Below are 50,000 nucleotides of genomic sequence, written 5' to 3'. Positions count from 1 at the left end.
AAAAGAAGTTATTTCCATTCGAAGAAAAAAAATTCCAGACGTTTTGGAAATCCGCTATTGGAGCACAACTCCGTATCGTTTGGGAAAAGACTCCAATGCAGTAAAATACTCCGTAAAACCTTGCGAAACAAAGAACCTCGAGGTTCCGAAAAATCCCACAGATGATTATCTGCGTCAAACGATGATTTCTCATCTCAAAAAGAAATCCGCTTGTTTCGAATTTATGATTCAGAAACAGGAAAATCCGATTTCAATGCCGATCGAAGATCCAGCGGTTCACTGGAACGAAAACGATTCTCCGTTTGTTCCGGTCGCTAAGTTAGAAATTCCCATACAGGAATTTGCAACACCGGAACAGGATCGTTTCTGTGAAAATCTTTCGTTGAATCCTTGGCATTCTTTACCGGAACATCGTCCCCTAGGAGGAATCAACCGTGTTAGAAAAGTTGCATATGAAGCGATTGCAAAGTATAGACACGAGCAAAACGGAATAAAACAAATCGAGCCGATCGAATAATGCCGAATTTTCTGTATAAAACAATTCGAATTTATTCATAAGAAGAAAAGGGCACAATTTACAACACCGATTTTTCCGACGTAAACGATATCGATGTTACTACTCGGGCATATGAAAACGAAGGGACGGTTTTTGCAAAGATATAAAAGTCTTCATGGAATCGCATTGAATCTATAATTGTTGGTTTTTTTGAAGAAGATCCCATATTCTAACTTTTAAAACAAGCGTGGTATGATATTATTTTCATACGTCCGAGTAGTTAATTAACTTGGATTCCCTTCGGACTTGACCCATGACTGATATTATTGGAACCATCAACGTTCAACTTCTCAAATAAAAGATTTGCACTCTGAAGTCATTACCGATGCAGTATCACAATCTTATACTACGATAGGAAATAGCAACATTCTGAGTTCTCACTCCGATTCAAATAGATCTTGCCGATTTCTATCTCTTTGAAATTTTACGAAACATGAAATATTTATTTAAACTTTCGTGCTTTTTTCTTTTTAGTTCCTGTACAGTAACTTCACATACATCCAATATAATAAAATTGGGCAAACCGTTTGACTTACAAAATCTGAGCCAGGCTTCAAAAGGCCCTATTCTTTTCCAGAAAATGATCTCCGCCGACTGGGCTGTGAAACGAAGCGGACTTATCAATTTAAAAGATCCGAAAGCGTCCGCCCTAAAATCCGGAGACGAACCCATCCAAATCTATTTTTATGCAATCGATCACCCCAAGTTTGGGAGATATTTAATCGATACCGGTATTTCAAAAGTTTTTCGAAAAGATCCGAAAGAATGGCCAATCTCTGCGATCATTATGTCCTTAATGAATACCGAAGCTCTCAAGGTTCGGTTGACTACGGACGAATGGCTGAATAAAGATCCGAAAAAAATCGAAGGCATTTTTCTGACCCATCTACATTTGGATCACATTCTAGGAAGTATGGACTTTCAACCTAACGTTCCGATGTACGTCGGTCCTAAAGAGGCGACCAATAAAAGGTTCCTCAATTTATTCGTCCAGAAAACCACCAATCGATTATTAGGTGAAAACCCGACTCTCTATGAATTAAGTTTTCAAGAAAGTCAAGAAGCCTCCCCTTTTCGTACCCTTGATTTTTTCGGAGATCAATCTTTGTTGATTTTTCATATGGAAGGCCATACTAAAGGAAGTCTTGCATTTTTAGTCCAAAGTTCATCAGGATATCAGCTTGTTTTGGGAGATTCTTGTCATACGAGTTGGGGATGGGAGAATGACGTGACTCCGGGAGATTTTACGGAAGATCAGGAAAAAAACAGGATAAGCTTGGACTTTTTAAAAAATCTGGCTTCCAAGCTTCCGGAAGTTCAAGTGCATCCGGGACACCAAAGTATAATAGTAAATTCTAATTAAAGAATCTTGAATGATTTAAAAAAATTTTGGAAAAAATTATGAAAGAAATCGACCGTTCTAAACCGGTTCTCGTCACGGGAGGCGGGGGTTATATAGCTTCTTGGATCATTCAATATCTACTCGAAGACGGAATTTCAGTTCGAGCTACCGTAAGGGATAAGTTGGATTCTAAAAAAATATCTCATCTCCTCAGACTTTCCGAACGTTTTCCCGGAAAATTGGAACTTTACGAAGCAGATCTTTTAAAGGAAGGATCTTTTTTAAATGCGATTCAAGAGAAAGGAGGAGTGGAATTGATTCTTCATACCGCGTCTCCTTTTTTTATAGACAAAATTAAGGACCCACAAAAGGAACTCGTAGAACCTGCGGTTTTTGGAACCAAGAACGTTCTTGAATCCGCAAATGCGAGTCCTTCCGTTAAAAGGATCGTTTTGACTTCGAGCGTAGCGGCAGTTATGGGAGATAACATAGAAGTTCTTTCCATTCCGAATCATCGCATTTCCGAAAAGAATTGGAACACTACGAGCAGCTTAACTCATCAGCCATATCCCTATTCCAAAACACTCGCAGAACAAGAAGCATGGAAAATCGCGGACGCTCAATCCAAATGGGATCTTATTACGATCAATCCTTCGTTCGTAATGGGGCCTTCCGTTTCGGACAGAGCGGATGGAACAAGCGTAAATTTTATGCTTTCTATGATTAATGGAAAATATGCTCCCGGAGTTCCGGATATAATGATCGGCTTTGTGGATGTTCGAGACGTAGCAAAGGCTCATATACTCGCGGGTTTTACCCCCTCAGCAAAAGGACGTCACATCGTTTCGGCTATCGCGTTAAAATTTCTGGACGTTGCAAAAATGATTCGAGAAAAATATGGAAATCGTTTTCCAACTCCCAAAACCTCTCTTCCGAAATTCCTGACTTATCTGATTGGTCCCTTTTTTGGATTATCGTGGCCGTATATTTCGCGTAATGTTGGATTTTCTTTTGAGATCGATCATTCTTACAGCAAAAAGGATTTGGGGCTCAATTATAGACCGATATCAGAAACTTTTGTGGAACACATAGAACAAATTCTTTCTTCTAAGATGCTTTAGTTTGCAATTTTTAGATAACAGAAAATGTAAGTTTCGCGACCTGAAACGCTTTTTACAAAAGCGTTTCACCTGAGTTCTCAGACTAAAATACTGTTCTCTATGGATCGTAGCATAATTGCTTTCACATTTGTTACACCGAACTCGCGTTAATTCACGTTTTCTAAATTACAAAATCTGTTTTTAAAAGTTTCAAATCGAGAGACGAAAGACAGATTTTTACGGAAACGCCAGGATCAACAAGCATCTCCACCCGTTAAAAACATAGATTCTAAGTGATTGTTTTTGATTCTTGCAAACTCGTTTATGTATCCATCATAACCGTTGTGGTGGAAAATAAGAATCGGAACCCCGTTTTCATACAAATCGAAAGCGTCTAAAAAATAATATTGCCCTCCGTAAATCGCTTGTTCACTCATAAGAACATCAAACTTTTCGAATATTCTTTTTCCCAATTCTTCGTTGTTGAATTCGTAAATAGCCACATAATAGGATTTTTCTTTAGATTCAACCTTAATCGCATATCGAATAAATAGATAATCCTTTGCCGGAGTTTTAACCGTATAAAAGTCTCCTCGCTTTAAGAATTCCAGCTCGGGCTGTCGAAGATGTTTTTTCTTAAAAATAGATTTTGTGGAAATATCCAATAATCGGGAAATTTTTTCGGAAGGATTGTATAAATCCGATCGAACTTTGTCCCCGATTTTGGAGCCAAAAATCGCAAAAACGGAATTTCGAAGAGTATTTATCTTTTTGAATGCAGTTAAACTTCCTTTAATAACTCCAACTTCCTGACAACCGGTGATCTCTTTTGTTTCGGGGGAAAATTCTCCGGCGATATCCGTTCTTTCGTAGGCGAAGGCTTTTTCTTTTTCTTGAAGCATTTTCTTTTCAAGAAAATACGCTTCCACCAAATGATCATTTGCGGAAAACCATTGGCCTTGAATCCGAATCGCTAAAGAACGGAACCGGGAACCTTCCGTATCGAACGATAGGGAACCGAAAAGTTTTGCGTTTTCAAGGTCTTCCGGTTTCATTTTACTCAAAAACTCCGAAGATACAAATCCCTTAGAACCAGATCTAGCGATTACCTCCTGCCATTCTATCGATTGGGAGTTTTCTTTGACTGTTACGGATTCCCCTCTTTCCAATTGAAAGATCACCTTTCCATCTATTGGCTTTTCCCTTACGTTCAACTTTCCTTCCAAAGTAAGGACGTATCTTGTATATTGTTTCTCTTTGGCTTGTAATAAACCGAAGTTGAAACCAAGAAGAATGAAGACAAACCAGATCGGTCCGGAGTTTCGCATTTGGATGAGAGTTCGGATCTTTTCCATGTTCGTTATTTTCCCATGTCGGATTTTAAATCGATATCATCGGATAAATGGGTGTTTCCCTGCTTTTTTATCCAAAGTCCTTTTACTCCGATTTTATTCCCTCTCGAAAATGAGAATCGATTTACTTTAACGTTTAAATTGTTTAAAGCGAAAAAAATTATTACGACTTTTTCTAAAATTCGAACTTACCGTTAAGAAAAACTCAAAACCACAATTTTCATCTTAAATCTGCAACTTAAGGAGAGTATTTTATATACTATGGCTTGCGGTTCGACTTTTATTTTGAATTTCAACGAAAAATTTATAAAAAACTTAAATTTATAAAATTACTTTTTCAAAAAATTGATTAGAAAATCAACATCCCTCCGACAGTGTTGGTTAAATAGGAAAATTAAAAATTAGTTATGAATCAAAGAAAGTTAATTATTCTTTTTGTGGTTATTTTCGGAATTTCTACAAATTGTTTTGGAGATACTTTACCGACAATGGAAGAACAGTCAAAAGCATTTCAATTCAATCAACAAGGTATTGCCTTACTGGGTAAAGGAGATTTTATCCAAGCACGCTCCTTTTTCGAAAAAGCATCGAAACTACACCCCCAACACCCCGAATATACGAATAATATCGGCGTTACTTACTTGAATGAAGGTAAATTAGATCAAGCAATCATGTATTTTACACAATCGACCGAAAAAAATTCCTCTTATGCAAGAGCTTTTTACAATCTCGGTGTTGTTCATCAAAAGCAGCAGAACAATGAAAAAGCTCTTCAAAACTACCTAAAGACGGTTAATATAGACAATTCTATTACAGAAGCATATTTTAATTTAGGAATTATTTATACTCGCATGGGAAATAAAAAGCAAGCGATTGAAAGTTATCAAAAATTTATTGATACCGCGCCGGTCGAATACGATAAGCCCAAAAAAGATGCGAAATATAAAATTGAAGAACTAAAAAAGGAATGAAAAGACGGCAGTGCAAATAGCAACTCTGTTCTAGTTATAGAAGATAAATCAGATAAAACAAAGTTAATACACTTTCAATCGAATTGGAATTCGCGAGGAGATTTCGCCGAATACAAAATTGGATTTTACTCAATTTTGCTAATCACCTGCCTCAAGATTTTATTATGTAGGAACTTTTATAGAAATTTCAGCAATGAAAAAAACCGTTTGAAAGCCCATAAGAACCCGTCCCAAAACTGGGACAGAACTTTGCAACTTTGATCTTTCTGACAAAGTAGAAAACTAAAGCCGTCTCGTTTCTATTGTCGCTCGACGGGATTTGGGACGCGCTGTAAATCACCCATGTAATCCGTGGAAACCTTCGAGGAATCTACCAAGAAGCTCTTGACCTTTAGAATATTCTCTTATTCAAAATATTATAGAATTATTGTGATGTTTTTATCTTTAAAAGTTTTGGTTCAGTTTCAGAGTCGTCCTAATATCACGGGAATTCTACGATGGAAAATGTATTAAACCAAGCTGTTACACTCAACAATGGACTTTCAATGCCCATCTTAGGACTTGGGGTTTGGAAAACCCAATCCGGTAATTGCAGGGAAGCAGTCTTAAACGCTTTAGAAGCGGGTTATCGTCATATCGATACCGCAAAAATTTATTCTAATGAAGAAGACGTAGGTAAAGCGATTAAAGAAAGCGGAATTCCAAGAAAAGAGATTTTCATCACTACAAAACTTTGGAATGCGGATCAAGGGTCGGACAAAACAAGAAAAGCTCTTGAAACCAGTCTCAAAAAATTAGGAATCGATCAGGTAGATCTTTATCTCATTCATTTTCCGGTGACTTCCCAAAGGATGGATTCTTGGAAAGAATTAGAAAAAGCGTACCACGATAAACTCTGTAAATCGATCGGGGTCAGTAATTATACGATTACTCATCTTACAGAGTTATTAAAAAATTCTGAAGTCACTCCTACAGTCAATCAAGTGGAATTTCATCCTTTTTTAAACCAGGTCAATCTATTCGAATTTTGTAAAAAGCATAAGATTCAACTCGAAGCTTACAGTCCTCTCGCTCACGGACAAAAAGTCGAAGATCCGAAGATCGCAGAAATTGCAAAAAAATACGGTAAAACACCGGCGCAGATTTTGATCCGTTGGGCAATTGAACAAAAGATTGTGGTGATTCCAAAATCCACAAAAAAAGAAAGAATTGTTGAGAACTCAAAAGTTTTCGATTTTAAAATTTCCGAAGAAGATATGAAAATTCTGAATTCTTTGGATGAAAATTTCAGAACCTGTTGGGATCCTTCTGAAGTCGCTTAGGAATCGAAACTTATTTTACATACAAGACCAAAGTTTTCTATTAATGATTCGAAAACTGTATGATGAGTCTATACCAAAATCTTCGGATACTCTAATCGGAATTTAATAACGAAAAAAGTTATTTGAAAACCCACAAACTGATTCAAGGAGACGTAATTCGCGGAAACTCTAGCGTTTTGTTATAAACTTATTGAATGATCATAATCGATTTATTTTTTAAGGCTTGGGAACGGCCCTAAGCTTTAGCGTGAATTCGATATAAAAAAATTTGGATGAATAAAAAACTGAGGTGCAACGACTCTCTGAAGGTCGATTCATTTGTGTATCATTCGGTAGGAGTTAGTCGAGCTTCACGTTAAAAGTAGTTTGTAACGAAGTTGGAAAATAGTGACCCATAAGTTGATAAAGATTTTGGAATATAAGGATCAGAAACACACATTTTTTCAAGTGCCCCGACAAGAATAAGGATTTTTACTTGCAAAAAGTATGATTTTCTAACAGAGAAAAATCGCCTGGTTTTTCCACCTAAAACTCAGACCACTCCTCACCTTCCCACCCAAGTGGTGGGAAGTATCTGTTTTACGGAGGATTTGCTGGAAGAAGTCTAAGTAATTGTGGATTGGTTATAATAGAGGGCATTGTGCTTGATGAGTTCTTGAGAGCCATCAATCTACCCCTAACTCCATCGATTCAAGAATATCAATTCGGAATTGCCTTATATTCAAGAATCATACTAATCGATGGACCGTAGCGCAATGTTCCAACGGAATTTTTTAAACTAAAGCGCTGCTCTCTTCTATGTATCTTATGTCAAATCCTTCCGCAGGTTTTGGATGCGCTGTAAGTTATTTTTGATTACGTCTTATATATTCGCTCTGAGCATCAATCGTTTGACCAGCATCGTCGCATAAGCACCGGAAGGAAGTTGAAAGGATATTTTCACTTTCTTTTTTCCTGGATGCAAATCATCATCCTCGAAATCCGTCATTTGAAAGTTTTCCGGAATCACATTCATTTTTCGTTCAAAGGAATTCATTTTAATACCCGGAAAAGGAGAATGGTCGAATACCGCTTCATTCAACCCGTTCAAATCGAGAATTCTCCTTAAAACATCTACTTCTTTTTTAGAATATTCTAATTTATAAATTCCAAATTCTCCTGGAACCGGAAGATTTCGAAAAGATGGCAAAGATTTCATGGATGATTCCCTAGGAAAAAATAAAAATCCCGTCTTAGTTTTGATCCGAACACCGGAACATCCTTCCGAGATCAAAAGCTCGGATACAAATTCGTTCCAGATTAAGGATTGCATCGATGAGATCAACATCAACAGCTCTTCTTCAGGAAACTGAAGAATCAAAGTAGAATACATCTTTTGGGTCGGGTTTTTTTCCCGACTTAAATTGAAAAAGATTTTATTTTCCAGTTTGTTGTTAGACCACTTTTTACATTGAGACCAGTTTCCCCAAGCAACCTGAATTTTTTTCTTTCGATCCCGAGCTTGCTTTTTCTCTCCCGCATAAGGATCAGTCAAAATCAATTTTAGACAAGTTTCAGCGTCCCCTTTCAAATACGGAAAAATAGGGAGTCGAAACTCCGGATGAAATCGGCTAAACCTTTGCGAATCATAATAATTGATGAAACCATTTTTACCGATCTTTTCAAAATTGTTCCGAACCGATTCAATTTCTTTTTCGAGTAAATTTCTAAGAATAAGAACAAAACGATTACCGGCATTCGCTTCCGGACTCAAGGATTTTTCGCTAAAGCCGATCTTTTCCAATTGCAAAACGTTCGCAAATTCCTTGGGAATTTTCAATGGCTTTTGACAACTTAAATATTGAGAAGTGTTAGCGTGTCGATCCTTCTTGCCTGCATATCCGATCTCGGAGATAGAGACCTTAGATTCCTTGGAAATTTTCAAGAGAGCATCCAACGTATTCCAACCGGATTTATGAAGTCGGAAAATCGTCCATTTCCCAGATTTTTGTATAAAACCGGGACGAAGAATTTCTTCGACCCGAAAATCTTCCGGATTCTGTTTCAAATCATAAACTAAAAACCCACTCAATGGACTTGTCACAGTTCCAAAATATGAAAACTTCTCACAAGAACAATCTTGAATTAAAAAATTCCTTGATCGGAAGACACATTTTAAAATAGTAGTTTAAATTTAAAGTATTTATGGGAACCCACTACAAAGGAAACAATCGAGAAACGGCAGTCCTAAATGCATTTATCAAACTTAGCCGTTGTTCCGACTCAATTCGCCAGTTGGAAGAAAAGATTTTCTCAAAATATGGATTAACGACAGGGCAATTTGGTTGTTTGGAAACGCTTATCCATTTAGGTCCGATGTGCCAAAAGGAAATTGGACAAAAGTTATTTTCCTGCGAAGGAAACATTACTCAAATCGTAGACAATCTTGAAAAAAGAAAGCTTGTGCAAAGAGTACGGAGCAAAGAAGACAGACGTTATGTCATCATTCACTTAACCTCTAAAGGACGAAAGCTCATACAGGAAGCGTTTCCCGATCTTCTGGTTTCTCTGGTTCATAAGTTCGATTCTTTGTCGGAAAATCAACTTTTAGACCTTGGTGATTATTGTAAGGAAATCGGATTGAAGGCAGTATGAACTTTTTCTTTCAAACCTATACTTTGAACATAAATGATTTAACATCGAAATATAACCTAACGTTACAAAAAAGAAGTTCCCACATTTTAACAAACTCATTGGAAAATTCAGACGGGTAAAAAAACCGTTTTCAATGCGGTAAATTGAAGTCATTCACTATCAAAAAATAATGAATGAACATTTTGGAATCATTTAGGAGGAAACAAATGCTTCAAAAATTTTTTAAAACAGATTCAGATCTCGGATCTTTGATTCTCAGAGTAGTTGCAGGAGTTGTAATGTTCCCGCACGGAGCACAAAAATTTATAGGCTGGTTCAATGGGTTTGGTTTCACCGGAACTATGGGCTATTTCGTCGGGTTAGGAATTCCTTCACCGATCGCATTTCTCATAATCATCGGAGAATTTCTCGGAGCGCTCGGACTGATCTTCGGTTTTCTTACAAGATTATCCGCATTCGGAATCGGAATCATCATGATAGCGGCAGCCATAATTCATTCGCCATACGGATTTTTTATGAACTGGTTCGGAAATCAACAAGGAGAAGGATACGAATTTCACCTTCTTTACATTGCAATTTCTGTAGTTCTTTTTATCAAAGGCGGCGGAAAAGCTTCCGTAGATTCTCTAATCGAAGAGAAACTCAAATAAGATCCAAATTTTTCGGAAATCCGCGGAAAATAAATCTACGGCTTTCCGAAAATATTTGAATTTTGGAATATTTTAACTATCTTTTGTTTTTTGCTCTTGGGGTCGGTTTATTTTTACGGGCCCCGGTCGTAATTACGACATTTTTTACCTTACCGAAAAGACCGATAACACCCCACTTCTTTTCGAATTTAAAGTTAAATATTTCCTTCTCTTTCGGAGACACAAAGGACATCGCTCTTTCCGTAAGAGCCGTGATCGTAAGACTCGGATTCACACCCAAATTAGCTGGAATCATAGAACCATCACAAATCCTAAGATTCTGATAGCCATAAACCTTATTTTGAAGATCAATCACACCTGTTTCGGAACTCTCTCCTATATTACACCCTCCTAATATATGTGCAGTAGCGGGAATATCCAATAAAGCCTCGTTGATACTACTTCTTGCGATCCCTCCCGAAATCTTAGCCAGCCTTCTCGCAAATTCGTTTGCAATCGGGATATAGGTAGGAATTTTTTCCCCGCTTTCCTGAGTGGAAGAAAGGGTTCTCTTGAACGGCCAGATCCATCTTCTCTTACGAACAATCTCGATACTATTATCTACAGTTTGCATTACAAGTAGAATGATTGTCCTTCTTGCAAACCCGATAGGATTCAACAGGCTAACACTATGGATCGGATGTTTTAGCACTTCAATCAAAAATCGCAGTTGTCTCGGAATACTTCCCCCTCCATCCACGAGAACCCCTGCAGCTAAACTATTCATAGCGTCTGCCCCGTTAGAATAACGAACCGGTTCTATGTGAGTATGTTCATCCGGAAAAACGCTGGAAGTGATTGCAATCCCGTGGGATAAATCTGCTTTCTTGTCTTTGAGTGTCACTCCGATCAACGACTCACTGTTGGTTCGAACGACTTGTCCTAACTGTTTGGAAAGTTTAGGGAGAATTCCTTCTTCTTTCATCTTTAAAAGAAGACCCAAGGTTCCCAAAACTCCGGCGGAAAGAACAACGGATTTTACTTTATAGATTTTTTTGGGATAACCAAAAAAAGAAGTCGTTTGCTCGGTATGAACTTCATAACCTTCCGAACCGTCTTCGCCTAACGGCATTAGCTTGGAAACTTTCGTTTCCGGAAAAATAACCGCTCCCGCCTTCTCCGCAAAATAAAGATAATTCTTATCAAGAGTATTCTTTGCGTTATAACGACAACCGACCATACAACCGCCGCAATCGTTGCAGGAATTTCTCTCCGGCCCTTCTCCTCCGAAAAAAGGATCGATGCCGTTTTTACCGAAGTGAACCCCTACCGGAGTTTTGTTAAATGTGTTTTCAATTCCGAAAGTTTTTGCGGTTTCCTGCATATACCGATCCGATTCCCAAGTCTTCGGATTTTCCACGACACCTAACATCCTCTTCGCAAGTTCGTAGAAGGGAAGGATCCCTTTTTTTCCTCCCATTTTTTGGACGATTTCCTTTTTCCAAAATGGCTCGGGAGGAACATACAACGTATTCGCATAGACAAGACTTCCGCCTCCCACTCCCGCACCACTCAAAACCATTACGTCGTTTAGAAAGTTGATTCTTTGAATTCCAAAACAAAAAAGTTTCGGAAACCAAAGAAACTTGCGTAAATTCCAATTAGTTTTGGGGAATTCGGAACTGTTCCATCGTTTCCCTGATTCTAAAACAGCCACCTTATATCCCTTTTGCGAAAGCCGAAGTGCGGAGACACTTCCTCCAAAACCTGAGCCGACTATGATATAATCGTAGTCATAAAGAATTTCTTTCCTTTTTAAGGTCGAATCTAAACTCATATGCACTCCAGTCCTATCGAAGTTTTTCAGTGGCTTAAAGTCTTTTATTTCCCATAAATGGAAAGCCAAAATTCTTCGAACCGGTTTTTTCAAAGTAAAATAAGTTTATCTTCAAATCGAAAGGAAAGTTTGATCTTGATTTTTAACTTTTGTTCCTCTTTCAGCTTGATGAATTCCTTTCAAATTTTTAAAATTGAAGGATGAATACGAAAGTCGTTCATTCTGAGTTAGAATTCAGGTTTTACACCTCTCTGGGCGGTCACGAATCTTATCTATTGTACAAAGAAGAAGGTGATATATGGAATTTGGTTTCAACTTATGTTCCCTCCGAACTTCGGGGGAAAGGCCTTGCCGGGGATCTTGTACGAACCGCCTTGGATAAGGCTCGCTCCCTAAATAAAAAAATCATTCCAAGCTGTTCGTACGTCGTAGCTTTTTTGAACAGGCACCCGAACTATAACGACCTGGTCGCCAAATGATACATCATATCGCAATCGGTTCTCCCAATATAAACATTCTTAAAAAATTCTACGAGTCCCTTCCCGGTTTGAAAAAAATAAGAGAGAATAAAAATCCGGATCAATCTCTTCGTTCTGTTTGGTTTCAGGCGGGTGATACGATTCTGATGGTCGAAATTGATATCAGCACAAAAGGCCCCAAGGCTTTGATTTTTTCTACTTCCTGTCTAAAGTCAGCGGATTTGAAAAATCTTCCGAAATGGATTCAAGAAACTGAATATACGAAATACTTTAAGGATCCGGACGGCAATCTTCTGGGTTATTCTTCCTATCCGAATCCTTGGCCGTTTTAAACGGAATCTAGAATTCCGCAAGCTGCAATATAAGAGGTGGTCCACGCGCTCTGAAAGTTGAACCCTCCTGTAACCCCGTCCACGTCCAAAACTTCTCCGGCAAAATAAATCCCGGGAACGATTTTACTTTCCATAGTTTTAAAATTCACTTCTTTACGATTCACTCCTCCACAGGTCACGAACTCGTCCTTAAATTCTCCTTTTCCTGAAATCTTAAATCTTGCATCCGTAAGTTCTTCAGTGATTTTATGTAAATCTCTAGAGGATAAGTCGGACCACTTTTTGGATGGATCTATAGAATGAATTTCTAATATTCTTTCCCAATATCTTCTTGGAATTCCTAAAACGGGCGTGTTGGAAATGAATTTGGAGGGATGAAGCTCTTTTTCCTTTTCGACCCTTTTTCGAACCTCGTCCTTTTTTATACCGGGAACGAAGTCGATTCTTAAAGTTGTTTCGTATTCTTTGTTGAATAATTCCCTTGCGCCTTTTGCGGAAAGTTTCAAAATTGCAGGCCCGCTGGCTCCCCAATGTGTAACGAGCAAAGAACCGAGTTGAGAATAACCAAATTCGGTTAGAGAACACTCCGTTTTCTCAAAGGTAAGTCCCGACAGATTTTCGAGACGGGGGTCGACGATTTTAAATGTAAACAAAGAAGGAACCGGGTCCGATATAGTATGCCCCAGTGCCAGGAGCCAATTCCACGCTTTTCTTCCGGAACCGGTCGCAAATAATATTTTATTAAACTCTAATGTATCTTCGTTTTTGAGTTTGATTTGAAATTTAGAATCGGGTATCGGTTTTACGGAATGAATCTCCACTCCCATTTTTAATTTTATTCCGTTTTTTTTTGCCTCTTGCATTAATGTTTGAATTACTGTTTCGGAAGAATCCGTGATCGGAAACATTCTTCCGTCAGTTTCGGTTTTTAATAGGACTCCCCTCTGTTCGTACCATCGGATCGTGTCTTCAGGCCCGAAAATTTCAAAAGCCCAACGAAGTTCTCTTTCACCTCTAGGATAATTTTTACTCAAGATTTCCGGATCAAAACAATGATGCGTAACGTTGCATCTTCCTCCTCCCGAAATTTTCACCTTGGAAAGGAATTGTTTCCCTTTTTCCAGAAGAGTAACCTCACAATTCCCTTTAGAAGCGATTTGGATCGCCCCGAAAAATCCCGCTGCCCCTCCTCCTATGACAGCAATCTTCGGTCGCCCTTTCGATTCAGAACTCATAACCGGAAATCCTTCACCCGATTTTTATAAGAACTCATTCCTTCCATACAAAAATAAACTTCTGATTCTGCACTCCGTATTTCTCTAGAAACCTTGAACATAATAGATCGCCCGTCCAAAATCCCGTCGAGCGCAAATAGAAGCGAGACGTTGAATTGCCCGAGCGCAAGTAGAAGCGAGCTTGAGTTTAACAAAATTGTAGGAATTCTTTCTACTACTTGGAATTACGAAAATGGTACCCAAAATTAACGGGCGGTTTTTTACAGAAATTTGATTTTAGAATTTAGAATTGCTATCTTCGGATTTTACAAAGACGCCCGCAAAAGGCTGAAAGGAATCTATCGGTTTACAAAGGAAGACTGAAAAAACTCAAAACAAAATTATTCCACTTCAAAATCCGACTCGGAATCCACAAGAAATTCTTCTCTGGAATAAATAAGTTCCATCACATCGTCCATCCAGTCCGGGGTTCCATGATTCGGATCCCCAAAAGGATCATTAGCTCTATATTGTCTCATAATTTCGTTGTGTTTTTGAAGCTGTTCTCTTGTGTTTGCATTCATATTCAAATTGTCGGTTTAAAAAACCGTTTTATAACAGATTTTAGAAAATAATTAATAATTTCTTTCCCAAAAAGTACAACTAAAAAATCACTTAATTTTAAAATATTCTAAACTCTGATTAGAATTCATCGTCACAAAAATTCGGAAATATCATATAAGAGAGGAGTTCAAAAATCGTGGAACTCCTCTCTAAAACCGTTTTAAAATAACTCGTTTCCCTTAAAAAAGAAAGAAACTTCAAGAGCGGCGTTTTCATCAGAATCGGAACCGTGTACCGCATTCGCTTCCTTACTTTCCGCATACAGAGCACGAATCGTTCCGGCAGCCGCTTCTTTCGGATCGGTCGCTCCGATCACTTCTCTCCAATGAAGAACGGCGTTGTCTCTTTCCAGAGCAGCGGCAACGATCGGACCGGAAGACATATAGTTACATAAGTCGCTGTAAAACGGACGCGCAGAATGCACTTTATAAAATTGTTTAGCGTCTTCAAGAGACAACTTGAGGTATTTTAAACCTAGGATTTTAAATCCTTCCTTTTCGATCCTTGCAAGAATGTTCCCGACGTGTTTGTTTTTTACTCCGTCGGGTTTGATCATGATAAACGTTTTGGACATTTTTTTTCCTTATTGAGAGAGTTTTTTAAGTAATGCTTTGCCAACAATTTCGGGAACCTGATTGCTAACGTCTCTTCCATGTCTTGCGACTTCCTTTACAATCGTCGAGGAGATAAAAGAATATTCGCCGGAAGACATGAGAAAAACGGTTTCCACATTTGGAGCCAATTTTTTATTCATTAAGGAAATGGCATATTCATAGTCGAAATCGGTAACCGCTCTGAGCCCTCGAATAATACTATTTGCTCCAACTTTATTGCAATAATCCACGGTGAGACCTTGAAAAGTATCGATCTCCAGACCTTTTAATCCTTGGGTGACTTTGTGGATAAATTCGAGCCTTTCCTCGATTGAGAACAAAGTGGACTTGTTGGAATTGACCGCAATAGCAATGATCACCTTGTCGAAAAGTCCCAAAGACCTTTGAAGAATATCCAAATGTCCGTTTGTTAACGGATCAAAGGAACCGGGATAAATCGCCAAATGTTTCATTTTTTACGAAGCCTAGCCGTTTCTTGCGCAGGTAAACCGTAGATATTGATAAACCCTTCCGCGTCTTTTTGGTTATACAATTCCTCTTTTTCAAAGGTTGCCATTTTAGGATTGTAGAGAGAAACGGAAGATTTTCTACCTACAATTGAACAAGTTCCCTTATAGAGTTTCACTTTTACGGTGCCGGTTACGTATCTCTGAGTTTCCGTAATAAAAGCTCGAACCGCTTTCATTCTTGAGGAAAACCAGTGGCCGTTATAGATAAGTTCGGCGAATTCAATGGAAAGTTTATCTTTATGATGTTGTGTATCCCGATCAATCGTGATCGATTCCAAGTCCCTGTGAGCTAAAAATAAAACCGTTCCTCCCGGAGTTTCATAAACGCCCCTAGACTTGATGCCCACAAGGCGATTTTCGACGATGTCCACTCTACCCACTCCGTGTTTGCCCGCGATCGTGTTGAGAGCCTCCATCACTTCGTAAGGATTCAGTTTTTTACCGTTGATCGCGACACAATTCCCCTCTTGGAAGTCGAGTTCCAAATATTCGGGAGCGTCGGGAGCTTTTTCGGGAGAAGTCGTCAAGAGAAACATTTTTTCATCCGGTTCTCTATAAGGATCTTCTAATATTCCACCTTCGTAAGAAATATGCATTAGATTTCTGTCCATAGAATACGGCTTTTCCACGGTAATGGAAACCGGAATCCCTTTGGACTTTGCGTACTCGATCAAATCCGATCTACCGCCGAAATTCCAGATTCTCCAAGGCGCTATGATTGTTTTTTCGGGAGCTAACGATTTAACGCCGAGTTCGAAACGAACCTGATCGTTTCCTTTGCCGGTCGCACCGTGAGCGAAAGCGTCGGCGCCTTCCTTTTCGGCGACTTCCACCATCGCCTTCGCGATAAGAGGTCGGGCAAGAGAAGTTCCGAGAAGATAACGCATTTCATAAAGTGCATTCCCTTGAATGGCAGGAAAAATAAAATCTCGAGCGAATTCCAAACGGAGATCTTGTATATAAACTTTGGAAGCTCCGGTTTTAATTCCCTTCTCTTCCAAACCGGAAAGTTCTTCTTTTTGGCCTATATCCGCAGTAAAAGCGATTACTTCGCAGCCATATGTTTCTTTCAACCAGGTAAGAATTACCGACGTATCCAAACCGCCGGAATAGGCGAGGACGATTTTTTTAACAGGTTTACTTTGCGCCATTCTGAGAACACTGAAAATCGATCCAGGTCTGTGGACAACCGGATTTTGCGGGTTTCTATAATGAGGATTTCATTTTTCACTGTTATGAATTTCTACACCGACCAGAATCCATTCCTTAGATTGACTGAGAAAATACGTTACGGAAGCTTCGTATTTTGTCCGTTTGGATTCGATATTGGAAATTAAAGAGAAACTGATTTTATATCTTTTTTGTACGATTTTTCCTCTTGAATGTGTTTTTTTGAAAATCCATTCTTCTGGTTCGCCGATCTTTTCACATCTTTCTAATTTTGCTTCTTTGTAATTTTGGATCCAGTAATCATATAAATCCGCCTTTACTTTTTGTTCGCTTGGCGGATCCGGATTCGATTTTTCAGAGTAAAGAGAACATTGAGATTAAAATTAGAATGATAGAAAAAATTTACACTGATTCATAAAAGTCAAATTCTAATAATTTAAAATTGTTTCAAGAATTCCTGTCGGATTATTTTCAGCATTCTTATTCTTCTGAACAAGTTTGTTCAGTAAAAATCGAACTTAAAAATCAATAACAGGCATACATTAAACGACATCAATCCACTCTTTGATTTTACGAAGAATAAGAACCATCGCATATGTATCGAGTTTGCAGTATTCGATGAGATTTTTTTCGATCTCGGATTTTTCGAATTCCGTCATAAATTCCGTTTTTATCCTTAAAAATTCGGAGTTCGCCATTTGGCCTGATTGGATTCCAAGATTTTTATAATTTCGGCCTGTAATTACGGGAAGAACGGTTTTTAACGATGTGCTTCCTTTCTGATCGGGGTGATAGTAATCGTATTCCCAAAAAGGTTTCGAAAGATCGACGAAGTATTCTTTGATTGACTGGAGCCAAGGTTTAAATTCGGAAAAAACCGCCGCTGATTCCTCCAGACATCTTCTTTCGAACTTATCGTTGTAGCACAAAATGGTCCCTCCGGGCAAAATCCATTCTTGCAATTTTTCTAATATTTTTTTTCTAGGATCTTCGATTCCGTCATCGATATAATAAAAACTTTCGGGCTCTTCAAAAAGATCCTCTCGTATAACGTGCAACGAAAACAAAAACGGAACGTGCTGAAACGGGTGGGAATTCGGATAAACCGGAATCGGAGGATTGATCGATTCGAAATCGAGAAAATAAATCGGATAATGCAGTTTTTCAAAAAATTCGGTGAAAACCTTTCGATTCGTAAATGGAACTCCCGTTTTCATCGCCTGAATCTGAGTTTGTTGACGAGGAGTCAGGCCTTCCGCTCGTTGAATATCTTTCAGATTGAGAATCCCCTGTTTGTAAAATTTTACGGATTCTTCTTTTCCCTCTCGAAGAGTGAAAATATCTCCCGGAACGTTAGGAGCAAGACAGACTTCCGGATACAAACAATTTCTCGGATGAGTACACAGATTACTCGCAAAACGGGAAGGAAGATTTTTTCTAGAAAGAAGATCGTATAAAGAATGGGCGATCTCTATCGTTTCTTTTCCCTGGAGGACGACCTCATCTGTGACATCTTTACGCACAAAAAAAGAATCGACTTGGATCTCGCCCTGAAAGTAAAACTTGGAATTTACGAACAAAAGTGTACATTTCGAGATCGGAAAGCCGGATTCGTCCGCCACAAATTTTTGAAATGCAATTTCCGTAATATGCTGTTTTTTGAATGAACTCGATACTTTGAGAACTACAAGTTCGAAAGTTCCCGAAAGTTCCTTATTGGGGAGAATATATTCCGCCTTCATGGAAAATTTGTCCGTTTCCAAACAAGCGGATCTAACTCCTTTTCCGGATTTCAAAATCTTTCTGGTATCGAAATCGGAGTAACGAGCGTTTTTGGATTCCGGAAAAAAAGAATGGGAAAGATCTCTTAAAAGGGATTTTTGCTTCGGGGAAATGTATTTGTGTTCAAACGGATCGAAATCGGGACGACGTTGGTACGTGTTCAGCCAGAGAAGATATTCACAGTGAAGTCCGGTCGTAAAATCCGCTTTTGTGAGTTTTGGAATTTCTAATTTAGGTCTTTTAAGAGAAAAAAAGTTAGAAACCCGTTCCAAAAGAAATTTTCGGAACGGGTAAATCCATTTTAGAATCGAAAATCTTCTGTTTTTCAGGCCAATAGAACCTTAATATCCTTAGGGCTGGAAACTGCGTAGATTTTATTTTCGGAAGTTCCCATATTCGCTTGAGTCAATTTTTGGCTTACGACACTCGGTCCAAAATCGATACCTGTAACGTTCACAGTGGTAACAAAAGGTTTAACTGCCTTATCCCAGTAAAGAGTTTTGATTAACATCTCTCTAAAAAGTGGAAGACCGATTCCCGCATCGGACTGCATGTTTCTTCCGTCAAAAATGGAATAAACTGGAACCTTCAGATCGGAACCTTTAAAATCGAAACCGATTCTTTCCATATCCAATGGAATAGTTTTGTTTGTATCCTCCATATGTGGGGAATGAAAAGGGGCGGTTGTTCTGAGATAAACGAACTTTACTTTTTTTTCTTCCATTTCCGCTTTGAACTTTTTACGAAATTCAAGAAGGGACTCGGGGCTTCCCGAAACGATATTGGAATCGGGTGTGTTAAAAAGACTTACATAAATCGTTTTACTTCCACTCAAACCAAGGGCATCGTTAGTTTGTTTGACTTTATCTTCGAGTTCTTTTTGAGAATAACCGATCACCGCAACCATTGGAGTCGGCTGTTTGTCGCCCACTTCTTCGTTTGCTTTGAGAAGAGCCTGGGAAGGATTGTAAACACCGACTAGTTCCTGCGCTCTATAACCGATATACAATACGAACTTTAAAAATTTAGCATACGCTGAATAGAAGTCCGCTCCTTCTTTACCAAGAGCGATTAACGCGGAAGAGATAACACCTTGGCTGTGGCCCGTAACTCCGATTGAGTTGGAAATCAACTCAGAAACAGGGAAACCTTTGTTCGTGAATGCGATGTAGTTTCCGATTTGGGTCAGAAAAATTCCGACGATGGAAACAGGTGCGCTGCAAAGATAATTCTCGTCCGGAGCCGAATCCGAATTTTTAATCCAGCTTTCGAAGTCGTAACCGCCGTAAATGATGTTTTTATCGAGCTTAGGAACTTCCTCGACGATGGCTTTAAAAGAAATATCGAAGAATTCTTTAAGAGAAGGCTCAGATTCGTAAAGTTTGGAGAGTTCTTTCAAAAAAGGAGATCCTTGTCCTCCGAATTGAAGAAAAAGTTTCCCTCCACTAGCTTTGACTTGATTCAGAAAGTTTGCAATTGCCATGAACTTTGATTTTCCTTAGGTGTTTAAGGATGAATCTCGTTTTATAGAAGGTTCCGCAATTCTTTTTTATTTCGGAAACTTGGGTTGCGTTCACTATCAAATGTAGATTGTAATCTTTTACTACTCGGACGTATGAAAATAGTACTAAAAATTAACGGGCGATTTTTGTAAAGATACGGAAGTCCTCACAAATTGCGTCGAATTTAGAATTGTTGTTTTTTAAAGAAAATCTAACATTCTAACTTTTAAAACAAACTTATCACAGTATTCTTTTCATACGTCCGAGTAATAAGCGGCATTCTAACTTATATTGTGATTCATAGAAAGCAGCGCTTTAGTTTCAGCGCGCGAGTCATTTTTGCTATAAAATTTGCAAGCACTCGCCCGAAATGCAGGAGGAGACAAATATAATCGGAATAGGTGATAAAACTAGGGTTTGTGGGGAGAGATTTGAAGATAGATCTAAAAAACTATGCTCATCTTGTATCCAAAAAACCGGAAGAGATTTAGAGAAACTGAATATTACAATAAGAACTTGTCCCAAAACCTTGGAACCGTAAGAACTCCAACAAGAGTGCACGAACAATAAAATCTGTTCGAAAGCCCGTAAATTATCAAAGAGCTATGATCCGTGGGAACTCCTACGTTTTCGCTTTATTACGAATTTTTGGGACCGATTTCTTTTCTCAGGTTTTGGGACAAGTTCTAAATATCTCGGAAGTTTGTTGATTTTTCAAAAAAGTCGATACGCTTATTATCATAAGTTCATATCAAAAGCGAAGAAGAATTATTTCAAAAGAGGAAGCAACACGTTAGGCGCTCTGACTTTCAAGTTTGTCTCACAATACCAAAAGAAATCAGTTACACTCATTCAGTAAGTTCGGAATAAAGCGTCTTGCTTCTATCCGGCCCCAGTTTTTCTTACGGAAAAAACTGGGGCTGGACGAACTCTTAATCAGGAAGATAAAACGAAGCAAGTCCGAAAACAGTATTCAGAACAATTCCCAAAAGAACCCAAAAAAGAGAAAAAGTCAGGAATAAATACTGTCCTTGAAAACAAATATTCCTAAAAATGCGTAAAACAAAAGTCCACCTGCGATTATTCCCCAAACGAAAAATTTTAAAGGTTGGAGATGTTCAAAGGTTAAAGAAAACAACTTTGCCCAGATTGGCGTCGTTGCAAAATGTAGAAACGGCGATACCAATGCAAAAATCATAAGCACAACAACTCTAATGATGATTGGCATAAGTATTTTTCAACAAGCTTTACATGATCTGCCCTACAAATTTTAAATGTCAATCTATAAACGATAGCGTTTCGATTTTCGATTTCAACGAGAAAGTGATTGACCCGAACTCATAAAATTTTTTCTATTTTTTTGAATCCTGCGATAAAACGTAAGATTTAGAAATTCCATCGCACCGGACTTCCTAAGTAACGGAGCGTAAATGTCCCGGTGTAGTTTAAACAAAAATGATCAAAGTTAAAAATCTATCTAAATTCTATGGTAAAAAACTCGCTATAGACCGCCTGAATTTTGAGTTGGGAGAAGGAGAAATCGTAGGACTTCTCGGTCTGAATGGAGCCGGAAAAACCACCACGATTCGAATTCTCACCGGGTATCTAATCGCGTCTGACGGAATCTGTGAAATCGACGGAACAAATACTTTCGAAAACCCCCTCGAAGTAAAAAAGAAAATCGGTTATCTTCCTGAAACGCCTCCTCTTTATCCCGAGCTTTCCGTCGAAGACTATCTCAAATTTGCCGCGAGAATTAAACAGGTTTCTTCCGAATCCATAGATTCGGAGATCGCAAGAGTTTGCGAAAGAACATTTCTCACGGATGTTCGTAAGAATAACATCGAAACTCTTTCTCTTGGCTTTCGTAAAAGAGTGGGGATCGCACAGGCGCTACTTGGAAATCCGAGAATCATCATTCTCGACGAACCCGTTTCCGGACTTGATCCGAAACAGATTGTAGAAATCAGAAACCTCATTCATTCTTTGAAAGAAGGACATACGATTCTACTTTCGAGCCATATTCTTCCCGAAGTTTACAAAACCTGCAACCGTTTCCTATTCTTGCATCGAGGAAGAATGGTATACCAAAGAGATAGAAAACAACTCGAAGAGGAAATGGAAAAACTTTCCGGCCTCGAAGTGACTCTTTCGGGAGCGGACGCCGATACCGGTAAAAAATATCTTTCCTCACTTCCCGGAGTGAACGCGGAAAAGATTCAACCGATCGGAGAAGATTCGAGAGGCAACACGTTTCTGGTCTCCACCTCCGTGGAAAGGGAATTTAAGGAAAAACTTTTCGCGTCCGCATCTTCTTCTCCCCGCTTGGAATACATTCGCAAACAAGAAGTCACCTTAGAACAGATTTTTATGAACCAGGTTTGAAAGACTATGCTTCAAAATATTAAATGGATTTTTTTCAAAGAAGTAAAAGTGTTCTTCGGAACCTTTATGGCTCCTTTGGTTTTCGGTGGAACCGCCTTTTTGAATTCTCTTTTCGTATTAATTCTGAATTTTAATTCAGGTACGAATTATGTCGATACCACGGTCATCACTTTTCTTTCTTTTATGTCGACGATCATCATCGCGATGCTAATTCTCGCGATGGGAAGTATCACCGAAGAAAGAAACCGAGGAACTTTGGAGTTTCTTTTTACGGCTCCGATCACGGATTTGGAAATCGTCGTCGGCAAGTTCGCATTCGGAACTCTGATATGTCTTTTGATTTCCGTATTTGTAAACGGTTTGTTTCCGATTTTTCTTTATTCTTTTTGGAAAGCCCCTCTTTACATAGTGGTTTCTGGAACGATCGGAGTCTTTCTTTTGGGAATCTTTTCCTTTGCGATAGGACTTTTCGGAAGTAGTCTCGGTAAGAATCAGATGATTTCACTTCTAATTTCGATCGTGATTATCCTAACTCTTTGGGTGTCCGGATATTTCTCGTATTTGTTCGATTCGGTTACGAGAAAAATCCTCTACCATCTTCATATTTTTTCGCATTTCATCTCGTTTTGTAAAGGAGTTCTACCTTTGAACGGAATCGTTTTCTTTGTCAGTGGTGCGTTATTCTTCCTTTATCTCACCGTAAAAGTTTTGGAATCTAGGAGATGGAGAGGATGAAAGAATCCGTATTGCTGAGAATTTTTCCCTGGGTTTCCCTTGTTTCCTTATTTCTATATTTTCCGGTCCGAGACAGTATTCAGTCGCCCGCCAATCGCTGGCTTTGGATGGGATTAGTGCTGGCCATTCTGATCTTAGAGCCGGTCTATCGTTGGTTCCAAAAAAAGAATATTCAAGAAGAATGGAATTCTTATATATCTGCCGGCCTGGGTCTTATTGCTTTCGGAATCTATCATCTCCGAGTGTTTTTGGAAGAACTTGCATTAAAATCCAATTCGATCGGCTCCGGAAACGAAAGAATCCGGGAAATTCTTTTGGTTCTTCTTGTTCTTTGTGCAATCGGATTTTTGATTCTGACTTTGTTAAAAGAATTGGGAAAAGACTCCGCAGGCGCGCAAAGCGTTTTGAAAACTTCAAAACAAGCTTTGGTACGTTACTTTATCATGAATCTTGCGATCGTTTTTGTCGCTCTCGTGATCGTAAATTACATTTCCGTAATGCGAAATCATAACTTCGACTTGAGCTCCAAAGGTCAGTACTCTTTTAGTCCGACCGCCGTCAAAATTCTAAAAAATGTCGACAAAGAAGTCGAGGTAATTGCTTTTTATCCAAGACCTCTGGAAAATTCCCCTTCAAGCGACAAGGCCAATTCCTTTTCTTTGAGAAGAATCCGTCCGGACCTTGAAATCTATTTGGATCAATTGAAATCCTTAAGTCCACAGTTTAAGACTCGTTTTATCAACGCAGACGTAGAGTTAGATGATCTTGCCGAATTCGGCCAGGTATCGAATGGAACCATACTTTTCAGAACCAAAAAACCTTTTGCGGAAAGCGGAAAACAATACGCTGAACAAAGACTTTCGATCCGAGAAAAAAGCGATCTGGAAGATTTGGAACGTAAGATTGTACAAGCGGTCGTAAACATCACAACCGAAGAAAAAAATATTTATTTTACCCAATCCAATGGAGAAAGATTCTCTTCGATCTTTCAGAATCTTCCGAACGAAAAAATCGGAATATTATCCAACTCTTTGAGTTTCTTAAACTTTAAAGTGAAAGGACTCGGAATCGCCGAAGGTTGGCCGTCTCGGATTCCGGAAAATACCGACGTTCTGGTAATTGCGGGACCGACCGTCGCTTTTTCGAAAGAAGCACAAACCGCCATTTTAGATTTTATCGAAAAGAAAAAGGGGAAAATTTTCATTACGATCGATCCGAAAGGAACGGAAAACTTTAATTGGCTTTTGGAAAAATCGGGTTATGAATTTGCAAAAGGGCCTCTTTCCCAGGTTCAGGGACAAGCTGGAATGATTCTCGCAAAGTCTTTTAGAAAACATCCGATCGAAGAGGCCTTAAGCAGAAAGGATATGGGGGCCGTGTTTCCGTTTGCCGGTTACTTTGTTCCACGGACAACTCTCGAACCCGACAGTAAAAATTTAGAAGCATTTCCTTTGATGGAATCCGGCGGAGACTCCATATTAGATAAAAATAACAATGGAAAGCAGGACAACGGAGAAGAAAGAAGAAACGTAATCCTTGGAATGATTTTGAAGACGATTCCGAAAGTTCAGAAAGAAGAGACAAAACAAAACTCAGCGACCAGTCTTTCCGAACTGCAACAAGATTCTACGGAACAAAAAAAGGATTCTCCGATCGCTTTGGCCGATTCCAAACAAGATTCCCAGAACAATCCGAATTCTCCCTTAACTCCAAGCCCGAAGGGAGAAAATGAAACCCCTTCTAAAAATAAAGATACCGATTCGAAAGAAGAAGGTAGGATTGTAATCTTTTCGGGAACATCTTGGATTACCGATCAGTTTATTTCTTACGGGACGAACTACGAACTCGCTACTTCTTCGATTACCTGGATGTATCAAGATCTTTCTTTGTCTTCCATTCAGCCAAAGAAAGAAGAAGTCAATACAGTTTCTTTAACCGAGGTTCAGAAGAGGGTCGTTTGGATTTTGGGAATGTTTATTTTTCCAGGCTTGATTGCGGTCGTTTCTTCCGTCGCACTCATTCAAAAGCGTAAACGAGAAGGTGAAGAATCTTGAAACGGATATTTCTTCTTCTTTTTGCGTTAGTTGCTCTTGCTTTTAGTTTTTTCTTTTTGGAAGAAAAAAAAGAAGATCAGTCGGAAATTTCCGTTTGGAAGATTGATATAGACGAAATCGAGTACCAGCCCCCTAAGGATTCCTGGGAAGGGGAAGATCTCTCCTCCTTTTATCGAATGCCTATCGTTTTTAAAAGACAAAAAGGAATCGGAAAAAACGACAATTTCCTCACGGTTCATTCTAAGGATTCCGAAACCGGAGAAACTTTAGTGTTCGAAGGCGGTTATAATGCGGAGAATATTTTCCGAGAGCTTTCCGTTTTGAAAGCGAAAGGTGTCGAACCGATCGTGAATGGGGAGGTTGCCGCCTCGTTGCAGTTAAATGAAAATTCCCCGCAGATTTTTTTGAAGTCTTCCGGAAAATTGCTGAAGAAAATTTGGATCGGTAAAAAGAAACCCTTCGACTCCACGAGAATCATCCGAGAAGGAAATGAGGTTCTTATCGTCCAGGGAAATACTCCGGATCGTTTTACGAGAGGAATCGGGGAATTTAGACAAAAACAACTCGTAAATCTAAGAGACGAATCCATAGTCGAAACAATCTGGGAAGAAGAAGGGAAAACCCTTCATCTCGATAATCATCCTTACAAGGACCAGATGGCTAAGAAAAATTTTTGGAGAAGACTTTCCGGAAAGCCAATTCCTTTAGAACAATCTTTGGGAAATTCTTGGAACAACCAAGTCATCAGCCAACTTGTAGAGTTATATCCGGATGATCCAAACGGAGCCGGTTACGCCGTAGCTAAAAGTTTGACTAACGTACCGGCGGATGCGTCCCTTAAAATTCGAATTTCCAACGATGATTGGATTACTTTGCGTTATTATCCGAAGACGAATATCAATTCCACCGATTACAGACCTGCAATTCGGATCATAAACGGAAAATTTTCCGAACCTCCTTTTTATATCCGCGAAGATAGTTTCTTGCGATTAAAAGAAGTTGTAGGGAATTTGGAAAAAGCCGAGCAAAAAAAAGAAGAGCCCGCCAATCAAAACTCACTTCCTAAAAACCCGAATATTTCTTCTCCCCCAAAATGATCATAGATAAAGAACAAGATTTTTCCGAAGTTAGAACCCTGCTTCTTCAAGAAGTGTTTCAATCTCCTGAAAACGCTTTTAATGTTTATCAAAAAGCGGGAAGTTTCGGTTACTTCGAAATCTTAAGAACCCATTTTCTTCTTTGGATTCTTGCACCTGCGACAAAAATCATTTCCAACCTTGTTTTTTCGATTCTTTCTTTTATTCGATATGAAGAAGGAGAGTGGAATCCGTTTTCCGGAGTTGTATTTTCCTTCGCAATGTATCCCGCGGTTTTATTTTTAGTCGCTCAGTTAGACGTATTTCGGATTTTTATGAAAAAAACCGATCGAAGTAAAGGAGAAGCGCTTCCTCCCGCGAATATTCTTTTGGTTTCGTTTATTCCGTTCAGCGCATCTTCTGTGTTTTGGATTTTACCTTCCCCATTCCAGGCGATTTTTATCTCGGTTTCTTTTATTTTTTCCTGTGCCCTTTCGGTTCGAAGTTTGAAAAAAATTCTTAACTGGAATGATAAGGATATCTTAATATTCTTTTTGTCCGGTTCTGCCTATTTTTTAACGGGAACCTTATTTTTAACAATCGTTTATAATTTAGTTAGGACCATTCTCAATTGAAGATTTTTCTGATCGGAATCGGCGGGATCGCTATGGGCAATCTTGCTTATATGCTTCGAAAAAACGGACATGAAGTTTCCGGCTCAGACACGGGCATTTATCCGCCGATGTCCGATAAATTAAAAGAATGGAATATTCCATACTTCGAAGGATTTAAAGCCGAGAATGTTCAAGGCCAAGATTTGATCATCGTGGGGAACGCAATTTCCAGAGGAAATCCCGAAGTCGAAGAGATGCTCAATTCGGGACTAAATTATCTTTCCATGCCTGCGGCAATCGGCGAATTTTTTCTCAAAGGAAAAAAAGTGATCGTAGTCGCGGGAACACACGGAAAGACCACTACTACATTCTTAATTCATCATATACTTAAAGAAAATGGAATCGAGCCCAGCTTGTTTGTCGGAGGAATCCGTAAGGACGGCTTTCCAGGGTTCGAACTTGGAAACGGATCTTATTTTGTCATCGAAGGGGACGAATATGATACCGCGTTTTTCGATAAATCTTCGAAATTTTTACACTATAGACCGACTTATGCGGTGTTAAACGCGTTGGATTTTGATCATGCGGATATTTTTCCCGATATTTCCGCAATCGAAACCATGTTCAAACGTCTGATCAATTTGGTTCCCGGAAACGGTAAAGTTTTCTATTGGAGCGGTTCAGGCTCCCTTAAAAAAATGATCCAAAACGTCAAGTTTACGAAAGTGGAAGGTTTTGAGTGGAATCGAAAAGATTCTTTTCTTACTTGGAAAAAACACGAACTTTTTTTGGGAGATCAAAAACTAAATCCGGTTCTTTTCGGAGATCACAATTACCGAAACATAGAGGTTGCGATTCGTGTTTGTTCCGAAATTCTCAAAACACAAAATCCTTCCGATTACAAACAGGGAATCGCAAAGGCAATCAACTCCTTTCCGGGAGTTAAAAGAAGACAGGATATTCTTTTTCAATCTCCGACCGCGATTGTGATGGAAGATTTCGCGCACCACCCGGTTGCGGTTCACGAAACGATTCATGCGGTCAAAAAAAGATTTCAAGGCCATAAAATTATTTCCTTATTTGAACCGAGAAGTGCAACTTCTCACCGAAACGTTTTTCAGAAGGAATATTCGTATTCTTTTATAGGTTCCGATCTAACCATTTTGACCGAGATTCATAATCTAAAGAAGGTTTCTAAAGACATTCGTTTGGACGTGAAAAAGCTTGTTCAGAAACTTTTGAAGAACTCCAAAACAATTCCGGTTTATGCGAAGGACCCCGCAGAGCTGTTGGCAAAACTTGAGAAAATGATTCCCCAATTTACAGGACAGAAAATTCTGATCCTAGCCATGTCCAACGGATCGTTCGGAGGGATTTATCCCGGATTGGTCGAATTGGCGCGAAAACACGTATGAACTTATCCGAGGAACTGGATTCCATTTATCAAGAAGCCATTCAAAAAATTGGCTCTTCCATATCCGAAGAAGATTTAGATAAAAATAAAAACGATTTTATCGGTAAGAAAGGAAAGCTAACCGCAGTTCTCAAGAATGTGGCTTTACTTTCCATCGAAGAAAAAAAGACCATAGGCCAAAAAGCCAACGAACTTTCAAAAAAGCTCGAGAATTTCGTCGTGGAGACAAAGTCTTCCCTTAAGAAAAAACTTTTTGAAACACAGGCCGCTTCCGAGTTTTTCGATTCGCTTCGTCCTCTTCCAAACGCTTCTAATGGAAGTCTTCACCCGATTACTCAGATTCAATACGAGATCGAAGACATCTTTACATCGATGGGTTTCAGCATCATGGATGGTCCTGAAATTGAAACCGACACGAACAACTTCGGTGCATTGAATTTTACGGACGATCATCCTGCGAGAGAAATGCAGGATACGTTTTATCTGGAAAACGGAAATCTTCTGAGAACTCACACTTCCGCAATTCAAGTAAGAACATTAAGAAAGCTGAAACCTCCGTTCCGGATCATCGCTCCCGGAAGAGTGTTCCGTTACGAAGAAGTGGATGCTTCTCACGAACATACTTTTTATCAGATCGAAGGAATGGTCGTAGGTAAGGATATCTCAGCCGCTAACTTGATCGATACGATGCAGGTCCTTCTCTCTAGAATCTTCGAAAAAGAAATCAAAACCAGATTGAGACCGGGATACTTTCCTTTTGTGGAACCGGGTTTCGAATTGGATATCAACTGTCTTGTGTGCGAAGGGAAAGGTTGTCCGGTTTGCAAACAATCGGGCTGGTTGGAACTTTTACCCTGCGGTTTGATTCATCCGAACGTTCTTTCTCACGCGGGGCTCGATCCGAAAGAATGGACCGGCTTTGCGTTCGGACTCGGGCTCGACCGACTTGTGATGATGCGGTACGGAATCCACGATATCCGTTACTTCCAATCGGGTAATCTAAGATTTTTAAAACAATTCTAATATGATTTCCACTCCGATTCAGACTCGTTGGATGGATATGGATCCGTTCGCTCATGTCAGCAATTCCGTTTTTGTTTCTTATCTTGAGATCGGAAGAGTGGATTATTGCAAACGTCGTTTTAACGTGAAGGACGTTTTCGACGTTCCTTTTATTTTGGCGAGAATCGAAATCGATCTTAAAAAATCCATCGAGATGCATCATGCCGTGGAAGTGCAGACCTGCGTTACACGAATCGGAAGTAGTTCCTGGGATTTTGAATCGAAAATTTTGGAAATGAATACAAAAGAAGTTTTCGCCGTCGCGAGGACGGTTCAGGTGACTTTTGATCATGTAAAAAAATCCAGCATTCCGATTCCGCATAATGTTCGATCGGTTTTAGAAGAAGATCTCAAGGAATTTCAAATCCAGCAATTCATTTCTGACAATCGGTTGCGGAGCTGCGAGTAGAGCGGTAACTATCTCAGCTTTATAAATGCAATGAATTGTATAAATAGAAAAACTTGCAAGCGTGGCTCCGATTACTGATCTCTATAAAATTGAGTACCGTTAATTTTATCATAAAACACTGATTCCATGCAAAATATTAGGTACTTTATTATATAGTTATGAGTAAAATTCTTACCATTGGTAAAAAATGCCTTCTTTGTAACTTAAACATTCTCAAATTCTTCCAAGCTGATTTTGGTTTGTCTTAAAATACTTCGTAGAGTCCCAATCGCAATTTCTTTGTGTTCCGGTACAATTGCGGTCAATGTTCCAAATTCAGTGAGTTTAATAAACTTTACGTGGTTTCCTTTTTGACTCACTTTTCAAAATCCAAATCGTTCTAATTTTCTCTTTACTTCTCTATAGGATAAAGGCTTAAGCGACACTCACTTCCGCCTGAATCTTTTTAATCTCGGGCAAAAGAGTCGCTACAGGATTTTCAAAGTGTAACTCTAAGGCTTCTTGCAAATTGGATAGCACTTCTTGTTCCGTTTCTCCTTGGCTTGCAACATCCACCTCTAAGCACTGGGCTACATACATTTTCTCTTCTTGCCAAACACTTGCTGTAAAGGATTTCTTCATACTTTGAAATAACCTTCCCATTTTTCTCATGTCCAATCTTTTTTGACCACTTCTCAGAAGGGATCTATTCAACGTGAGTTCGGCGTAAGAAAACTGGCGCGGGAGAGAGTTTCTACGTTTTAGTTCGCTAGCGGTTAATAAACAATCCAGAGAGATTCTCAGACAACAAAATCAGACTGTGCCCGAAAGAAACTCAAAACAATCACAACGATCCGTAGAAATTCCGATCAAATCGGATGGTTTTTTGTTTCGATCAAAGCCTGATTTATACAAAAAACTTTCGACGTAGAACTAACGTTCAATAAAATTTGATGAAAACTGAATCAGATAATGATCGTGAGAATAGACAATAAACCATTTTTAAAAACCGTTTTACTTTCTTACTTTATATTCTTTGCATGTGTTTCCGCTCTTGCTGCTCATCCATGTTCAACCGAATTTAAAATAGATACGGTTGAAAAGGAGGGTGTCAGCTCCATTCGTCTAACGCCTACAAATCCGAATGTTTCCGTAATTCAGCCTCAATTCAATAGAGTCGGGAAATTTTCAGGAGGTCTTGCGCCCGTCCAGGTCGGAGACAAATGGGGATATATTGATTTTACTGGAACACTTGTAATTCAACTTCAATTTGAAGATGCACAATCTTTTTCAGAAGGTCTTGCATCTGTTAAGGTTAAAAATCAATGGGGGTATATTGATACTACGGGAAAAATCGTGATTCGACCTCGGTTCGATGAAGCGAAAGAAAAAGGTGTATTTAATTTTTCGGAAGGTTTTGCATCTGTGAAAATTGGAAGCAAATGGGGATACATTGATCATATTGGAAAGATTGTAATTCAACCTAAATTTGATAGCGTATCCAATTTTTCAGAGGGCTTTGCGGCTGTGGAGATTAGAGAGAGATGGGGATATATCGATAAGGCCGGAAAAGTAGTAATCCAGCCTAAATTTCTATACGCAAGTTCCTTTTCAGAGGGGGTTGCCTCCGTAGCCATAGTAAGAAGTATACGGGGAACCTTAAGTTTTCATTATAGTTTCATCGATATGACCGGAAAGGTTACCCTTCAACCTACGTTTACTTCTGTAGGGGATTTTAAAAACGGTTTCGCATTTGTCGAGTATGGTCCGAGAATAGTGCGCATTGATAGGGCTGGAAATACTTATCGTGGTTTTTATTTTGAAAAAAAACAAAAATTCTATCCTCAGCTTAGGGGCAACAGTGATAACAAATGGGGATTTTTTTTTGGTCCCGAGACTATTTTTCCCGCCCAATTTGATTACGCAGACTATTCTTCAGAGGGTTTTGTGTCCGTTAAGGTCAGAGACAAATGGGGATATATTGATTTTACGTACTGTTCTTTGTCCCTATGAGATTTAGAACAGTGTAAATTCAGAGTAACAGTATTTAAATCAAAAGTATTCATTTTACTTCGTGTGAGTTCGTTTTCTATTTTTTCCCAATCAAAAATGTATGCCGAGGATTGTGAAAATGGAGAAGTCGTCTTTAGGGATTCTTACGGAAATGAACCCAAAGGAACTTTTATAAACGGAAAATTAGAAGGATTTTACAGAGGTAAAGTTTAAGAACAATGGAACGTTTTCTGGAGTCCTTCATAAAGATTCTTCACGAAGAAGGGTAACTAAAATGATCGATCCAGTACACAAAGAATGGTGTATGAAATTTGCGAAAAAACGAGTGTAGTAGCTGGTCTAAATTTATACTCGATTCAAATGTGAAATGTGCATTTCAGGGAACGTTTCGAAACGGCCAAAAGACCGGAAATAGTCGTTAACTTGTAACAACGGAGAAAGTTTCGAGGGAATTTATTCAAACAATCCGGCCAATGGGCCAGGAAAACTAATCTATTCCAACAGAACGTTTTTCGAAGGAAAACTTAAAACCGGTTACCCCGTTCAAAAATAGAAGTTCGATGCAAAAAAGAGTCGTTTGATGGTGTCTAACGTTATTTTGTTTTTGTTAACAAATTCGATCAATTACATTGAATTTCATTGAATCTACGTTTCCAGGCTGTGTTCTCCGCTCCAGGATAGGGCCAAAAACGATTCATTTCATCGATGTCAGACGCACTTTGGCGGCAACGATCGGATCGACGGCACAAATTTCATTTAAATAAGAAAAATGACGCCCTTGAATTGCACCGCCGATATCCGCTCTATCTTCTCCATAATTCGATGTGGCATATTCGCTCACAAAACCGTCTATGGGATTCCAAAATTGAGTATAAGGCACATTGGGACCGAAACGGCGAGGACTGGAACCATCTTGGTAGCTTCCATATTGAAAGGAAGGCGGATTTAACGATTCCCATTTTGGACCCCACCAGTATCCCATTGTATCATCCATACTATGCGTAAGTTCATGGTGTATGGTATTTGATAACCACCTGCTATAAAGTAAGTTAGGATTGGTTTCTGTGCGGGATTTTATCCCGTCCGAAACGTCTATAAATATAACATTTGAGGCTTCAACTCCAAAATGAAAATAAAATATTCTGTGAGTTAAGAAAGATTTAGAGCGTTGGATATCTTCAGGCCTCTTCTTCCGCAATATAAGTCAAAATCAGAGAAGCTAATAAGGTCAGCAAAAATTGAGAAAAAACCCAGAGCCAAACGATTAAACTAGGCAAAACATTCACAAAATTTAATATAGAAATTGCAGGTCCGACATAAGCCGCAAGAGAAAAACAGATCGCGACTATCAATCCGCCCACAATTCCCACCGGGAGCGAATTTTTTGCAAGCCTGACTATAACTCCCAAAAAGAAAACCTGAACGAGATCGGCAAGGATAGGTCCTACCCATAAAATCATTCCAACGGATTGGAAAAAATTTTTATAGATGGAATCATAATAAAAACGAGAGAATAAAAGACTGCGAAGCGGTACGGAGATCACCTCCCAAAAACCGAAAGCGATAAACAACCTTAGAAGAAACTGATTCCAATCTTTCGCAGTCTTTAGACTCATTTTTATTTTCCTACAATGAACACTACGTTAGTCGTTGCGGACCCGCCGATATTCAGCATCAGCCCGTTCTTAGCGTCTTCCACTTGGTAGTTGCCCGCAGTTCCGGTAACTTGTTTGTAGAGGTCGAGCATCATTCTCACTCCGGAAGCACCGACCGGATGTCCCACTCCGATAAGTCCGCCGGATGGGTTGATCGGTTTTTTACCTTTGAAATCGATAATCCCTTCCTCGATGGCTTCGTGTTCTTTTCCTGGTTGAGAAATTCCGAATGCGGAAATCGCCGCGTATTCGGAGGAAGTAAAACAATCGTGAGTTTCAAAAACGTCAATATCTTTTACTCCGAGTTCCGCTCTATCATAAGCATCTTTTACGGTTTGTCTGGTCCAAGGGAGAATGTATTTGTCTCCTTTGGATTCCGCAACCTTCGCTTCAAAAGTGATCGGAGCCACTCTATGTCCCCAACCTTTCAGTCTTGGGATGGAAGAAACTTTCTTTCCTCTTTTTTTCGCGTATTCTTCGGTATAAGATTTACTCGCGAGAACGACCATAGCCGCACCGTCGGTAACTTGAGAACAATCGGTGATGCAGAGTCTTCCTCCGACCGCCATATTGTATTCTCCGCCTCTTGCGTTTGCGTGTTCTTTGTTCATGAACCAAGAACGGGTTTGAGCCTTTGGATTTTTCTTTGCGTTATCATAGTTGATTCTGGAAATTTCGGCTAACGCTCCCATAAATCTTTGTTCCGGAAGTTTATATCTTTCGAGAATCACGTCCGCAAGTTTTCCGAAAAGTTTCGGGAAAGGAAATTGAACTCCTTTCGCTTCTTTTTCGTAGTAAGCGGCTGTTCCTAAAAAATCGCCCCCTACGGAAGAACTAACGGTTTTCATGATCTCGATTCCGAGAACGATCGCAACGTCGTAGTCTTTTGCGCGAATTTTTGTCGCAGCCGCGTCGAGTGCGATGGAACCGGAAGCGCAAGCCGCTTCAAAACGTCCGCCCGGAATTCCGGAGAACGCAGGATCGACTTCGGTTAAAAATGCGCCCAAGTGACCTTGAGTTGCATACTGTTCCGCATCGAAGTTTCCAACGAAAATTCCGATTCTATTTTGTTTGTTCAGTTTTTTGATTTCATCGGGAGTGATTCCGACGGCAGCGAGACCGTCTTGAACGGCTTCACGCATCAAGGACATAAAGGTTTTTCCTTCCTTAGTCCAGTTTCTTTGAAAATCGGTTTGTTCCCCGCCGAGGACGTAAATTTTATCGCTCATGGTGATACCTTCTCCCCTAAATTATCCTTTGAAAAGTGAACGAGCATCCAGCTTTTCCTTCAGCTCGTAGAACGGCTTCCCTGGTTTCGCTTTTGCTAATACGTCAGGAACCGGAAGTTTTGCTTTTTCGATCAGTTGAATCGCGTCCTTAGGTCCGCCTAAAAAATCGACGAATGCGGAAGCGGGAGCCCAATTGAATCCGGTACCCATCGCGAGGTCCGCCATTTCTTTTGTGTCAACGACTTCGCCAACGATCGAAAGAGAGTAACTAACGTATCTTGCGATGAAGTATCTCGCTAAGTCCGCTTCGAAACCTTTTGCTTCTTTTACGATGTTCATCGCGCCGATGTAGTCCGCTTCGGAAATCTTTTTGTTCGCCTGACGAATAAAACCGATGTCGAACTTAGGAACCGGTTCGTACAGATCCGCGCCTATATTATAGACTAATTTTTCTTTCTTACCGTCTGGAGTTTTGGACATCTTATAAAGACCGCCGCCCGTTTTTCTTCCTAGGTCGCCTTTATCAATGAGCTTTTGGAAGTAACCCGGCATTTTAAACGTAGAATGAGCGGCGTCTTTTGTCATCTCGTAGAGGTTATCCACGATCGCTTTGTGAACGTCGAGACCTACGAAGTCCGCAGTGTCCAAAGGAGCCATCGCTCTTCCGGTGTAACCGCTCATAATCGTATCCATCAAAGCAATCCCGCCTTTATCGGAATATTTTTCCGCGATTTGAGCGACTTCGTTGATAAGCTGAAATCCGATTCTGTTTCCGGCAAATGCGGGAGTATCGTTTGTGTAAACGACCGCGCGGCCTAAAACCTTATCCAGATACTCTCCGAGTTGTTTAAGAACTTTCTTATCCGATCCTTTATGAGAAACTAATTCACAAAGAATCATTTTATAAGGAGGATTAAAGAAATGAGTTCCGAAATAATGCTTTTGTCCGTCTTCATCGAACGCTTTAGAAAGTCTTTCGATGGAAAGACCGGAAGAAACCGTTGAAATGATGGTTCCAGGTCTTCTTGAACTTGCGATTCTTTTGTTGATCGGTTCTTTTACTTCGTAGCTTTCCGCAACGAGTTCGAAAACCCAATCGGATTCCGCTACCGCTTTTTCCAAATCCGCATCATACGAACCCGGAATCAGTCTTGGCCGAATTGTATCGGTTTTAACGGAACCGATCGCCTTTTCAATTCCTTCTTTCGCTTTGTTTGTATCCCTTGCGAGCATGTGAACTTTTGCCTTTCCGAATGAGGCAACAATTGCCGCCGATCCGGCGCCCATGGTACCGTTCGCGCCCAATACTGTTACTGTTTTTATTTCTCTCATGAAACTATACCGATTCTTGGATTTCCCAATGGAATAGGACCTGTTTAAAACAACCGGGTGGGGAGGAAAGTTTTTTTCACCCTGCTTAAGTATAGGAATCTTCTAAAACAGAACGCATGTTCTGCTTAAAAGATTACGAAAGACAAAAAACAATATTTGCGAAGCCTTTTGATCTGCGCTTCGGAATACACATACCGAATGTTTCGAAAAATTCATTGGATTGCGGGCGTTCGGGAAAATATGTGAACAAATCCATTATGGGGAAAAGTTCTTCAGTCTTTGCTTACCATGTTGGGCACGAGGAATGTTCGGTTTCGATTCCATTTTCAAGAAGAAAGTTTGACGATCATGTTTTGCCCTACATTAGGAGCATTTAAATACAAAGTATAACTTTTTAATCGGAATGAAAATGGAATCATTCACCGCCCACTTTTAAAATACAAGCCCCTCTAATCTGATTCCAATCGGTTTCCGAAACAGGTCTTTTGATTCCCTCAAAAGGAATTCCGATACGATTTCCAATCTCATCACACTTATCTGCGACTATAAACCAATTACTTCCCGATATTCGGATTTTTTGAAGATCGAATTCCTCTTTCTTATTTTTTTCTCTCACTCGTTGGCGGTTATAAAAACCCGCTCGATAAAAGGAAAGCATGATATCTGGACGATTGTGATGCTCCAATGAAAGCAAATTCCATAAGACGGAGGGGCGATTTACCGTTTTCAAAAAAACGGACTCCGCATCCTCCGCAGTAAAAAATAAACTACGATCAGTTCCGGAAAAACAAAGATTAGTCCTCTCCCAAATGTCAGAATACTTCCAACTCCAATACCCCAAAGTAAACATTATAAATATAGAATATACAAAACAAGATAAAACTTTTTCACGTTCCTCGTAGAATTTTTCGTAACAAAAAATGCAGATTGCGATTAATAAAGCGGGATAAAGATGATAGATATGCCGAGCTTGGTGATTCGGCGTCATCAAAGTCAATCCCAAAATTGAAATCAACACAGACAAAAAGAGAAAGAAAGAAGCGCTAACTTCACGATTTTTCCAATAACGAAAAACTCCGAAAATAATCCCCAAAATCAAACCAACACACAAAACCCACCCACCGTAAGGCGCATAAAAAGAATTATCCAAAATCTCGCGGAAGTATGTAAGACTGAAAATTGAATCTTCACTTTGACCCGGCATTAAACCCACGCCTTGTATGTGTCGGATCGTACTGCCGGAACTTGAAAATCGATCAGGATGAATCAAAATCCAAGATCCGATCGGAAAAATCACGTAAGTCCAGAAATACTTCCAGATGGAAAAATCTTTTTCAACGTCGGAGTTCCGACTAACCGAACGACTCTTCGAAGCGATTTTTATAGATTGCACTCCAGAACGCGAAACCGAACTTTCTGAACGATCCGTAAGTTGCAAAGTAAGAATGTCTTTATCCGTCTTTCGCAACCCATAAAAGATTTTCCAAACAACGATATTGATATCGATCCAAAAAATCAAAACTCCCGCGTAACGCAAATACGCTTTCGTTTTTCCGGGTAAAGTTTCTTTGGAAAAAATTATCGATACAAGAATCGACAAAATCGCAAATCCGATCGGGATCAAAGCACCCCATTTGACTTTTTTAAAAAAGTTTTCCCTTGGAAAAACAGATTTTGTTTTTCCGGAACTATTCTTCGCTACAGAATCGAAGCCCCTTTCCTCCGAAAGGTTTTTCAGAGAAGAATCCAAATTTTCTTTTTCCGATACATTCTTTATAAAAAAGGTAGAACTGTTACGTTCCAATCTGTTTTTAAGAAAGGAACTTTCATTCAAAAATAATCCGTAAAAATTCAAAATTTTGAATATGAATTGTTTCGTTTCGTCAAAACGAAATGTAATCAAGAACAAACAACCGAAGAAAATGAAAATATAACCGTACGGATATTTTGTATGAAACAAAAGGTTAACGCTGATACATAAAAACCAAGGAGAATAGGAATCCGTCGAGATAGATGTTGCCGATATGAATCCTGAATTGATTTGTTTAGAATCTTCTTGTAAAAAAGAATTAGGATTTCGCGAGGAACGTAAAATTTCCGCTTTATCGAAACAATACCTTTGCAATTCCCAAAAAGCAAGAGCTGCGGGAAGAAAAAAGAGTCCTCCTTGAACTTCCAACATTCCCGAAAAAGAATAATGCATAAATCCGGGATTTTGTAATAAACCGGCCCAAACGATAGGAAACAAAAGCGCGGGCGCGATTCGATTTTTCTGTTTGCTAAAACGAAATAAAACCCAAGGAACAATCAGAAAAAGTAAAACCAATTCTCCAAAAGTAAAAAGAGAAACGAGAGTTCCTCCCGGACCAAATATAAGCACGATCAAAGCTTCGGGAAAATTTCTTAACACGGGCCAAGTAGGAGAATCGAAGATCAATCGAACGATCACGACTGGATCAAAAGATCGAAATCCTTCCGCAAACCGAATCGAAGTGACCAGCCTTGCATCAGGATCCCAAGTTAAAAAATTGCGGTTAGGACAGAACGATAAAAATTTCAAATAGAGTTTATGGAAATAGATTCCTAAAATAACGAACTGCGGTAAAAAAAGTCCCGGAATTAAAAATTTGGAAGAGCGAATGTTATCAAGAAATTGCATGATCCCTAGGAAAAATCATTACAACTTTTTTCAAATCAAGGTCAATCGTCTAATTGGAATCTACCTTTTATTTCCGATTTTTTTCGCTCTTCAAGCAGACGATCGTCCCTTTCTTTTTCCCAAAGATCACTCTTTCCATCCAAAATACAAAGTAGAATGGTGTTACTTTGTCGGAGTCCTCCAATCTTCGGAAGGAAAAAAATACGGATACGAACTTAGTTTTTTCAAAGGAATTTTTGCAAAAAATAGGGAAGCATTTCCGGTTCATTTTGCGATCTCCGATTTGGAAAATAAAAAACATAAAACTGCGCAAACCGTAGAACGTAAGTTAGGCGGAATGGCAGGATACGATTCGAAACAAATTTTCAGCGGGGACTTTATTCTCAAAATCGAGGGGAAAACGAAATTTCATCTGATCGCAAAACCGAAACACTTTCCTGGACTTTCTTTAGATTTATTTTTAAGCGGCAAAGATTCGGATCTTCTTTTACACGGAGATCAAGGCAAATCGATCAAAAGTAGAAAAAATCCAAATATCTATTCCTACTATTACAGCATCCCCGGCCTTTCCACTCAGGGAGAATTAACTCTAGATGGAAAAAAAATCCTTATCGAAAACGGAAATTCTTGGATGGACCATGAATGGAGCAGCCCTTTTGATTCCACTCGACAAGCGGAACTTTCGGACAAATTCAATTCTTGGGATTGGATCTGCATTCAACTCGAAGATGGAAGTAATATTATGGCTTTTAATTTTAGAGAAACTTCGCATTCTCCTTCCGAAAGTTTCGGAACCATTCGTTTAAAGTCCGGAAAAAAAACATATTTCGAACAAGAAGGAGACATTACATTCATACACGATTCTTCTTTCTGGAAAAGCCCAAGAACAAATCAGAAATACCCGCTCTTTTGGAATCTTCATACTCATATTACTCAAAGAGAATCTAAATTCGATCTTAGAATTGAACCTTTTTTCGAAGACCAAGAATTCGATTCCCGCACCACCACAGGATTTAGTTATTGGGAAGGTGCCGTAAAAGTTCAAGGAACCCGAGACGGAAAACCCGTTCGCGGAACCGGCTATTTGGAACTTAAAGGAACCCGAGATTAAGATTGGAAAGTAAATCGATTCATTTCTCTTAACAATTAAAATACTTTTTCGAAAAAGGCTTTGTCATAAGATCTGATTCGTTGAAACTGTTTTTCGGAACCGGAAACGTAATGAAAAAATATTTCCTAAAACGATTTGTTCTGATTATCCCCACACTATTAGGAATGACATTCATCGTTTTTTTAATTTCTCATTTTGCTCCGGGCGGTCCCCTTGAAACCGAGATTGCAAAGATTCGAGGTTATGCAAATTCTCAGGGTGGAAACGCGAAAACGATTTCGGAAGAAGAAATCGATATCATCAAAAAAAGACTACACTTGGACAAGCCCGTAGGAATCGCATATCTTTACTGGCTTAAAGAAATTCTCGTCTTCAATTTGGGGGAATCTAGGCTCCACACACGACAAGTATCGGATCTGATCTTGGAAAAACTCCCGGTATCATTGACCTTCGGTCTCTCCGGATTTTTATTTTCTTATCTCATATGCATTCCGCTTGGAATTTCAAAAGCGCTTCGAAACGGAGAACGTTTCGATATCGCATCCAGCGGAATTATCTTGATCACATATTCCATTCCCATATTCGCACTTTCTGTTTTACTTCTTTATGTCTTCGCTTCGGGAGAATTATTGTCGATTTTCCCTTTAGGTCACGAAGTTTCGGATGATTACGAATCTTTTTCCCTTTCGGAAAAAATCGTGGATCGAATCGCGCACATGTTCCTTCCGGTAATCTGCTACGTTTCCGGTTCGTTCGCCGTTCTTACATTACTTATGAAGAATTCTCTTTTGGACCAAATCTCAAAAGAGTATGTTCGCACCGCACTTTCCAAAGGATTTAGTTTCAAAGAAGCGATTTTCAAACATGCCTTTCGAAATTCCTTGATCCCGATCGCAACTGGATTCGGAAGTAATCTCAGCCTTATCTTTGCCGGATCTTTGGTGATTGAACTCGTATTTAATATAGACGGAATGGGACTTTTGAGTTTTCAAGCAGTTACCGAAAGAGATACGGATTTGATGATGGGGCTTCTACTCGTGCAAAGTCTTCTTTCGCTAATCGGAAACATTCTATCAGATTTCTGTTATGTATTGATCGATCCGAGGATTCAGTTCGAATGATCTTAAGTCCGATATTTAAAAAAAGATTCCAAAAATTCAAAGAAAACAAAAGGGCATGGTATGCTCTAAACATATTAGTGATTTCTTATTCGATTTCCCTGCTTGCTCCACTCATTGCCACCAATCAACCTCTAATCGTAAGTTACCGCGACAAATGGTATTTTCCTATTTTCTTCTTCTATCCGGAATCCACGTTCGGAAGCGAAAATCGAACCCCTCCTAACTACAAAAAACTTTCCCGAAGAGACGATTTTGTATCAGGTTCCAATTGGATCCTTTTTGCTCCGATTCCTTACGGATATAACGAAGACAATCTTGAAAGTTTGGAAGAAGGTGAAACTCCGCCTTCTTCACCGAATCGAAAACATTGGCTCGGAACGGACGATCGAGGTAGAGACGTTTTCACAAGAGTTTTTTACGCTTATAGAAACGCTCTGAGTTTCGGTCTTATATTAGTTTTTCTTGAATTAACAATGGGAACTTTAATCGGAGGAATACAAGGTTATTTCGGTGGAAAAACGGATATTCTGATGCAGAGAATCATAGAAATTTTTTCCGCGATTCCTTTTTTATATTTAATACTGATTGTTGGAGCATTTTTCGGTAGGGGATTTACCGTTCTTCTGATTACGTACGGCGCATTGAGTTGGATCGGAATTTCGTATTATATGCGCGGAGAATTCTACAAACTCAAACAATTGACTTATGTCGATTCCGCAAAAGCCTTAGGGGTCGGTTCATTTCGAATTATGCTTCGACATATTCTGCCCAATGCAATTACTCCTCTGATAACTTTTTTACCGTTCACATTGATCGCATCTATTTCCATCTTAAGCGCGTTAGACTTCCTTGGTTACGGAATTCCCGCACCGAATCCTTCCTGGGGAGAGATGATCGGGCAAGGAAGAGAACGGCTTAGCGCTTGGTGGTTGATAACATTCCCTTCTGCTGCGCTTTTTTTAACGATTCTTTTTACCTCGTTCGTTGGAGAGGGTTTAAGAGATTCTTTTGATTCCAGAGAAAAAGCGGTGTACGAATGACCACTCTTCCCTTACTTCAAATTAAGAATTTTTCACTCGACCTTCTTTCCGAAAATCGATGGCTTCCCGTTCTTCAAGATCTGAATTTTGAAGTAAGACAGGGGGAAATTTTATCTCTTGTCGGAGAATCCGGCTGCGGGAAATCGCTCACTTCTCTTGCACTAACAAGATTAATTCCCTCTAATATTTCAAAAGTGAAATCCGGAGAAATTCTATATCAAGGAAAGGATCTTCTAAAACTTTCTTCGGAGGAAATGAGAAAGATTCGTGGGAAGGAAATTTCATATGTCTTTCAAGAACCTTTTGCCGCTCTAAATCCCTTGTTAAAAATTCAAGATCAAATGATCGAAGGATATTTAATGCAGATTTCTTCAAATCGAAAAGAGGCTTTAGAAAAAGCGGAGTTTCTCCTTTCTTCGGTGGGAATTACTGATATTAAACAAAGATTATATTCTTATCCGAATCAGATGAGCGGCGGAATCTTACAAAGAATCAGCATCGCAATGGCCCTTATGTGCAACCCGAACCTACTCATTGCGGATGAACCCACGAGTGCAATCGACGTAACCATTCAAGCACAGTTAGTCGAACTCCTTTTGGATCTCCAAAAACAAAATGAAATGTCCATCTTATTCATTTCGCACGACTTTGGACTCGTAGGAACGATCGCAAATAGAATCGCGGTCATGTATGCGGGAAGAATCGCCGAAATCGGAGACACAGATTCCGTAATCGATTCACCGAAACATCCTTATACGGAAGATCTACTTCGATCGATTCCGTCCCTTGCAAAGTCCGTCGAAGATTTACAACCTATTCCAGGAATAGTCCCTTCTCCAGATCAGTATCCCATAGGATGCCATTACTCCACTCGTTGCCAGGCAGTAATGAGTTTATGCAAAGAAAGCAAACCGAAATTGTTTTCTATACATTCCAACGGAGAATCGCATCTCTCAGCTTGTTTCTTGGCAAAAAATCGGGAATAAAAAATCAGAACAAATTATGATTCGCATCCAAGATCTTACCATCAGTTATTACACGAAATCGGAATTCGGCTTTAGAAAAAATCGAGTCATCGCAGTGGACGAAATCAATCTTGAAATCGGAAATAACGAAATTTTAGGATTAGTAGGCGAATCCGGCTGTGGTAAATCCACGTTAGGAAAAGGTCTCATAAAGCTATTAAAGTCAGAGTCCGGATCGATTTACTTTGAAAATCAGGAAATCACCTCTCTTTCTTCTTCTAAGTTTTTTCCTTTTAGAAAGAATCTACAGATCATATTTCAAGACCCGTATTCTTCTCTGAACCCGAGAATGACGATTTCGGAAATTCTAATGGAAGGGTTGGAAATTCACGAAAAATCATCTCGAGAAGAATCCGAATTAAAAATCAGAAAAATTTTAGAAAGAGTAAACCTATCTTCCGATATCCTTTCCAGATTCCCTCACGAATTTTCAGGAGGACAAAGGCAAAGGATCGCGATTGCACGGGTACTGGTTTTAAGACCTAAGTTTGTCATCTGTGACGAATCGGTTTCCGCTCTCGACGTTTCTACAGGTACTCAAGTTTTAAAACTTCTAGTCGAATTAAAAAATGAATTCGGTCTTTCATATTTATTTATCTCCCACGACCTCGGCGTGGTAAAATCAATCTCGGACAGGATTGCGGTCATGTATCTGGGAAAAATCGTCGAACTCGGTAAAACAAAAGACATTATTTCATCTCCCGCACATCCCTATACAAAGGCGCTTTTTCAATCCACCTTTGACGTTTACGATAGAAAAAAAATTCGACTTCCCCTCAAAGGAGAAATTCCGAGTATCGTAAACAAACCTACGGGTTGTCATTTTCATACTCGATGTCCGATCGTTCAGGACTTTTGTAAATCGCAAACTCCCACTTGGAAGGAGATCGGAACAGATCAAAAAGCACTCTGCCATTTTCCACTGGATCGAAAAAAATGAAATTCTTTAAATACATTCAAGAATTATCATATAAAAATCGAATTAAAGCTATTACGATTCTTCTGTTTCTGACTCTTGCGTTCGCGCTTTTTACGTTACTTTTTGTTTTTATCCGCCAAGATTTTTATAAGGATTTTATACTCACCGAAATTGAAAAAAAAACCGGTTTAGACGTAAAAGTGGACTCTTCTGATCTGGTTTTATTACCGTTTCCGGGAATAGAACTGGGCACAGTTCAGGTTCGAAAAGGAAACCTTATCGTAGGAGTCAGCGATCGGATTAAGATCAATATTTCATGGTTCGGCTTATTAGGTCAGAAAGTAGAAATCAGAGACATTTATATTTCAGGCGGAAAGATCAATCTGCACAAACATAAAGACGGTTCCATTGATCTAATCGAATTTTTTCAACAGGAAAAATACAAACTTGAAAGTGTTCACCAAACACAAACCATAAAAATTTTTGATCCATCGTTTACGGCCGAAAACACGTTATTTAATCCGAAAGAGATTTTTAAAATCGGATTGAAAAACATTCAAATTGAAAATTTTCACGTTCACTACCAAGACGATACCCATGATAGAGAATACCTAATTTATCTTTGGAATTCGGCGTTCAGTATTTCTTTTTACGGAAATGCCCTTGATCTTATTCTGCAGGGAAAATTAGACGGTCAAAGTTTTCAGATTTACGGAAGCGCAGATTTGAATGAATTTCCGGTAACCCTTGAAAACTTAAAATTTCAGTCTACGATCATTTTAGACAAGTGTTCTCTTTCCATCTTTAGGGATCTGTTGGTTGTCTTTCCGAACGCAGATTTTTCGAAAACGATCCTAAACGGCACAATCAGAATCAAAAAAGCGCCCAATGAACCGATCAACTTCAATGTGACGGCACAAGGGAAGGACTTCGCTTATCAAGGCGGGAATCCGTTCGGTGACATCAAATTAAATATGGAACTGAGATTGGATATTCCGAATAAGAAATTGGATTTCCCATATATCTCCGTCGTATGGCCTGGGATCGCGGAAGGAAACGCTAAGGGAACAATTCTATGGAATTATAAAACGAATGCGTTCTTTCAAGTCACCGCAAATTATTTAGATTACCACAGCGTACTCCGATTGGGCAAACTTTTCGAATTCACTAAGAAATTTAATAATCCGAATCGTCCGGACGGGGTTTTCTATTTCAGTGCGGATTTAAAAAACGTATATGCGCTCAAACACAGATTTCCGGCCCTAAAAGCGGAAGTGAAATACGTTTATCCTTGGATTCAAATCTCTAATTTTCATGCATATATATATAACGGAGAAATATTAGGAAAATCTAAGATAAATCCGTTCAAATCCAAATTCGAAGTCCAAGGGGAAGTGTATCGAATTCAATCAGATCGAGTTTTCATGCCTTACGTAAACGATCAGATCATCAGCGGGAACTTGTTCAGTAAGTTCAATTTTACTACGGAAGTTCACAATCAATCTTCCGATTTTTTGGCGGAATTTTTCAGGAATATGGAAGGGTCCGGAAATTTTCAAATTCTCAACGGAGAGCTACTCGGTTATGCAAACTTTATGATTCCGGTCCTGAATACTCTCGGAAAAATTGTTTCATTCAACGGAATCGACGGAAGAAAGGTCGAGTTCTCCTCTCTTAATTCGGATTTTAAAATCGAAAACAACCGATTTTACTTTCAAGATTTAAAATTACAAGGAAAAGGACTAGAAGCGGACGGAAGAGGAAACATCAGTTTCGAAAAAGATGTGGATCTTATTCTCAACTTAAGATTAGGCGGAAATATTGTCGGTAAAGCGTTAAAAATTCCGATCCTTTATAAGGGAAGATTTAAACAATCAATTCCTTATATAGATCCGATTTGGCTGGGCTCGGTCTTTGCGGGAAGCACGATCTTGGCCCCATTCTTTACTCTGGTCGGCGGACCTTACGGAGGAGGAATTGCCGGGTCAGTTGTATCCGAATATGTAAGAGATGCTTGGGAGGGATTTAAAGGACTGTTCGCGTCCAAAGAAAAAAACAAAAAAAAATAACCTAGAAATCTTAAGGAGATTCTTTTCATGAAACCAAAATTATTCATTCGTATCACATCAATCTTGATTTTTATCTTCGCAGTCGGACATTCCATTGGGCACTTTACCAGATATAATACGATCGATCCTCAAGCTCTAAATACGATTTCCGTAATGCAGAAAACCAAAATTCCAATGGAAAGCGTTACAAAGTCTTACGATCAATTTTATACGGGGATGAGTTTAAATTTAAGTATCTTCTTAATTTCGTTGACGATTCTTCTATGGTTCCTATCGAATTTTACCGAATCAAATCCCAAAGCGACGTTGAAACTTTTGATTCCAATTTTCTTTTGTATCTTTTGTTTCAGTATCACAAGTTTCATTTATTTTTTCCTCGCACCCGCCTTAGTCTCCTTATTAGGAACCTTTTCTCTTCTGATAAGTATTATCCTTTTGAAAAAGTCTTAAACACTTGTTAGCGATACCAGATAAATTACTGCAGCTTTTCGAATCAAACAAACGAAAATAAATTCTTAATATAAGTTCTAAGTAAAATCCAAATCCAATCCTTCTTGAACCAAAATCCGCAGCGCATTGCTTGTTTGGACCAAACCTTCTCGAATTTTATAATCAAAGCACATGGAACCGTTTATAATTTCTTCTTGGAAATGTTTCAAAATAACATCCTCGACTTTAGCCAGTTCCAAGTCATGACTCGTAACCAAACCCATTACACGATTCTTTTTAAGTTCTTTTAAAATTCCTTTACAAGCAAGAGAACGTTCCCTTGTGTTCGTTCCTTTTAAAATTTCATCAAGCAAAACAAGATGAGGTAAATCCGAATTCTGAATTTTTTTTACGATCTCCGAAAGTCTTCTTACTTCCGCATAAAAAAAAGAAATTCCTTCCTCTAAGTTATCTTCGTTTCTCATGCTCGTATGAATTTTCAAAACCGGTAAAGAAAATCGAGACGCAGGCGCCGGTCCACCTGCCAACGCGAGAATGGAAGAAACGGCGATTGTACGTAAATATGTCGTTTTACCGGACATATTCGAACCCGTGATGAGAACAATATTTCCTTCCAGAACTTGATCTAACGGATTAGAAACTCTGAAAGAAAGAAGGGGGTGGAAAAGATCTTCTCCCGAAATTCCCTCCTTAGAATTTTCAGAAAGAATCTCAGGGAAACAATAATCGGAAAACATCCACTTCAAATTCGCAAAAGGAAATAGAGAATCGAATACGGTTAAATCATCGATGGATTTTTCCAAAAGCGCGGAATGTTTTTCCTTCCATTTGGAAATTTTCCCCAAAATCCAAAGATCGTAAAGAAAAAGACTATTTAAAATTAGATGCAATAAAGGGGCTTCGGTCAAAGCGACACGCTTCAATATACGATCCAAACCCTCGTAAGCAGATTTTAATTCCTCCTTGGAAGTGCCCCGCAAAAGAGATTTACCGTTTTTATCCCGAACATTCAAACCTTTTAGATATATTAGAATTTTCTGAAGTCCTTCTATACTTCCAGAAAGGGAATAATATTGTCGAAAAATTTCTAAAGAACGGGAGCGATACAATCCAAATAAAATCAAATTTAAAAACAGAACGGAAGCCGGAAAAGGGGCTCCCAGAAACACATTTGCAGGAATAAACGCAAGAACTAGAATTGCAACCGGCCTGTAAATTCTTTTTAACCATGGATATCGTTTCCAAAGTTCCGAAGCACCGTCGTTGTGGATCAATTTCATTTCCATCTTCTCTTGATTGAGAGAAAGATCTCGATTTTTCTTCAGATAAGAGGAAAGTCTAAGTATTTTAGGAATTGCTAATTCTTTTTCGGAAATCGATCGAACAATTGACTGGCGAAGTAGAATATTTTCTCTTTTAAAATCGGTCGAAGAATCTTCCGGGTCCAAAAGAGAAATTAACCGACGTTCCGCAGTTGAAGTAAACGTAGTATCCAACCAAGGAAACAAGCCAGTTTCCCGGAATAGATCCAAGTCTCTTGCCAAAGGAGAAATTTTTTCCAAAACAACTTTAGTTCCGAATTTTTTCCCGAAACCTTTAATTCCAATTCTCGCAGATTCTCTTTCTAAAACAAAAATCCAAAGTCGAATTTTTTCTCGAGTCGAAAGAATCTTTTTATACCTTCCAATAAAAAAGAAAAAAATGAGAAGAAAAACTAAGGAAGGAAAATAATAAAAAACCGAAGAATGGAAATAATAAAAAACGGAAATCCAAAGAACGAATGCACAAAAGGAAATAAGGCGGAACAGAGAAAGTTTAAAAAGAAGAATGGAAACTCGATCGTAGAATCTTTTTAATTTTCCTGCTCTGCGCGAAAGCCGATCGATCAGAATAGGAGGTTTCATCCGACTAAGGAGCTTATATTTTCGTAGTGTTCGTTTTCTCGCTTATAAATTTCAAAATCCAACAAACGAACCAGTGATCCTAGGTCGGGCATTACCCAGCGCGAAACCAATTTACCGCGCTCCTTGCCTTTAATCTTATCCACATATACGTATCCGAACAGATCGGTACCGTATTCGTACGCGACGAATCTTCCCATTCTTTTACCCGTATTGTTGATCAGCCGGATCTGCATTTTTTTGCAATTTTATCGTTTTAGGAAATTTCGTACAAGAAAAAAAAACTCAAGGATTTCCCAATTTCTTCGATAGATAGTTCTGGGAGTCAATTGCTTTCTCAAGGAAGAGAACCCGGCAAGATTTCCAATAAGGAATCTAGAATCAAACCAGAAAGTCGCATGGAGGCGCAAAATGTTTTACCCGGAAATGGATCCAAACCTAAAAAGTTCCTTTCTTTCAATTGACGAAACCGTCGCTAACCTCGTAAACAATACAATTCTTCCGCAATCCGGCCTAAAAGCGGGGAACCTTCTCAACACGAATCAGATGAAAAAATTAAAAGAAATCCGTAAGCGCAGATTCAGATCCAATGAGTGGAAGAATTTTTTAAAAGATTAAAACTATATTTTGACCTTAAAAAAGTTCTATCATATCGAATTGAATATTTTCGAACTTACAATCTGTTTTAAAGTATTTTGAAACTTTAGGAGATGTAACACCGAATTATTTCCATTTGAAAAATCCAATTTATAAAAAACGGTACTTTCATATTTTTTTAAGAAAATTCCGAAAATAAAAAAGCCTGCTGTTCTTAGCAGGCTTTTTTTCATTAAACTCCAATACAAAATTCAGTACTTGGTTTTGGTAGAAGGCATCTTCACATTTAGAATCACGTCCACCTTCGTCACGTCCCCTTCTCTTACGTTGATCATGGAATTGTTGAGATTCAAATCTTCCGCAAAAGAAGCTTTAATTTCATAATCACCCGGCTTGAGATTTGTGAACCAGAAATTTCCTTCGCTATCGGTATTTAATTTTTGAATTCCGGTAACGCTGGAAATGGTAGGCATAAAAATTGGCTGATTGATCACAGGATTATCCAAGGTTTTATAGAAAACTTTTCCTTGAATCGCCCCGAAACCGCTCATAGAAACATAAATGGGAAGTTCATTTCTCTTGTTCGGAAGAACCGCAAATGTCTCCTGAATCTCGGGATAGTCGTCGGCTTTGATCGTGATCTTATGAACCCCCGCAGGAACTCTACTCAAGGTAATCGTGTAGATATTACCTGGAATCAACTGTCCTTGTCTCTTAACCGCACCCCAGAAATTGGAAGAAGTCGTAGCTATAGCTGAAGCAAATTCTTGATCATCGATATAAACTTTAACGTTTCGATTCCCTTTCCTTTTCTTCTTAGCAAAGATCAAGACATCGGGAGGAAGATCCGAAAGTCCATAAGCGCGATCTTGAATGATCGTAGTCTTTAACACCAAATCACCTCTTTCATTCGTCGGAACTACGGGAGGTTCTTCCGGAGTTACTACAGGTTGAGAAGGGTCCGGTTTTACGGGATCGGGTTCAGGTTCTACGGATGGAGGAGGAGGTTTTGGAGGATCGATCGGTTTTGGAGGTTCCGGATTTTTTTTACCAGAAAGGAAAATACCCGAAGCGTTTCCGGAAATCTGAGGAACTTGTTCGTGTTGAAATTTTTTCGCCATCTGAACGGTTTCTTCTCTCGATTTGAAGAAGGCTTCCAACGCGGTAACAACGTTATCTTTA

Annotated in this window: 44 protein-coding genes and 3 pseudogenes (2 of these 47 running past the window's edge); 27 read left to right on the top strand and 20 right to left on the bottom strand. The window is 39.1% G+C overall.

The window, feature by feature from the left end; all coding sequences use genetic code 11:
* The 3 genes from CLV95_RS12750 to CLV95_RS12740 all read left to right on the top strand — a co-directional run.
* Positions 1-517 carry the final stretch of a catalase family protein gene (locus CLV95_RS12750; protein ID WP_002725425.1) on the top strand. The gene continues 593 nt to the left of window position 1, outside the view, so 517 of the gene's 1,110 nt are visible here — the last part of the coding sequence; its start codon lies off the left edge, out of view; its stop codon occupies positions 515-517.
* A 472-nt stretch (positions 518-989) separates the two neighbouring features.
* Complete coding sequence (locus CLV95_RS12745; RefSeq protein WP_016749312.1) at positions 990-1,919, top strand: MBL fold metallo-hydrolase; 930 nt, start codon at positions 990-992, stop codon at positions 1,917-1,919.
* Between the two features lie 38 nt (positions 1,920-1,957).
* The gene (locus tag CLV95_RS12740; RefSeq protein WP_002728696.1) at positions 1,958-3,019 is read left to right on the top strand and encodes an NAD-dependent epimerase/dehydratase family protein; all 1,062 of its coding nucleotides are present in this window, start codon (positions 1,958-1,960) and stop codon (positions 3,017-3,019) included.
* Between the two features lie 233 nt (positions 3,020-3,252).
* Here CLV95_RS12740 and CLV95_RS12735 read toward each other — a convergent pair whose 3' ends face one another.
* On the bottom strand, positions 3,253-4,353 hold the full coding sequence (locus CLV95_RS12735) for an SH3 domain-containing protein (RefSeq protein WP_002735042.1): 1,101 nt from the start codon (positions 4,351-4,353) through the stop codon (positions 3,253-3,255).
* Positions 4,354-4,757: 404 nt separating this feature from the next.
* Between CLV95_RS12735 and CLV95_RS12725 the strand changes: the two genes are divergently transcribed.
* Positions 4,758-5,321: a tetratricopeptide repeat protein gene (locus CLV95_RS12725; protein WP_002734857.1), complete on the top strand. Its 564-nt coding sequence runs from the start codon at positions 4,758-4,760 to the stop codon at positions 5,319-5,321.
* 497 nt (positions 5,322-5,818) lie between these two features.
* Positions 5,819-6,643 carry an aldo/keto reductase gene (locus tag CLV95_RS12720; RefSeq protein WP_002735046.1) on the top strand — a complete coding sequence of 275 codons (825 nt, stop codon included), beginning with the start codon at positions 5,819-5,821 and terminating at the stop codon, positions 6,641-6,643.
* 862 nt (positions 6,644-7,505) lie between these two features.
* Here the strand turns inward: CLV95_RS12720 and truD are convergent.
* Positions 7,506-8,768, bottom strand: a complete 1,263-nt coding sequence (gene truD, locus CLV95_RS12715; protein WP_042717315.1) for a tRNA pseudouridine(13) synthase TruD — start codon at positions 8,766-8,768, stop codon at positions 7,506-7,508.
* A 59-nt stretch (positions 8,769-8,827) separates the two neighbouring features.
* Here truD and CLV95_RS12710 point away from each other — a divergent pair, with 59 nt between their 5' ends.
* Both CLV95_RS12710 and CLV95_RS12705 read left to right on the top strand, forming a co-directional pair.
* Positions 8,828-9,277: a MarR family winged helix-turn-helix transcriptional regulator gene (locus CLV95_RS12710; RefSeq protein ID WP_002728682.1), complete on the top strand. Its 450-nt coding sequence runs from the start codon at positions 8,828-8,830 to the stop codon at positions 9,275-9,277.
* A 206-nt stretch (positions 9,278-9,483) separates the two neighbouring features.
* A complete protein-coding gene (locus CLV95_RS12705) occupies positions 9,484-9,927 on the top strand; it encodes a DoxX family protein (protein WP_002735070.1) in 444 nt (147 codons plus the stop codon).
* A gap of 76 nt (positions 9,928-10,003) precedes the next feature.
* Here CLV95_RS12705 and CLV95_RS12700 read toward each other — a convergent pair whose 3' ends face one another.
* Entirely contained in the window at positions 10,004-11,743 is a 1,740-nt protein-coding gene (locus tag CLV95_RS12700; protein WP_002734991.1) for a GMC family oxidoreductase, read from the bottom strand.
* Positions 11,744-11,943: 200 nt separating this feature from the next.
* On the opposite strand from CLV95_RS12700, the gene CLV95_RS12695 reads away from it, so the two are divergent.
* Positions 11,944-12,222 (top strand): GNAT family N-acetyltransferase, encoded by a 279-nt coding sequence (locus tag CLV95_RS12695; RefSeq protein ID WP_002724769.1) that lies wholly within the window; start codon positions 11,944-11,946, stop codon positions 12,220-12,222.
* Positions 12,219-12,554, top strand: coding sequence for a VOC family protein (locus tag CLV95_RS12690; protein ID WP_002724767.1), 336 nt, complete (start codon positions 12,219-12,221; stop codon positions 12,552-12,554). Before CLV95_RS12695 ends, CLV95_RS12690 begins: the two co-directional genes overlap by 4 nt.
* Here CLV95_RS12690 and CLV95_RS12685 read toward each other — a convergent pair.
* The 7 genes from CLV95_RS12685 to CLV95_RS12650 form a co-directional block, all read right to left on the bottom strand.
* Positions 12,551-13,789 (bottom strand): BaiN/RdsA family NAD(P)/FAD-dependent oxidoreductase, encoded by a 1,239-nt coding sequence (locus tag CLV95_RS12685; protein WP_002735088.1) that lies wholly within the window; start codon positions 13,787-13,789, stop codon positions 12,551-12,553. The two genes, CLV95_RS12690 and CLV95_RS12685, sit on opposite strands and share 4 nt — an antisense overlap.
* A gap of 380 nt (positions 13,790-14,169) precedes the next feature.
* A complete protein-coding gene (locus CLV95_RS12680; protein WP_002724741.1) occupies positions 14,170-14,352 on the bottom strand; it encodes a hypothetical protein in 183 nt (60 codons plus the stop codon).
* A gap of 200 nt (positions 14,353-14,552) precedes the next feature.
* On the bottom strand, positions 14,553-14,966 hold the full coding sequence (locus CLV95_RS12675; protein WP_002724748.1) for a nucleoside-diphosphate kinase: 414 nt from the start codon (positions 14,964-14,966) through the stop codon (positions 14,553-14,555).
* A 9-nt stretch (positions 14,967-14,975) separates the two neighbouring features.
* Positions 14,976-15,458 carry a pantetheine-phosphate adenylyltransferase gene (gene coaD / locus CLV95_RS12670; RefSeq protein ID WP_002724756.1) on the bottom strand — a complete coding sequence of 161 codons (483 nt, stop codon included), beginning with the start codon at positions 15,456-15,458 and terminating at the stop codon, positions 14,976-14,978.
* Positions 15,455-16,666 (bottom strand): argininosuccinate synthase, encoded by a 1,212-nt coding sequence (locus CLV95_RS12665; protein ID WP_002724785.1) that lies wholly within the window; start codon positions 16,664-16,666, stop codon positions 15,455-15,457. The genes coaD and CLV95_RS12665 overlap by 4 nt, the downstream gene beginning before the upstream one ends.
* 561 nt (positions 16,667-17,227) lie before the next feature.
* Entirely contained in the window at positions 17,228-18,631 is a 1,404-nt protein-coding gene (locus CLV95_RS12655) for a DUF2779 domain-containing protein (protein ID WP_170317465.1), read from the bottom strand.
* 161 nt (positions 18,632-18,792) lie between these two features.
* Positions 18,793-19,950, bottom strand: a complete 1,158-nt coding sequence (locus CLV95_RS12650; RefSeq protein ID WP_002724752.1) for a hypothetical protein — start codon at positions 19,948-19,950, stop codon at positions 18,793-18,795.
* A 1,474-nt stretch (positions 19,951-21,424) separates the two neighbouring features.
* On the opposite strand from CLV95_RS12650, the gene CLV95_RS12635 reads away from it, so the two are divergent.
* The 8 genes from CLV95_RS12635 to CLV95_RS12600 are packed head-to-tail and all read left to right on the top strand — an operon-like array spanning position 21,425 to position 29,718.
* Positions 21,425-22,354: an ABC transporter ATP-binding protein gene (locus CLV95_RS12635; RefSeq protein ID WP_002724740.1), complete on the top strand. Its 930-nt coding sequence runs from the start codon at positions 21,425-21,427 to the stop codon at positions 22,352-22,354.
* 6 nt (positions 22,355-22,360) lie between these two features.
* Complete coding sequence (locus tag CLV95_RS12630; RefSeq protein WP_002734970.1) at positions 22,361-23,089, top strand: ABC transporter permease; 729 nt, start codon at positions 22,361-22,363, stop codon at positions 23,087-23,089.
* On the top strand, positions 23,086-25,143 hold the full coding sequence (locus tag CLV95_RS12625; protein WP_002734946.1) for a Gldg family protein: 2,058 nt from the start codon (positions 23,086-23,088) through the stop codon (positions 25,141-25,143). The genes CLV95_RS12630 and CLV95_RS12625 overlap by 4 nt, the downstream gene beginning before the upstream one ends.
* Complete coding sequence (locus CLV95_RS12620) at positions 25,140-26,240, top strand: hypothetical protein (protein ID WP_002724754.1); 1,101 nt, start codon at positions 25,140-25,142, stop codon at positions 26,238-26,240. Before CLV95_RS12625 ends, CLV95_RS12620 begins: the two co-directional genes overlap by 4 nt.
* The gene (locus CLV95_RS12615; RefSeq protein WP_002734905.1) at positions 26,237-26,854 is read left to right on the top strand and encodes a hypothetical protein; all 618 of its coding nucleotides are present in this window, start codon (positions 26,237-26,239) and stop codon (positions 26,852-26,854) included. Before CLV95_RS12620 ends, CLV95_RS12615 begins: the two co-directional genes overlap by 4 nt.
* Entirely contained in the window at positions 26,851-28,248 is a 1,398-nt protein-coding gene (locus CLV95_RS12610; protein WP_002724783.1) for a UDP-N-acetylmuramate--L-alanine ligase, read from the top strand. The genes CLV95_RS12615 and CLV95_RS12610 overlap by 4 nt, the downstream gene beginning before the upstream one ends.
* Entirely contained in the window at positions 28,245-29,270 is a 1,026-nt protein-coding gene (gene pheS / locus CLV95_RS12605) for a phenylalanine--tRNA ligase subunit alpha (protein WP_002724720.1), read from the top strand. The genes CLV95_RS12610 and pheS overlap by 4 nt, the downstream gene beginning before the upstream one ends.
* Before the next feature lies 1 nt (position 29,271).
* Positions 29,272-29,718 (top strand): acyl-CoA thioesterase, encoded by a 447-nt coding sequence (locus CLV95_RS12600; protein ID WP_002724789.1) that lies wholly within the window; start codon positions 29,272-29,274, stop codon positions 29,716-29,718.
* Positions 29,719-29,921: 203 nt separating this feature from the next.
* Here the strand turns inward: CLV95_RS12600 and CLV95_RS12595 are convergent.
* Positions 29,922-30,143 (bottom strand): annotated as a pseudogene (locus CLV95_RS12595) (type II toxin-antitoxin system HicA family toxin).
* Positions 30,133-30,297, bottom strand: a complete 165-nt coding sequence (locus tag CLV95_RS12590; RefSeq protein ID WP_002734941.1) for a type II toxin-antitoxin system HicB family antitoxin — start codon at positions 30,295-30,297, stop codon at positions 30,133-30,135. The pseudogene CLV95_RS12595 and the gene CLV95_RS12590 overlap by 11 nt, the downstream one beginning before the upstream one ends.
* 372 nt (positions 30,298-30,669) lie before the next feature.
* Here CLV95_RS12590 and CLV95_RS12585 point away from each other — a divergent pair, with 372 nt between their 5' ends.
* A complete protein-coding gene (locus CLV95_RS12585; RefSeq protein ID WP_002734896.1) occupies positions 30,670-31,710 on the top strand; it encodes a WG repeat-containing protein in 1,041 nt (346 codons plus the stop codon).
* Positions 31,711-31,761: 51 nt separating this feature from the next.
* A pseudogene (locus CLV95_RS19830) lies at positions 31,762-32,263 on the top strand (MORN repeat-containing protein).
* Between the two features lie 67 nt (positions 32,264-32,330).
* On the opposite strand, the pseudogene CLV95_RS12575 reads toward CLV95_RS19830, so the two are convergent.
* The 5 genes and pseudogenes from CLV95_RS12575 to CLV95_RS12555 form a co-directional block, all read right to left on the bottom strand.
* Positions 32,331-32,902, bottom strand: a pseudogene (locus tag CLV95_RS12575) (LIC13305 family lipoprotein); the annotation flags it as partial.
* Positions 32,889-33,326 carry a hypothetical protein gene (locus tag CLV95_RS12570; RefSeq protein ID WP_002724722.1) on the bottom strand — a complete coding sequence of 146 codons (438 nt, stop codon included), beginning with the start codon at positions 33,324-33,326 and terminating at the stop codon, positions 32,889-32,891. The pseudogene CLV95_RS12575 and the gene CLV95_RS12570, both read right to left, overlap by 14 nt.
* A gap of 2 nt (positions 33,327-33,328) precedes the next feature.
* Positions 33,329-34,594, bottom strand: coding sequence for an acetyl-CoA acetyltransferase (locus tag CLV95_RS12565; protein WP_002724761.1), 1,266 nt, complete (start codon positions 34,592-34,594; stop codon positions 33,329-33,331).
* Between the two features lie 21 nt (positions 34,595-34,615).
* Entirely contained in the window at positions 34,616-35,926 is a 1,311-nt protein-coding gene (locus CLV95_RS12560) for a 3-hydroxyacyl-CoA dehydrogenase family protein (RefSeq protein ID WP_002736318.1), read from the bottom strand.
* Positions 35,927-36,341: 415 nt separating this feature from the next.
* Entirely contained in the window at positions 36,342-38,585 is a 2,244-nt protein-coding gene (locus CLV95_RS12555; RefSeq protein WP_002734843.1) for a hypothetical protein, read from the bottom strand.
* Here CLV95_RS12555 and CLV95_RS12550 point away from each other — a divergent pair.
* The 7 genes from CLV95_RS12550 to CLV95_RS12520 all read left to right on the top strand — a co-directional run bounded on the left by CLV95_RS12550 (position 38,584) and on the right by CLV95_RS12520 (position 46,320).
* A complete protein-coding gene (locus CLV95_RS12550; RefSeq protein ID WP_002735074.1) occupies positions 38,584-39,696 on the top strand; it encodes a carotenoid 1,2-hydratase in 1,113 nt (370 codons plus the stop codon). The two genes, CLV95_RS12555 and CLV95_RS12550, sit on opposite strands and share 2 nt — an antisense overlap.
* A gap of 110 nt (positions 39,697-39,806) precedes the next feature.
* Positions 39,807-40,817, top strand: coding sequence for an ABC transporter permease subunit (locus tag CLV95_RS12545; RefSeq protein ID WP_026054034.1), 1,011 nt, complete (start codon positions 39,807-39,809; stop codon positions 40,815-40,817).
* The gene (locus CLV95_RS12540; RefSeq protein ID WP_002724291.1) at positions 40,814-41,857 is read left to right on the top strand and encodes an ABC transporter permease; all 1,044 of its coding nucleotides are present in this window, start codon (positions 40,814-40,816) and stop codon (positions 41,855-41,857) included. Before CLV95_RS12545 ends, CLV95_RS12540 begins: the two co-directional genes overlap by 4 nt.
* Positions 41,854-42,843: an ABC transporter ATP-binding protein gene (locus tag CLV95_RS12535; RefSeq protein ID WP_002724311.1), complete on the top strand. Its 990-nt coding sequence runs from the start codon at positions 41,854-41,856 to the stop codon at positions 42,841-42,843. Before CLV95_RS12540 ends, CLV95_RS12535 begins: the two co-directional genes overlap by 4 nt.
* Positions 42,844-42,859: 16 nt before the next feature.
* Positions 42,860-43,822, top strand: a complete 963-nt coding sequence (locus tag CLV95_RS12530) for an ABC transporter ATP-binding protein (RefSeq protein WP_002724285.1) — start codon at positions 42,860-42,862, stop codon at positions 43,820-43,822.
* Positions 43,819-45,870, top strand: coding sequence for an AsmA family protein (locus tag CLV95_RS12525; protein ID WP_002735006.1), 2,052 nt, complete (start codon positions 43,819-43,821; stop codon positions 45,868-45,870). Before CLV95_RS12530 ends, CLV95_RS12525 begins: the two co-directional genes overlap by 4 nt.
* A 27-nt stretch (positions 45,871-45,897) precedes the next feature.
* On the top strand, positions 45,898-46,320 hold the full coding sequence (locus tag CLV95_RS12520; protein WP_002724297.1) for an LIC_13387 family protein: 423 nt from the start codon (positions 45,898-45,900) through the stop codon (positions 46,318-46,320).
* 77 nt (positions 46,321-46,397) lie between these two features.
* Here the strand turns inward: CLV95_RS12520 and CLV95_RS12515 are convergent, their stop codons facing one another.
* Together CLV95_RS12515 and CLV95_RS12510 are read right to left on the bottom strand one after the other, a co-directional pair.
* Complete coding sequence (locus CLV95_RS12515; RefSeq protein WP_002724289.1) at positions 46,398-48,224, bottom strand: MutS-related protein; 1,827 nt, start codon at positions 48,222-48,224, stop codon at positions 46,398-46,400.
* Positions 48,221-48,457, bottom strand: coding sequence for a hypothetical protein (locus tag CLV95_RS12510; RefSeq protein ID WP_002620920.1), 237 nt, complete (start codon positions 48,455-48,457; stop codon positions 48,221-48,223). The genes CLV95_RS12515 and CLV95_RS12510 overlap by 4 nt, the downstream gene beginning before the upstream one ends.
* A gap of 175 nt (positions 48,458-48,632) precedes the next feature.
* Between CLV95_RS12510 and CLV95_RS12505 the strand changes: the two genes are divergently transcribed.
* The gene (locus CLV95_RS12505; protein WP_002724280.1) at positions 48,633-48,839 is read left to right on the top strand and encodes a hypothetical protein; all 207 of its coding nucleotides are present in this window, start codon (positions 48,633-48,635) and stop codon (positions 48,837-48,839) included.
* Positions 48,840-49,069: 230 nt separating this feature from the next.
* Here CLV95_RS12505 and CLV95_RS12495 read toward each other — a convergent pair whose 3' ends face one another.
* Positions 49,070-50,000, bottom strand: the 3' portion of a protein-coding gene (locus tag CLV95_RS12495) for a caspase family protein (protein ID WP_002724287.1). The gene runs 692 nt beyond the window's last position; the window shows 931 of its 1,623 coding nt (coding positions 693-1,623); the start codon falls outside the window, past its right edge — the gene reads right to left on this strand; its stop codon occupies positions 49,070-49,072.

This window comes from Leptospira borgpetersenii serovar Javanica (assembly GCF_003046425.1).
In the GTDB taxonomy this organism is placed as follows: domain Bacteria; phylum Spirochaetota; class Leptospiria; order Leptospirales; family Leptospiraceae; genus Leptospira; species Leptospira borgpetersenii.
Note: the sequence above shows the minus strand (reverse complement) of the source record. Positions and strands in the feature narration are given on the sequence as shown.

Excerpts from the sequence above, each read along its gene's own strand:
- CLV95_RS12745 (WP_016749312.1), top strand. The coding sequence starts at position 990 with ATGAAATATTTATTTAAACTTTCGTGCTTTTTTCTTTTTAGTTCCTGT.
- CLV95_RS12740 (WP_002728696.1), top strand. The coding sequence starts at position 1,958 with ATGAAAGAAATCGACCGTTCTAAACCGGTTCTCGTCACGGGAGGCGGG.
- CLV95_RS12735 (WP_002735042.1), bottom strand. The coding sequence starts at position 4,353 with ATGGAAAAGATCCGAACTCTCATCCAAATGCGAAACTCCGGACCGATC.
- CLV95_RS12725 (WP_002734857.1), top strand. The coding sequence starts at position 4,758 with ATGAATCAAAGAAAGTTAATTATTCTTTTTGTGGTTATTTTCGGAATT.
- CLV95_RS12720 (WP_002735046.1), top strand. The coding sequence starts at position 5,819 with ATGGAAAATGTATTAAACCAAGCTGTTACACTCAACAATGGACTTTCA.
- CLV95_RS12710 (WP_002728682.1), top strand. The coding sequence starts at position 8,828 with ATGGGAACCCACTACAAAGGAAACAATCGAGAAACGGCAGTCCTAAAT.
- CLV95_RS12705 (WP_002735070.1), top strand. The coding sequence starts at position 9,484 with ATGCTTCAAAAATTTTTTAAAACAGATTCAGATCTCGGATCTTTGATT.
- CLV95_RS12700 (WP_002734991.1), bottom strand. The coding sequence starts at position 11,743 with ATGAGTTTAGATTCGACCTTAAAAAGGAAAGAAATTCTTTATGACTAC.
- CLV95_RS12695 (WP_002724769.1), top strand. The coding sequence starts at position 11,944 with ATGAATACGAAAGTCGTTCATTCTGAGTTAGAATTCAGGTTTTACACC.
- CLV95_RS12690 (WP_002724767.1), top strand. The coding sequence starts at position 12,219 with ATGATACATCATATCGCAATCGGTTCTCCCAATATAAACATTCTTAAA.
- CLV95_RS12685 (WP_002735088.1), bottom strand. The coding sequence starts at position 13,789 with ATGAGTTCTGAATCGAAAGGGCGACCGAAGATTGCTGTCATAGGAGGA.
- CLV95_RS12680 (WP_002724741.1), bottom strand. The coding sequence starts at position 14,352 with ATGAATGCAAACACAAGAGAACAGCTTCAAAAACACAACGAAATTATG.
- CLV95_RS12675 (WP_002724748.1), bottom strand. The coding sequence starts at position 14,966 with ATGTCCAAAACGTTTATCATGATCAAACCCGACGGAGTAAAAAACAAA.
- coaD (WP_002724756.1), bottom strand. The coding sequence starts at position 15,458 with ATGAAACATTTGGCGATTTATCCCGGTTCCTTTGATCCGTTAACAAAC.
- CLV95_RS12665 (WP_002724785.1), bottom strand. The coding sequence starts at position 16,666 with ATGGCGCAAAGTAAACCTGTTAAAAAAATCGTCCTCGCCTATTCCGGC.
- CLV95_RS12650 (WP_002724752.1), bottom strand. The coding sequence starts at position 19,950 with ATGGCAATTGCAAACTTTCTGAATCAAGTCAAAGCTAGTGGAGGGAAA.
- CLV95_RS12635 (WP_002724740.1), top strand. The coding sequence starts at position 21,425 with ATGATCAAAGTTAAAAATCTATCTAAATTCTATGGTAAAAAACTCGCT.
- CLV95_RS12630 (WP_002734970.1), top strand. The coding sequence starts at position 22,361 with ATGCTTCAAAATATTAAATGGATTTTTTTCAAAGAAGTAAAAGTGTTC.
- CLV95_RS12625 (WP_002734946.1), top strand. The coding sequence starts at position 23,086 with ATGAAAGAATCCGTATTGCTGAGAATTTTTCCCTGGGTTTCCCTTGTT.
- CLV95_RS12615 (WP_002734905.1), top strand. The coding sequence starts at position 26,237 with ATGATCATAGATAAAGAACAAGATTTTTCCGAAGTTAGAACCCTGCTT.
- pheS (WP_002724720.1), top strand. The coding sequence starts at position 28,245 with ATGAACTTATCCGAGGAACTGGATTCCATTTATCAAGAAGCCATTCAA.
- CLV95_RS12600 (WP_002724789.1), top strand. The coding sequence starts at position 29,272 with ATGATTTCCACTCCGATTCAGACTCGTTGGATGGATATGGATCCGTTC.
- CLV95_RS12590 (WP_002734941.1), bottom strand. The coding sequence starts at position 30,297 with ATGTATGTAGCCCAGTGCTTAGAGGTGGATGTTGCAAGCCAAGGAGAA.
- CLV95_RS12585 (WP_002734896.1), top strand. The coding sequence starts at position 30,670 with ATGATCGTGAGAATAGACAATAAACCATTTTTAAAAACCGTTTTACTT.
- CLV95_RS12570 (WP_002724722.1), bottom strand. The coding sequence starts at position 33,326 with ATGAGTCTAAAGACTGCGAAAGATTGGAATCAGTTTCTTCTAAGGTTG.
- CLV95_RS12565 (WP_002724761.1), bottom strand. The coding sequence starts at position 34,594 with ATGAGCGATAAAATTTACGTCCTCGGCGGGGAACAAACCGATTTTCAA.
- CLV95_RS12560 (WP_002736318.1), bottom strand. The coding sequence starts at position 35,926 with ATGAGAGAAATAAAAACAGTAACAGTATTGGGCGCGAACGGTACCATG.
- CLV95_RS12550 (WP_002735074.1), top strand. The coding sequence starts at position 38,584 with ATGATCCCTAGGAAAAATCATTACAACTTTTTTCAAATCAAGGTCAAT.
- CLV95_RS12555 (WP_002734843.1), bottom strand. The coding sequence starts at position 38,585 with ATGCAATTTCTTGATAACATTCGCTCTTCCAAATTTTTAATTCCGGGA.
- CLV95_RS12545 (WP_026054034.1), top strand. The coding sequence starts at position 39,807 with ATGAAAAAATATTTCCTAAAACGATTTGTTCTGATTATCCCCACACTA.
- CLV95_RS12540 (WP_002724291.1), top strand. The coding sequence starts at position 40,814 with ATGATCTTAAGTCCGATATTTAAAAAAAGATTCCAAAAATTCAAAGAA.
- CLV95_RS12535 (WP_002724311.1), top strand. The coding sequence starts at position 41,854 with ATGACCACTCTTCCCTTACTTCAAATTAAGAATTTTTCACTCGACCTT.
- CLV95_RS12530 (WP_002724285.1), top strand. The coding sequence starts at position 42,860 with ATGATTCGCATCCAAGATCTTACCATCAGTTATTACACGAAATCGGAA.
- CLV95_RS12525 (WP_002735006.1), top strand. The coding sequence starts at position 43,819 with ATGAAATTCTTTAAATACATTCAAGAATTATCATATAAAAATCGAATT.
- CLV95_RS12520 (WP_002724297.1), top strand. The coding sequence starts at position 45,898 with ATGAAACCAAAATTATTCATTCGTATCACATCAATCTTGATTTTTATC.
- CLV95_RS12515 (WP_002724289.1), bottom strand. The coding sequence starts at position 48,224 with ATGAAACCTCCTATTCTGATCGATCGGCTTTCGCGCAGAGCAGGAAAA.
- CLV95_RS12510 (WP_002620920.1), bottom strand. The coding sequence starts at position 48,457 with ATGCAGATCCGGCTGATCAACAATACGGGTAAAAGAATGGGAAGATTC.
- CLV95_RS12505 (WP_002724280.1), top strand. The coding sequence starts at position 48,633 with ATGTTTTACCCGGAAATGGATCCAAACCTAAAAAGTTCCTTTCTTTCA.